This is a genomic window from Foetidibacter luteolus, from assembly GCF_009650435.1.
Lineage (GTDB): Bacteria > Bacteroidota > Bacteroidia > Chitinophagales > Chitinophagaceae > Foetidibacter > Foetidibacter luteolus.
In genome coordinates this window covers 72771-130441 of sequence record NZ_VVIP01000013.1, presented here as the reverse complement: position 1 = coordinate 130441, position 57671 = coordinate 72771, and the positions used below count along the sequence as shown (strand labels likewise).

Annotated in this window: 45 protein-coding genes and 1 tRNA gene (1 of these 46 only partly in view); 23 read left to right on the top strand and 23 right to left on the bottom strand. The window is 44.2% G+C overall.

Translation table 11 applies throughout. From position 1 onward, the window contains the following. Positions 1 to 63: the final stretch of a metallophosphoesterase gene (locus F0364_RS04275; RefSeq protein ID WP_153796517.1), read on the top strand. Its footprint begins 1188 nt before the window's first position; the window shows 63 of its 1251 coding nt (coding positions 1189-1251); its start codon lies off the left edge, out of view; the stop codon is at positions 61 to 63. Positions 64 to 77: 14 nt separating this feature from the next. Here F0364_RS04275 and F0364_RS04270 read toward each other — a convergent pair whose 3' ends face one another. The 3 genes from F0364_RS04270 to F0364_RS04260 all read right to left on the bottom strand — a co-directional run bounded on the left by F0364_RS04270 (position 78) and on the right by F0364_RS04260 (position 2354). Continuing rightward, a complete protein-coding gene (locus F0364_RS04270; protein ID WP_153796516.1) occupies positions 78 to 671 on the bottom strand; it encodes a hypothetical protein in 594 nt (197 codons plus the stop codon). A gap of 352 nt (positions 672 to 1023) precedes the next feature. Next, positions 1024 to 1740, bottom strand: a complete 717-nt coding sequence (locus tag F0364_RS04265; RefSeq protein ID WP_153796515.1) for a carboxypeptidase-like regulatory domain-containing protein — start codon at positions 1738 to 1740, stop codon at positions 1024 to 1026. 116 nt (positions 1741 to 1856) lie between these two features. Beyond that, positions 1857 to 2354 (bottom strand): lipocalin family protein, encoded by a 498-nt coding sequence (locus F0364_RS04260; protein WP_207632509.1) that lies wholly within the window; start codon positions 2352 to 2354, stop codon positions 1857 to 1859. A 279-nt stretch (positions 2355 to 2633) separates the two neighbouring features. On the opposite strand from F0364_RS04260, the gene ku reads away from it, so the two are divergent. From ku to aroQ, 3 genes are read left to right on the top strand one after another with little or no spacing between them, the layout of a single operon-like run. After that, positions 2634 to 3410, top strand: coding sequence for a non-homologous end joining protein Ku (gene ku / locus F0364_RS04255; RefSeq protein ID WP_153796513.1), 777 nt, complete (start codon positions 2634 to 2636; stop codon positions 3408 to 3410). Between the two features lie 17 nt (positions 3411 to 3427). Continuing rightward, positions 3428 to 4381, top strand: coding sequence for a non-homologous end-joining DNA ligase (gene ligD / locus F0364_RS04250; protein WP_153796512.1), 954 nt, complete (start codon positions 3428 to 3430; stop codon positions 4379 to 4381). A gap of 43 nt (positions 4382 to 4424) precedes the next feature. Then, positions 4425 to 4844 carry a type II 3-dehydroquinate dehydratase gene (gene aroQ, locus F0364_RS04245; protein ID WP_153796511.1) on the top strand — a complete coding sequence of 140 codons (420 nt, stop codon included), beginning with the start codon at positions 4425 to 4427 and terminating at the stop codon, positions 4842 to 4844. A 168-nt stretch (positions 4845 to 5012) separates the two neighbouring features. On the opposite strand, the gene F0364_RS04240 is transcribed toward aroQ, so the two are convergent. Then, positions 5013 to 6254: a multidrug effflux MFS transporter gene (locus tag F0364_RS04240; RefSeq protein WP_153796510.1), complete on the bottom strand. Its 1242-nt coding sequence runs from the start codon at positions 6252 to 6254 to the stop codon at positions 5013 to 5015. A gap of 726 nt (positions 6255 to 6980) precedes the next feature. On the opposite strand from F0364_RS04240, the gene F0364_RS04235 reads away from it, so the two are divergent. Further along, positions 6981 to 8969 (top strand): S9 family peptidase, encoded by a 1989-nt coding sequence (locus F0364_RS04235; protein WP_153796509.1) that lies wholly within the window; start codon positions 6981 to 6983, stop codon positions 8967 to 8969. Positions 8970 to 9251: 282 nt separating this feature from the next. Here F0364_RS04235 and F0364_RS04230 read toward each other — a convergent pair whose 3' ends face one another. The 7 genes from F0364_RS04230 to rnhA all read right to left on the bottom strand — a co-directional run bounded on the left by F0364_RS04230 (position 9252) and on the right by rnhA (position 14351). Then, entirely contained in the window at positions 9252 to 10412 is a 1161-nt protein-coding gene (locus F0364_RS04230) for a DNA alkylation repair protein (RefSeq protein WP_153796508.1), read from the bottom strand. Positions 10413 to 10605: 193 nt separating this feature from the next. Beyond that, positions 10606 to 11079, bottom strand: a complete 474-nt coding sequence (locus tag F0364_RS04225) for a VOC family protein (protein WP_235921009.1) — start codon at positions 11077 to 11079, stop codon at positions 10606 to 10608. A gap of 34 nt (positions 11080 to 11113) precedes the next feature. Beyond that, positions 11114 to 11566, bottom strand: a complete 453-nt coding sequence (locus F0364_RS04220; protein WP_153796507.1) for a GyrI-like domain-containing protein — start codon at positions 11564 to 11566, stop codon at positions 11114 to 11116. A 126-nt stretch (positions 11567 to 11692) separates the two neighbouring features. Continuing rightward, a complete protein-coding gene (locus tag F0364_RS04215; protein ID WP_153796506.1) occupies positions 11693 to 12154 on the bottom strand; it encodes an RES family NAD+ phosphorylase in 462 nt (153 codons plus the stop codon). Positions 12155 to 12164: 10 nt separating this feature from the next. Then, a complete protein-coding gene (locus tag F0364_RS04210; protein WP_207632508.1) occupies positions 12165 to 12671 on the bottom strand; it encodes an Xre family toxin-antitoxin system antitoxin in 507 nt (168 codons plus the stop codon). Between the two features lie 38 nt (positions 12672 to 12709). After that, the gene (locus F0364_RS04205) at positions 12710 to 13678 is read right to left on the bottom strand and encodes a helix-turn-helix transcriptional regulator (RefSeq protein ID WP_153796504.1); all 969 of its coding nucleotides are present in this window, start codon (positions 13676 to 13678) and stop codon (positions 12710 to 12712) included. Between the two features lie 202 nt (positions 13679 to 13880). Beyond that, positions 13881 to 14351, bottom strand: coding sequence for a ribonuclease HI (gene rnhA, locus F0364_RS04200; RefSeq protein WP_153796503.1), 471 nt, complete (start codon positions 14349 to 14351; stop codon positions 13881 to 13883). A 377-nt stretch (positions 14352 to 14728) separates the two neighbouring features. Between rnhA and F0364_RS04195 the strand changes: the two genes are divergently transcribed. Next, entirely contained in the window at positions 14729 to 15469 is a 741-nt protein-coding gene (locus F0364_RS04195) for a LytR/AlgR family response regulator transcription factor (RefSeq protein WP_153796502.1), read from the top strand. Between the two features lie 43 nt (positions 15470 to 15512). Here F0364_RS04195 and F0364_RS04190 read toward each other — a convergent pair whose 3' ends face one another. Then, positions 15513 to 16313, bottom strand: a complete 801-nt coding sequence (locus F0364_RS04190) for a PhzF family phenazine biosynthesis protein (RefSeq protein WP_153796501.1) — start codon at positions 16311 to 16313, stop codon at positions 15513 to 15515. 80 nt (positions 16314 to 16393) lie between these two features. Further along, on the bottom strand, positions 16394 to 16837 hold the full coding sequence (locus tag F0364_RS04185) for a hypothetical protein (protein WP_153796500.1): 444 nt from the start codon (positions 16835 to 16837) through the stop codon (positions 16394 to 16396). Between the two features lie 97 nt (positions 16838 to 16934). Between F0364_RS04185 and F0364_RS04180 the strand changes: the two genes are divergently transcribed. Then, positions 16935 to 17420: a hotdog fold domain-containing protein gene (locus tag F0364_RS04180; protein ID WP_153796499.1), complete on the top strand. Its 486-nt coding sequence runs from the start codon at positions 16935 to 16937 to the stop codon at positions 17418 to 17420. Positions 17421 to 17573: 153 nt separating this feature from the next. Here the strand turns inward: F0364_RS04180 and F0364_RS04175 are convergent, their stop codons facing one another. Next, positions 17574 to 17957, bottom strand: coding sequence for a DoxX-related protein (locus F0364_RS04175; RefSeq protein WP_153796498.1), 384 nt, complete (start codon positions 17955 to 17957; stop codon positions 17574 to 17576). Between the two features lie 378 nt (positions 17958 to 18335). On the opposite strand from F0364_RS04175, the gene F0364_RS04170 reads away from it, so the two are divergent. The 5 genes from F0364_RS04170 (at position 18336) to F0364_RS04150 (ending at position 30629) form a co-directional block, all read left to right on the top strand. Further along, positions 18336 to 19739: an MBL fold metallo-hydrolase RNA specificity domain-containing protein gene (locus F0364_RS04170; RefSeq protein ID WP_153796497.1), complete on the top strand. Its 1404-nt coding sequence runs from the start codon at positions 18336 to 18338 to the stop codon at positions 19737 to 19739. A 717-nt stretch (positions 19740 to 20456) separates the two neighbouring features. Continuing rightward, positions 20457 to 23717, top strand: coding sequence for a SusC/RagA family TonB-linked outer membrane protein (locus F0364_RS04165; RefSeq protein WP_153796496.1), 3261 nt, complete (start codon positions 20457 to 20459; stop codon positions 23715 to 23717). Positions 23718 to 23727: 10 nt separating this feature from the next. Further along, positions 23728 to 25572, top strand: coding sequence for a RagB/SusD family nutrient uptake outer membrane protein (locus tag F0364_RS04160; protein ID WP_153796495.1), 1845 nt, complete (start codon positions 23728 to 23730; stop codon positions 25570 to 25572). Positions 25573 to 25994: 422 nt separating this feature from the next. Beyond that, positions 25995 to 29324: a VCBS repeat-containing protein gene (locus F0364_RS04155; protein WP_153796494.1), complete on the top strand. Its 3330-nt coding sequence runs from the start codon at positions 25995 to 25997 to the stop codon at positions 29322 to 29324. Between the two features lie 6 nt (positions 29325 to 29330). Then, the gene (locus F0364_RS04150) at positions 29331 to 30629 is read left to right on the top strand and encodes a vanadium-dependent haloperoxidase (RefSeq protein WP_153796493.1); all 1299 of its coding nucleotides are present in this window, start codon (positions 29331 to 29333) and stop codon (positions 30627 to 30629) included. An 877-nt stretch (positions 30630 to 31506) separates the two neighbouring features. On the opposite strand, the gene F0364_RS04145 is transcribed toward F0364_RS04150, so the two are convergent. The 3 genes from F0364_RS04145 to F0364_RS04135 all read right to left on the bottom strand — a co-directional run bounded on the left by F0364_RS04145 (position 31507) and on the right by F0364_RS04135 (position 33713). Continuing rightward, positions 31507 to 32241, bottom strand: a complete 735-nt coding sequence (locus F0364_RS04145) for a hypothetical protein (protein WP_153796492.1) — start codon at positions 32239 to 32241, stop codon at positions 31507 to 31509. Positions 32242 to 32270: 29 nt separating this feature from the next. After that, complete coding sequence (gene era, locus F0364_RS04140; protein ID WP_153796491.1) at positions 32271 to 33143, bottom strand: GTPase Era; 873 nt, start codon at positions 33141 to 33143, stop codon at positions 32271 to 32273. A gap of 498 nt (positions 33144 to 33641) precedes the next feature. After that, positions 33642 to 33713, bottom strand: a tRNA-Met gene (locus tag F0364_RS04135). 590 nt (positions 33714 to 34303) lie between these two features. On the opposite strand from F0364_RS04135, the gene F0364_RS04130 reads away from it, so the two are divergent. From F0364_RS04130 to F0364_RS04110, 5 genes are all read left to right on the top strand, one after another. After that, positions 34304 to 35176, top strand: a complete 873-nt coding sequence (locus tag F0364_RS04130) for a helix-turn-helix domain-containing protein (RefSeq protein WP_153796490.1) — start codon at positions 34304 to 34306, stop codon at positions 35174 to 35176. A gap of 238 nt (positions 35177 to 35414) precedes the next feature. After that, positions 35415 to 36611, top strand: a complete 1197-nt coding sequence (locus tag F0364_RS04125; RefSeq protein WP_153796489.1) for an efflux RND transporter periplasmic adaptor subunit — start codon at positions 35415 to 35417, stop codon at positions 36609 to 36611. A gap of 158 nt (positions 36612 to 36769) precedes the next feature. Then, positions 36770 to 39928: an efflux RND transporter permease subunit gene (locus F0364_RS04120; protein ID WP_153796488.1), complete on the top strand. Its 3159-nt coding sequence runs from the start codon at positions 36770 to 36772 to the stop codon at positions 39926 to 39928. A 270-nt stretch (positions 39929 to 40198) separates the two neighbouring features. Further along, positions 40199 to 41611 (top strand): efflux transporter outer membrane subunit, encoded by a 1413-nt coding sequence (locus F0364_RS04115; RefSeq protein ID WP_153796487.1) that lies wholly within the window; start codon positions 40199 to 40201, stop codon positions 41609 to 41611. Positions 41612 to 42199: 588 nt separating this feature from the next. After that, positions 42200 to 44227, top strand: coding sequence for a M13 family metallopeptidase (locus tag F0364_RS04110; protein WP_153796486.1), 2028 nt, complete (start codon positions 42200 to 42202; stop codon positions 44225 to 44227). Positions 44228 to 44762: 535 nt separating this feature from the next. Here the strand turns inward: F0364_RS04110 and F0364_RS04105 are convergent. Next, positions 44763 to 45155, bottom strand: coding sequence for a MerC domain-containing protein (locus F0364_RS04105; RefSeq protein ID WP_153796485.1), 393 nt, complete (start codon positions 45153 to 45155; stop codon positions 44763 to 44765). 97 nt (positions 45156 to 45252) lie between these two features. On the opposite strand from F0364_RS04105, the gene F0364_RS04100 reads away from it, so the two are divergent. The 6 genes from F0364_RS04100 to fumC all read left to right on the top strand — a co-directional run bounded on the left by F0364_RS04100 (position 45253) and on the right by fumC (position 50798). Next, the gene (locus tag F0364_RS04100) at positions 45253 to 45909 is read left to right on the top strand and encodes an SCO family protein (protein WP_153796484.1); all 657 of its coding nucleotides are present in this window, start codon (positions 45253 to 45255) and stop codon (positions 45907 to 45909) included. A gap of 9 nt (positions 45910 to 45918) precedes the next feature. Next, the gene (locus F0364_RS04095) at positions 45919 to 46335 is read left to right on the top strand and encodes a Fur family transcriptional regulator (protein ID WP_153796483.1); all 417 of its coding nucleotides are present in this window, start codon (positions 45919 to 45921) and stop codon (positions 46333 to 46335) included. Between the two features lie 99 nt (positions 46336 to 46434). After that, complete coding sequence (locus tag F0364_RS04090) at positions 46435 to 46842, top strand: RDD family protein (protein WP_207632507.1); 408 nt, start codon at positions 46435 to 46437, stop codon at positions 46840 to 46842. A gap of 814 nt (positions 46843 to 47656) precedes the next feature. After that, complete coding sequence (locus F0364_RS04085) at positions 47657 to 48394, top strand: ParA family protein (RefSeq protein ID WP_153796481.1); 738 nt, start codon at positions 47657 to 47659, stop codon at positions 48392 to 48394. Positions 48395 to 48579: 185 nt separating this feature from the next. After that, complete coding sequence (locus F0364_RS04080) at positions 48580 to 49311, top strand: esterase family protein (protein ID WP_153796480.1); 732 nt, start codon at positions 48580 to 48582, stop codon at positions 49309 to 49311. 44 nt (positions 49312 to 49355) lie between these two features. Further along, positions 49356 to 50798, top strand: a complete 1443-nt coding sequence (gene fumC / locus F0364_RS04075) for a class II fumarate hydratase (RefSeq protein WP_235921008.1) — start codon at positions 49356 to 49358, stop codon at positions 50796 to 50798. A gap of 570 nt (positions 50799 to 51368) precedes the next feature. Here fumC and F0364_RS04070 read toward each other — a convergent pair. The 5 genes from F0364_RS04070 to F0364_RS04050 all read right to left on the bottom strand — a co-directional run bounded on the left by F0364_RS04070 (position 51369) and on the right by F0364_RS04050 (position 56276). Next, positions 51369 to 51812 (bottom strand): DinB family protein, encoded by a 444-nt coding sequence (locus F0364_RS04070; protein WP_153796479.1) that lies wholly within the window; start codon positions 51810 to 51812, stop codon positions 51369 to 51371. Then, positions 51809 to 52018, bottom strand: a complete 210-nt coding sequence (locus F0364_RS04065) for a hypothetical protein (protein WP_153796478.1) — start codon at positions 52016 to 52018, stop codon at positions 51809 to 51811. Before F0364_RS04065 ends, F0364_RS04070 begins: the two co-directional genes overlap by 4 nt. 448 nt (positions 52019 to 52466) lie before the next feature. Further along, complete coding sequence (locus F0364_RS04060) at positions 52467 to 53972, bottom strand: ATP-binding protein (RefSeq protein ID WP_153796477.1); 1506 nt, start codon at positions 53970 to 53972, stop codon at positions 52467 to 52469. 83 nt (positions 53973 to 54055) lie between these two features. Continuing rightward, positions 54056 to 54652 carry a hypothetical protein gene (locus F0364_RS04055; RefSeq protein WP_153796476.1) on the bottom strand — a complete coding sequence of 199 codons (597 nt, stop codon included), beginning with the start codon at positions 54650 to 54652 and terminating at the stop codon, positions 54056 to 54058. A 682-nt stretch (positions 54653 to 55334) separates the two neighbouring features. Next, positions 55335 to 56276 carry an MBL fold metallo-hydrolase gene (locus F0364_RS04050; protein ID WP_153796475.1) on the bottom strand — a complete coding sequence of 314 codons (942 nt, stop codon included), beginning with the start codon at positions 56274 to 56276 and terminating at the stop codon, positions 55335 to 55337. Between the last annotated feature and the right edge of the window lie 1395 nt (positions 56277 to 57671).

The following is a 57671-nucleotide window of genomic DNA, read 5'->3' as shown; positions in this document are numbered from 1 at the left end:
GGCTTTCCCGGCCGGGTGGGCATTTTTCCCGAGATTACAGTAATAACATTACAAAAAGCTTAGAGAGCAAAACTTAACTACTGGCCTGCCACCACATTTTTACCGGCATCTTTGCTAATGGCGCAACGGTACAGTATAATTTTTTCGTTTGCTGTGTCAAAAGAAATTTCTATCCAGCCGCCATAACGCTTTCCGCCCCTATCTACCTGTAATGCAATAAATTTGTGTGAAGCATTCTTCCAGTCGCCAATCCAGTAGGGTGGCCCGGCAATACCCGTGTTTTTTTGAGCAAGCACCAGTTGCAACACATGGTTCCAGTAATAGCCATTGTTGTTAGCAAGAGAAATAGCGTCCCCTTTTTTATACACCGGCGTCCTGTCATCCAGGCTGCTAAGCAGGTGGCGGTTTTCCAGGGATAGTACAAAAAACTGTAGTTTATCCAGCTTGTTAAGGGCATCGCCCACCAGCATGGTGTTAAAGAAAAGGTCTTTCAGGCCATCCTGGTCAACGTCAATAAATACCGCCCCATTTTTCTTTACTTCTTTATCCTTCAAATCGGTGTAAAGCATTTCCGGCTGGCCGGGTTTTGAAGGTTTGGGCTGGTTAACATCTTTGTCGCTGCACGCCGCCAGCCAGGCACATGCCAGCATAAACGGAACTATCTTTTTCATAATTTTTATTTTGTACGAAATAAAAAATCATGCAGGCTGGCAAAATCACAACAATGTACAAGTTGTAAATAAAAAGCCATGAATTGGTGTAAAGCCACATCTTACGGCTGAAGAAAAGATATGACAGGGGGTGCCCCTCGTATCTTGGGTCGGGCAGAACTGCGTTCGCAACCTTCGTCAAAGCAACATTTGGTTGCTTTTCTCGGTTGTGCTATTACTCCGCCACAACCCCGGGCTGCGAAGGCCTCAGCGGTGTAACCGCTACAATCCCTCACCCAAAGGCGACACCTATCGCGATTTACAGGCAGGTTTAATGTTAGTAAGGAAATGCGCAATGCTCGTTTTGGGCAAACTAATCCTCTCTTTTAAAAAAAGACTTTAGCCTGTCATTAATGTAATATTTCACATCTTCCTCCGTAGTATTTTGGCGCAGCCAGGTAAAATCAGGCCGGTAATTCTGCATAAATAATTGCAAAGAATCGCCCTGTAAACCGGTGTACCTGTTTACAATCGTGTTGGAAAAGCGGTAATTAATATATTGCTCCTGTTCGTTTTCGTCAAAAAAGATAAACGCCTGCCGCTTATTCTTTTCCTTTTTCTTAAACCGGTCAAGGTTAAGGCCAATGCCCGCGCCAGAATTGGCGCCGCTTACCGCCGGCATTTTATTAGAGCCTACGGCAGCCAGAAACTCTTTGCGGCGTTCAATACTGTCAATCTGGTACCGGCTGTAGCCTTTTGTAGTTACGGTAACCGCATCCAGCGTGTTAACCAGCGGGCTTAAAGTTAGCACCAGCGGTTGCCGTGTAAGATATTCCCCGGTGTAATGAATGGTATCAAAATGGTATCCCACATAAGAAAAGGACAGTATGTCGTATTCTTTTACCTCTATGCTAAACAGCCCCTGTGGGTTGGTAATAACCGTTTTACCGGTAGTTATATTGGTAATGTTGGCAAAACTGATGGGGTTAAAACTTGCACTGTCTTTTAAAACTCCTTGTACATTGGTACGCTGGGCCAGGCTAACTAAACTTATTATACAGGATAATGATGCGCTGAATAAAAATTTCATGGTAGCAAGTTTAAGGCATTGTGTATAAACAAAACACTTTTACATAAATAAAACCGCCCTGTGGTTGCAGGGCGGCCTTATTTATAGATAATATTGTTAAACAGGTTACAAAATGCTTATTTGCTAAACTGGTAGTTAAGGTAAATTGTTTTCCCATCCAGGTTAGCTGCAGATTGCAGCGTCATGGCGTTGGCGCTAAGCGCTTTTAACTCCAGCCTGAAGCCGTCTGTAACAGATTTCGGTTTTTCTCCTTCAAACAGCTTTTTAAACTGGAAGTAACGAACGTTGTTAATGGTTTGCAGGCTCCAGTAAATTTTACGTTCGCCAGCATTGCAGTTAGGCTCAGAAGACTGGATAGTGTAACTGCCATTGCCATTTTGAATAAGCGTCCACTGGCTGCCGATAAAGCAGGATAGCAGGGCGTCATCAAATACGGTTATTTTCACTTTGGATTTGTCGGCGCCATCAATAGCCACATCATTTAATGTCCAGGTACCCTTTAAATCGCCGGATGTACCCAATGGGCCGGCAACTTTACTTTGAGAGGTACAGGAACTGATAGCGATAACAACCATCATTAAAAGGGCAGCAGGTAATAATTGCATCTTTTTCATAAATGTATTTTTCTGGATTGTATGTTGTAACATACGCAAATCTAATACCATTAATTGAAGCCGCTTTAGAAAAGGAGAGCGCAATGGCGGGATTATTTAACCCTCCCCGCATCTTTCGCAAGCGGTGAGTGGAAATGGCGGGGCAGCTTGTTTTATTTTTATATCATCGTACACCGTACATCCTACATCTTACATATTACAAGTACTTCGTACTTCAATTTTCGTACTTGTCATATCTGGCAAGCCTTTTGAAACCAGTTCAAAATAAATTATTCAGCTATGCGCTCTATCTGGACGGGCTCCATCTGTTTTGGCCTGGTTAATATTCCCGTAAAATTGTACAGTGCCGTTGAGGCAAGCGAACTTAACCTGGATATGCTTGATAAGAAAGACCATTCGCACATTAAGTTCAAGCGGGTTAATGAGAGTACCGGTAAAGAAGTGGCCTGGGCCAACATTGTAAAAGCGTACGATTTAAACGGCAAGTATGTAATACTGGGTGAGGAAGATTTTGCCAAAGCCAGCCCGGAAAAAACCAAAAATATAGATATTTTCCAGTTTGTAAAACTGCAGGAAATAGACAGTGTATATTTTGAAACGCCTTACTACCTTGAACCGGACAAAAGTGGCACCCGCGCCTACGCGTTATTGCGGGAAGCCCTGAGAAAATCCGGAATGGCCGGCCTGGGCAATTTTGTGCTGCGTAACAGGGAACACCTGGTAATATTAAAGGCTAAAGACAACGCTATTATATTAAATACCATTCGTTTTGAAGAAGAAATAAGAGACGCTTCGAATCTTAAGCTTCCTGCAAAAACCAGCGCTAAGCCTAACGAAATAAAAATGGCGCTATCCCTTATTGAAAATATGACAGCCACTTTTGACATTAAAGCCTACAAAGACAATTACACAGCCGAGCTGATGAAGTTGATAAAGGCTAAAGCTCGGGGCAAAACAGTTAAACAGCCGGTTATGAAGGTTGTACACCGTCAGTCAGACGACCTGATGAGCCAGCTAAAAGCCAGCCTGTCAAAAAAACAGAAAAAAGCTTCCTGATAAACCTTGCCAATAGTATGAGTAAAGCAATAAAAAAAACCGGTAAGCCGGCGGCTAAAAAAGAAGACAAGGCTGTAACAATAGAAGGTAAAAAGTTACAGCTTACCAATCTTCAAAAACTGTATTGGGAAGAAGAGAAAATTACCAAAGGAGATGTGATTGACTATTACAGCAAAATATACCGTTACATTATACCCTACCTTAAAGACCGGCCACAATCCATGAAGCGTAACCCCAACGGTATTAAGGATGAAGGCTTTTTTCAGAAAGACATGCGGGGCGAAGCACCGGAATGGGCAGATACCATTGAGCTTTACTCAGAATCCGCCAACAAGCATATAGATTATTTTCTCTGCAACAACAAAGCCTCGTTAATCTACATGGCCAACCTGGGCTGTATTGAAATAAACCCATGGAACTCCAGGACAAAAAGTTTAGACAACCCCGATTACATCATCATGGATATAGACCCTTCTGAAAAGAACAGTTTTGACGACGTGATAGAAGTGGCGAAGGCCGTTAAAACTGTTTTAGACAAAGCCGGCGCCGCAGCTTTTCTAAAAACATCCGGGGCATCCGGTATGCATGTATATGTGCCGTTGGGCGCTAAATACGACTACGACCATGCCCGGGCATTCGCGGAACTGGTAGCACATCTTACTGTGGAACTATTGCCCAACCTAACCACCACGGAGCGTTCCTTGAGCAAAAGACCTAAAAATAAATTATACGTAGATTACCTGCAAAACCGTAAGGGACAAACACTTGCTTCAGCATACAGCCTTCGGCCCAGGCCTGGTGCAACCGTATCCACCCCTTTAGAATGGAAAGAACTGAAAAAAGGTTTACACCCTTCAAAATTTACCATACAAACCATCTTTAAAAGGCTGGATGCAAAGGGAGATATCTTTAAACCCGTACTTGGCAAAGGCGTGGATATGCGCAAATGCCTTAAAAACCTGGGCGCATAATTTATAGCGGTTGAATGTTGGTTGCTTTTGTATTTTCGCTGCTATGAAAATAGCTATCATCAATGGCCCTAATTTAAACCTGCTGGGCACACGTGAGCCCGGCATTTACGGCTCTCAAACGTTTGAAGCTTATTACCAGCAACTGCAGCAGCAATATCCTGGTATTTCTTTTACCTATTTTCAAAGCAATGTAGAAGGCGAGTTGATCAATGAACTGCAGCGGGCCGGCTTTGATTATGATGGCATTATCATTAACCCCGGCGGCTATACGCATACGTCCGTTGCTATTGGCGATGCTATCGCGTCCATTACTGCACCTGTTATAGAAGTGCATATCAGCAATGTACATGCAAGGGAAGATTTTCGAAAAATATCTCATGTAAGCGCTAAAGCAAAAGGTACCATCTGCGGGCTGGGGCTTAAGGGCTACGAACTGGCGGTTCTTTGGTTTATACAACAATAAAACAGCTTGTTCAATGTTCGGTTGTTCTAAGTTTTTGTACACCTTGCATTGCCACATAGTACAAGTACGGAGTGTGTTTGTGTTGCATCCCACATCGTACATCCCACATCGTACATCCCACATCCCACATCGTACATCCCACATCCCACATCGTACATCGTACATTCCTCACGATGTTCCTATCGCATCCACCGATTGTTCTTCCACCTCAGCAATGCTGGCCCGGTATTTAATAATGCGGCTGCCAATCATTAATATGCTAAAGCTGGTTAAGGAGCAGCAGGCCATTATGCCTGTCATGGGCAAAGCGGTATGGTTATTCAGTACACTTACCATGGCGGATGAAAAGGCGCCAATACTCATTTGAATGCCGCCTAACAAAGCTGAAGCACTGCCTGCCAAATGCCCAAACGGCGCAAGTGACAATGCTGACGAGTTGGGGAACGTAAAGCCCTGGCAACACAGGAAAATAAAGATGAAAAAAATAGTGCTGAACAGTTCCAGAAAATGAAAGTATGTTCCGGCAAACAGCACCAGCCCTGTTATGCTTTGGCAAAGCAGCGCTACTTTAATCACCTGTTCGCTTTTAAAAGTACGCAGCAGCACACTGTTTAACTGGCTGGCGCCAATAAGGCCCATGGCTATCAATGCGAATATCCAGCCATACTGCTTTTCACTTACCTTAAACAGCTCCATAAACACATATGGCGAGCCTGCAATGTAAGCGTACATGCCCGAGCTGGCACAGGCGCCTGTAAAAGCATAGGTATAAAATTGCGGCTCCTTAATAACAGCCGCGAATTTCTGTAGTATAGGTTTAGGCTTTAGCGAGTAAGTGCTGTCTGGCTGGCGGCTTTCCGGTAAAAATTTGTAGGCCAGTATTAAAATGCCCAGGCCCATTACAGACAATACCACAAAAATTGATTGCCATCCCAGCACTGCTGCCAGGTAGCCGCCAAGGGTAGGCGCTATAATGGGCGAAATTGCCACCACCAGCATAAGCAAAGAGAATATTTTGGCATTGTCTTTTACCGGGAATAAATCCCGCACCATAGCCCTCGAAGCCACCATGCCTACACAGCCGCCCAATGCCTGCAGCAGCCTTAATACTATCAGCATGTTGGCCGATGCTGCAAAAGCGCAGCCCACAGAAGCCAGCAGGTATATCAGCAGCCCAATGTGCAGCGGCTTTTTGCGGCCATAGCGGTCAAGCAGGGGCCCGTACAAAAATTGCCCCGCAGAAATGCCGATAAAGAAACTTGACAGCGACAGCGATACATGCGATACCGTCGTCTCCAGGCTTTTGGCTATGTCAGGAAAGCCGGGCAGGTACATGTCTATAGAAAATGGCCCGATGGCGGTAAGCAACCCTAAAATAAAAATGAGTAAAGAACGGTTCTTTGTTTGCATAATGGTGAACTGCAAAATTAGGGCAATGGATAAGATTAGTTAGGCAGATAAACTTATTTCATGTCATGTCCATTATATCGTACCTCCCAATCAAGCATCTAACATATTACAGGTACTTCGTACTTCGGAAATCATACTTGTTTACATTGTACACCTTACATCTACGTCTTACATCTACGTCTTACATATTTAAGTTCTTCGTACTTCGTAACTCGTACTTGATTACATCTCACATCAAACATATTACAGGTACTTCGTACTTCGTAACTCGTACTTGTTTACATCGTACACCCCACATCTAACATCTAACATAAGTAAGTACTTCGTACTTCTAACTTCGTACTTGGGGGTGCCCCAAGCTATCGCAAGGGGTCGGGCTTTCCGCTCATACTCCGGCACAAGGCCCTGCTGCCATGGCTTCACCGGGGTATCCGCTTCAATCCCTCACCCGTAGGTGCAGCCTGTTGCTTCTTTCGCAGGCAGTTTTCATTATCATTGCTAACCCATTGAAATTATTTTCACCATTGTTCCAGTAAAAATTGTGTACCCTTTCTAACCTTCAGCAAACTGGGCTTTATTCCCTCTCCTTTGGAGAGGGCTGCGGTAAGGTCGGACATTGAAATACAGATTTTAGATTGTTTGGCTAAACAATAGCAATTCTTTTTATTACTTCTGCTTTGTGTAATACATTTATTCTTCCTCTATCTATAGCATAATTAAACATGTATGAAGAAAACACTGCTGTCCGGTATGGCCCTGCTTATTGCCGGCATTTCTTTTTCGCAAACCAAACGTGCCCTTACCCCTGCTGACATTTACCGCCTGCAAAGCGTGGCCAATCCCCAGGTATCACCGGATGGTAATTGGGTGGCTTATACGCTTACCTCTGTTGATACAGCCAAAGACAAACGCAACCGCGATATCTGGATGGTTAGCTGGGATGGCAGCCAAACGGTACAGTTAACCAGCAGCCCGGGTAACGAAGGCAGCCAGCAATGGAGCCCCGATGGCAAGTATTTATCCTTTATTGCCAAAAGGGGAGATGATGACGAAGAAAAATACAGCCAGGTATATTTACTGGATCGTCGTGGCGGCGAGGCTAAAAAGCTAACCAATGTAAAAGGAGAGATAAACGATTATGCCTGGAGCCCCGATGGTAAGAAAATTCTGTTGGTAATAAAAGATCTCGACCAGTCTGATACGGCTAAAAGCAAAATAAGAACACCTTATGTAATAGACCGTTACCATTTTAAGCAGGATTACCAGGGTTATCTTGACCGCCGGGCCACACACCTCTACCTCTTTGATGTTAGCAGCAAAAAACTGGACACACTTACCCGCGGCATTTATGACGAAGGCAATCCTGCCTTTTCACCGGATGGCAGCCAGGTGGCTTTCTCCGCCAACCATACGGAAGACCCCGACAGGAACGAGAATGTAGATATCTATGTAATGAATGCCTTGCCCGGAGCGGCGCCTAAAAAGCTCACCACTTGGGAAGGAACGGATGACAACCCGGTTTGGAGCCCTGATGGTAAACAGATTGCCTACCTGCAAAGCAGCAGCAGCGAAGCATTTAATATGTATGGTCACAGCTATGCCGCTGTAATAAATGTAGCGGGTGGAGAGCCGGTTTTGTTAACCAAATCCGCCGACAGGCCGGTGCGTAACCTGCGATGGAACAAAGACGGCAAAAGCCTGCTGCTGTTAATGGAAGACGACCGCCGCAATAACATTGCCTCTGTAGAAGTGGCTACCGGCAAACTTACGCCGGTTACCAGCGGCGATAAAAGCTTTTCTGAACTGGAATGCAATAAAACCGCTGCTAACTGGGTGGCCTTACTAAGCACCCCGGAAATGCCGGCGGAGCTGTACGCTGTTGAAAACGGCGCTACCCGCCGCCTTACCTATGTGCAGGATTCGTTCCTGGCGCCGCTGCAGTTGGGCAAGGTAGAAGGTTTTCAATCCAAAAGCAAGGATGGTACGCTGGTATCAGGATTGCTTTATTTGCCGCCCAATGCCGTAGCTGGTCAAAAATTGCCACTGGTAATGTTTATTCATGGGGGGCCGGTGGGGCAGGATGAGTTTGAGTTTGACTTTGCCCGCCAGGTGTATGCTGCCGCAGGTTATGCCGTAGCCGCCGTAAACTACAGGGGCAGCAGCGGCCGGGGTGTAGATTACATAAAGTCCATTTATGGCGATTGGGGCAATAAAGAAATTATTGACATACATGGCGCCGCTGATTACCTGGTAAAACAAGGCATAGCAGATGGTAACCGCCTGGGTATTGCTGGCTGGAGCTACGGTGGTATTTCCACCAATTATGCCATTGCTACCGATAACCGCTTTAAAGCAGCGGTAAGCGGAGCTGGCAGCGCTATGCAGTTAAGCATGTATGGTGTAGACCAATATGTTACCCAATATGACACAGAATTGGGCGCCCCCTGGAAAAATACCGATAAGTGGCTCAAACTCTCTTACCCGTTTTTACATGCGGACAGGATTAAAACGCCCACCATGTTTATGGCATCGGAGAATGACTTTAACGTGCCGGTTGCCGGGGCGGAACAGATGTACCAGGCCTTGAAAAACAATGGGGTGCCTACTGAATTAATTATTTATCCCAACCAAAATCATGGCATCAGTGTGCCCAGTTATCAGAAAGACAGGTACGAGCGCCATATCAAGTGGTTTAACAAATACCTGCGGCTGTAGAGTCACAATGCATTGTGTCTCTACCACAACGCATTTCGCATCTACCACAATGCATTGTGTCTCTACCCAATTGATTATCAATTGTTCCGCCATCTTTCCCATTTTTGTGGACTGTTTTCCCAATTCGGATCATAAATTCATCAACAAAGACATGCTTTCATTGATAATCAATAGGTTACTATCTGTTTTAGGGATTGGCATACTATTAGCTTATTTAGGGACAGTTTCCTAATGCTTCTATAATAAATTAAAACCCCGCTTTTTTATGGCGGGGTTTTTCTTTTATACGGCCGTAGAAAGCGGGGCTGTATATTCTGTTGTTTTTCTTACCATAGGTTGTACTACATTAAACTCAGTCAATGCTTTTTCCTGTCCGTTTATTATGATGCAGATGCGGTGCTTACCGGCATAATGCCGCCTGGTGGTTAAATCTTTGAATGACTGGTAGCGGCGAAAAGCTACCCCTTTGCCGGGCGGATATACATTTTCGGCCAGTTTAAATATTTTCCGGTTGGGCTTTCCGTTGGCCTTCATGTAATCAATGCCATATTCAATACGCAGCTTTACCGGTTGCTGGTGCCGCACTTTAAGTTTAAAGGCAAACCTTAAGTCATCCCCAATAGCAATAATATCTTTCTCCAGTACGGGAACTGTAACAGAAACCTGGTCCTGCGTATCGGCAAGGCCAAAGAAAGACAAGGTTTCCCCATGCGCTTTCTTTAGCAAAGTGCGGCAGCCATGCCTTATTACCCAATCTGTATTATCGGAGTAGCCTTTCCATTTTTCCGCTGTTTGCATTACAACTTTTGGATGGTCTTTGGCAATATCGTTCAGGTTGTTGGCTACGCTTCTTCTAACAAATTCAGATTCATCGTCTTTAAGGTTTTCCAGTATCGGTAAGATAGCCGAAGGGTCTTGCTTCAAGGCGGGTAAGGCTACTGCCCAGGGCAACCGTGGGCGGCAACCCTCGCTGGCAAGGCGGCGTACCAGGTGGCTGGTATGTTTTGACCAAACGAGCATCTGTTTCATCATCTTATCCTGGTGCTGGATAATAAAGGGCCGTACGGCATACTCGCAACTGGTAAACTGTGTTACATACTCTATGGCCATAACAGAGGTTTTATAATCGTGAATGCCGAACATTTCTATAAATTCAGGGAAAAACATGTACTCAATGCCATTTTCGCGTATGCCCTGCCGCCGCATGTATTGAATACTGTCTTTTATAATGCTGATGGCCTTGCCATACTCAACAGGCAGAAAGTGCTTCAGCGTAATGGCAATATGTTTCATACGCTGTTTCAATGCCCGGTTTTCCCATTCTCCGTCGTATATACGTTCCATAAATAACTGCGCATTAAAGGAGGGTACTGTAACGGAAAATATGTTGGTAAGCTTATTGAAGAAAGCTTTGCTGTACATGTCTTTTAACAGTTCTGCCATGGTGATTTGTTTTTTATGAATTATCAATACAGCCGGGCTGTGTTCCGGGTAAGGCTGCACAATGGGCAGTAGTATTACCGGACGTACAAGTGTTCCAATCTTACTGCTTTGCCACGTAAGATTGCTCAACCGGGGCTTAATAGTAGTTCACCCAGCCGGGCCCATAAAAACTTCCCTTCAGGGGATCGGGGCGTTATTCCGGGTTGGTGTATTTGACTATATCTATACCGATGCCGTTGGGGTCAACAATAGCAAAGTGCCTGTCGCCCCACGGCTCATCCCTCAGCTCTATTTCAATCGGTATGCCCAGGTCTTTTATTCTTTTGTATTCGGCATCCACATCCTCTACCTCAATGGTAAGGTACACGCCCTGGCCGGTAAACTGTTTCTGAAAAATGGGCTTTTGCGAAGGCTGCTGCGGTAACAGGAAGCTTAACTGGTCTTTGCCATCGGGCGTGTGCAGCAACACATACCATTCATTCTCGAATGTGATGCCGAAGTTAAGCGCCTTTTGATAGAATGCCTTGGTTTCTGAAAGCTTAGATGTAATGATGCCTGCATTTAGTTTCATAACAGATTGATTTGATGATGGAGTGACTTCGTAGCGGCTTTGGGCTATCTGGTTAAAGTTAGCTGCCAGCAGCAGGATGAGGATAATAGGTTTCATATTAGTCATAGTATTAGCGTGACTTGATTGTTATTTACTCAACACCCACTTGTACCTGTGTAATGTTGTTTTCGGGCTGGTTAAAATCTATATTAATGTACAGTTCCCTTGTTTGGCCGTTAAGCTTGTGCCCGGCGTGCAATACCTGTGGTACAAAGCTGCCGTAGGTTTTACCAAGCTCTGCCCAGTTGCCACGGTGCTCTGTAACGGCGCATGTAAAAGCGGGTAATTGTTTAACGGGAAAGGCGGTTTCGCCATTGGGAGTGCCATCTACAGGCAGGGCTATTTCGAGCATAAATACGGTTTGCGGGTTGCCATCAGCCTCATAATAAATCCAGTGTATAGGGCCGGCTGGCCATAGCTGTAGCCTTAGGCATTCTGCGTATAAGAGCTGTGCAACGGTGCTTATATGTTCTGCCAGGCTGCTTAAAGTAGTTTGTGTGCTGAAGTATAGTGCAGTAACGGGCGGCTGTGCAGTTATTTGCATGTTGTAATGTTTTTGACAGAACAAAAAAACATGCGGTTAGTGACAGCCTTATGTCAGCAGGAAATAGAAAGTTTTAAAAAAACAGAAAAATCTGGAAGTTACCTGTGCGGCGTAATGATAGGCGGTTTATTTGTGCAGTCTTTTATCAACCTGCAGTTCTTTAACATCAACTACCTTAACAAGGTCATAATATCCCGTAAAAAGTGGGTTAAGGATATAGTTGTACGAGTTAGGCATTACAGCGGAACGGGCTTTAATAGCCAGGTATTGGCGTGCGTTGAATATGTCATCGCCTTTTTCCTGTAACACAATGTTGCCCGGCACCCTCCAGTCAGCCGGTAATTCGCTATCCGGTACTTGCACAACAGGGGCATTATCATCCACCTCAATTGTCATTACAAACATACGTGGCGGTAATTCGGATTCATCAAGATGTACCAGTAATTCCAGCATAGCAAGGGCTTCATGCTCGCTGGTATATAAAGCATATACGCCTTCGCTGTTCCAGCGGCCGCCCTCGTTGTAAGCGCCTGTGCCTGATAAATCAGCAGTCCTTTTTTGCAGTTTTACAATCCTGTAAACAAACATAGGGTATGCATTAGGTATAAACACCTTCTTCAATTCTGCCCAATAACCGGTTTACCAGTTTAATACCAGTGGGGGTACGCAACAACTCAAATGGTTTTTTTCCATTAAGTGATCTGTTTTCTTTTTGAAGCCAGCGGTTTAATTTGTCAGCGTCTTCAAAAACAGAAAGGCCTTTTGCAATGGTGTTGGCTATTTCGATAGATAAAGAAGAAGAAAGGCTGTCAAGGGCATCAGAATTCTTTTTCCGCCCAAGAGTTTTATACGAAAGGTTAAGCAGCGATGCAATATCCTTCATGGGAACATCCATAATACCGGCAAGGTTAGCTACGGATTGTTTAGGTATGCCTTTATCGCTTACAGAAACAAAATCAAGACTGGTAATCGGTTCCTGGGGCATAAATTCTTTTCCGCCCAGTATTGCCCAGGTAACCAATTCACTTGAGGCATGTTTATCAACAAAGGCCTGTACCCCAAGTTTTAAATCTTCTTCCTTTTTCCGGGCTTCCGCTTTATTCATGGTGGACATTTTATCCAAATATACGGGAAAAATGTCTTTTAAGCCATTTCCAGGCTCCCTTCATACTTTTCTTTCAATTCATCCAGCAGGCGGTACATATATTCTTTTAAGGCAAGCGGTTGCTCAATGGTTACCGCATTGGTAAAAGTTAACAGCCAGCGGCCAAAATGCTCATTGCAGTACGTTAAAAAGTACATGCGCAGTTCATTGGCGTTTACTTCTTCTTCAGACAGAAAACCGTAGTTATATTTCTGGTTTATAACGTAAGAAGCTGTTTTCTTTGTCATGCGTACTACCACTTCCTGCATAGCCGTTTTGCGGGTGGTTTGGGTAATATATTCCTGCAGGCTTTGGTGTTTTTTGGCAGCGAAAGATTCATCGGTAATGGTAAACTGGCAAATACGGTCTATGCGAAAATCGCGGTAGTTTTTTCTTAAGCGGCACCAGGCAATAATATGCCAGCCCAGGGAGTAATAGTAAAGGCCGATAGGTTCTATATCCCGCCATACCTGTTCTTTCTTGTACAAAGATTGGTATTGCATTTTAACCACATACTTGCCAATCATGGCTTTTTGCAGTTGCTGCATTACGTACGACGGTTTTTCCGTAGAAGGCAGGTTAGACATTTCTACCGCAACAGATTTTTCCAGCTCATCCAAAAAATCTTTATCGCTGCCGCGTATAACAGATTTAATTTTAAACAACGCGTCTTCCAGGTGGCTCTTGCCGCTATTGCCAGGCAGTGGGTTGCTTAGCTTTGCGCTTAGCACAAGTGCCGCGGCCTCTTCCTGTGTAAACATTACGGGCGGCAACCGGTAACCTTCCATTACAGAATAGCCAATGCCCGATTCGCCAATAATAGGCACTCCGGATTCTTCCAGCGCTTTTACATCACGGTAAACGGTACGCAACGTAATGCCGAAGCGGTCGGCAATTTCCTGCGCTTTTACTTTCTTTTTGCTTTGCAGATGTACCAGTATGGCATTTAAACGGTCCGTTCGGTTCATAAGTTAATAGCTAAGCACTAAGTTAACGTTATACCCCGCATACTTGGTAATGATATTGATGAAAGGGCGCCGCATGGCGGCTTTTTATTTTTTATGGGCCCGGCAGCAGGATGTTTATCAGGCATCGTTGCGTCGCACTCTTCAACGCTTTGTACGCTGACCGTGGCAGCATAGCATAGCCGGTAACAGCGTAATATGCAGCTTAGGCATCCAGGTTCTCATAGCCTTCATCCACCAGCAGGTTATTACCGTCTGCGGCAGAAGTGGCTAGTACATCGCAGCGGTTATTGTAAGGGTTATCCGCATGGCCCTTTACCCACACGAATTTTACCTGGTACTGTTTGGATAGTTGGTAATAACGCATCCACAGGTCTTTGTTTTTTTTGCCGCCTGCAAAGCCGGTGCGTATCCAGCCATCCAGCCATTTTTTGGTAACGCTGTTAACAATGTACTGGCTGTCTGTATAAATGGTAAGCGGTATATTTTTTTTGGTAAGCGATTCAAGCGCCGCTATCACGCCCATCAGTTCCATCCTGTTATTGGTAGTTAAACGGTACCCGGCAGAAAGCTCTTTCTTTTTATCGCCCCACATCAGTATAGCGCCATATCCACCCGGTCCTGGGTTGCCGCGGGATGAGCCGTCTGTATAAATAATTAGCTGGTGACCTTGCATGCTGCTTTTTTGTTGCCGGCGAAAGTAGGGCATTAAGCTAAGTGGAAAAAGTTTGATGTAATGTTATGTAAAAATGGTATCTCTTGATTTTTACATAGGTTAAGCAGCATGGCACCAGTAAAAAGGAGGCTTGGTTAAAAACATAAAATTGTTGTTTTCGAAGTCTTGCAGGTAGCTTAGGTTTTATTATTTTTGCGCTCCCACCATTCTGCATTTTAAAATCCAATGTCATTTACTGTAAAAAAAAGTAGCACCGGTTTAGCCGGGTAACTGGCCTGTATTTGGCCAGGCATTCATTAATTCCCCGTAAGCTTAAATGAAATTTTCGTGCGTTGCCGTATGAAACATATTGTATTTAATCTATAACCCTGTATAAAATGCTTAAAGCGGTTTTGATTGATGACGGATCAGAGAATGCGGATATTCTCCTGAACCTTTTAAAGAATTACTGTGCGGATGTATTTTCTGTGGCGGGTACCAAATGTTCCGAAGCAACACTTGCGTTGGTTAACTGCAGCAAGCCGGATGTGATTTTTATTGACATTGATATGCCCGGTAATGCGGCTTTCAGGCTGGTTGAAGAAATGATGAGTGCGGGCAGTGAACTGGTGTTTGTAACCGGGACAGAAAGAAATCTGCGCCACCGTTTTGGTTGTAATGTACTTGATTACATTCTTAAGCCAATTACCCTGCCAAGCGTAATAAATGTGCTGTACAAGGCTGAACAGCAGGTTAAGCAAAAACGCTTTGACAGGCAGCTTTCAGCCGTTATGCAGGCCTTGTATAAAACTGCCAATACCCGGCTTGCACTGCCTTTAATGGATGGTGTTTGCTTTTTGGAGGCTAATGACATTGTGTACTGCAGGGCTAAGGGGGCTTACACAGAAATACATACCCGGGAAAGGCAGGTTTTTACGTCCAGCCAATCAATAAAAGAGTACGAAATTTTGTTGCCTGCGCATACTTTCTGCCGTGTTCACCATTCTTATATCGTTAATGTAAACTGTATTACCCGTTATTACAAAGGCAGGGGTGGATACCTGGTTATGGCAGATGGCTCTACTGTTGAGGTGGCTGTACGGCGCAAAGAAGATTTTCTTTCAAGGTTTGGCTTGTAAGCACCCTGCAAACAATATTGTTCCTGGCTTGGTCTTATAGCCATTACGCTTCATCAATATAGTATTCGCCCTTAAGATAAGTAACCGCGTTACCGCTCATTAAAACACGGTTGCCCCTAAGTTCACAATCAAGATGGCCTTTACGTTTGGATAGTTGTATGGCCTGCAGTTTATTTTTACCCAGCCGTTGCGCCCAATACGCAACGGTAGCTGTATGTGCTGAACCGGTAACTGGGTCTTCATCTATGCCGCTCTGCGGAAAAAAGCACCTGGAAACAAAATCAGCCCCATTGCCTGCGGCTGTAGCAATTACCCCTCTTGCTTTAATGGCACTCAAAGTTTTAAAATCCGGTACAAGCGCCTCAACTTCTTCCTGGTTTGCGAGTACCACCATATAGTCAAAAGACGTTTTAAAAACAGGCGCCGGTTGTATATGCAGCCCTTCAAAAATTTCTGCCGGTATTTCTTCCGTTGCTACAGGCGGGTCGGCCGGAAAATCAAGCGTGTACAATCCCGGCTCTTTCCTGGTTACTTTTAAAACGCCGCTTAAAGAATTAAAAGCAATCTCGCTGTTGTCATAACCCAGTTCAGTATAGAATATATGGGCAGATGCAAGAGTGGCGTGCCCGCAAAGCTTAACTTCTACAGCAGGGGTAAACCATCTTATGCGGTATTCTTCACCTTCCTTTACAATAAAGCAGGTTTCTGCCAGGTTATTTTCAGCGGCTACCTGTTGCATAATATTATCCGGAAGCCATTCTTCCAGCGGGCACACTGCGGCTGGGTTACCACCAAACATTTTGTTGGTAAAAGCATCGGCCTGGTAAATGGGTAATTTTTTCATCTCGCTATTATAAGTGAACCGCAAGTTAAATGAGATGCTGTATTTGCCAGCCTCATGTATGGATAAACGGTAAGGCCCTCCTATAATGCAACCTTTTCCGTCATAACATCCCAATGGGAAATCAAAAGTTTAAACCTGTGCTGCTCATCCCTGGCTAACTTTGCACTGTCTGGGTACAACTGTGCTTTGTAGGGCGTGGTAAGGTCTGGCGCAAAGGCCAGTTCAACAGTTTTAAAAACGATGGTAACCTTAAAATCCCAGCGGGTATCTTCTCCGCTGTGCAATATGGGTGTTTCAGCCGTTACGCTGATGATGTCGCCCTTTTCCTGCGCCATTTTCAAAAGAGGATAATGATTGGCTTTCCACAGGTTGATAAATTCTTCAGCAAAGCCCCATTTTACTTTATAGTAGTTTTCTACAGTAAAATATTTTGAGGCGCCATCCTGTGCATCAGAGGTGTAAATACTAAGCATTAGTAACACTGTAAACACAAAGCGTACAGGTATCGCATGGGTTGCTGTCATAAAGCGTTTTTTGGTGTTGTTTAAAGTTACACATGTGGCAGCATTTTTAAAATGTGTGCTTTTGTAATTATGCTAACTTGCTTCAAAACCGTTTGTTTTGGGTACACAATTCCAACTATTCCGCAAACAGATAATGCATCCTCTAAAGTTCAGGCTGTTTATGCTGGGCAACCTGCCTTCCGCATGGCTGGCAGGTATAAAGATTGAGATGCTTACAGAGCACCAGGCCGTTATTTCGGTAAGGTATAAATGGTTCAATAAAAATCCTTTCCGGTCTCTTTACTTTGGTATTATGGCCATAGCTGCCGAAGTAAGCACCGGCGTTTTATGCATGGGGCATTTGTACAAGCGGCAGCCATCCGTAAGCATGTTGCTGGTAAAAACAGAAGCAGTGTTTCACAAAAAGGCAACCGGCAAAATTTTGTTTACCTGCAGCGATGGTGATGTGGTAAAGGATGCTATCTTGGCTGCTGTGGCAACAAATAAACCAACAGAAGTAAAGTGTTATTCCGCTGCTGTAAACCAGGATGGTGTGCTGGTAGCAGAACTGTATTATGAATGGAGCTTTAAAGCACGTATGTGAAAGAAAGCCACATAAAAAAGCCCGGGCGTAATGCAACCGGGCTTTTTAACTTTGGTATATGGTATAACAAACCCTGCCGGTGAAATGCTCACCTGCAAAAATGGTAATAAAGCAGTTATATGGTTTAGGCATCATACGCTTCGCTATCCCTTATTATTCACTTGCAGCAGCCCTGGAGGCAATTAACAATGCACCGGCAGCAAGCCCGGTATCTTTCAGCAGGTTCATGAAAGATAAAAACTGCTGTTCTCTGTCCGCAGTATTTAAATAGCCCGGCAAATGCACGGTAAGCACGAATATTACCAGCAGCGCTGCCAGTAAAAATCCTGCAAGCTTTGCCTTTTTATCCAGCAGAAATGCAATAGCGGCCAGTATAAGGCAGGCGCCAACAAAGTATACCCATAATTTATCACCGGGTATAAAGTCTGGAACCCTTACTGCGATAACATCCGGGTCTTTAAAATGGATGATGCCAAATACGGCAATTACAATAGCGAACACAATGGTTGCGAGGCGGGAAACGGTACTGTTATTCATTTGACAAGGTTTTTTGCTACGGGGAAATAAACAAATCCATCGGCATTGACAAGTCAATCAGTTACACAATGTTAAGTTAAAGAATAAAAACAGGAACAACCATAATTTTTATTCTTTTTTGCAATAAATATTTCTTCTTTTGTATGTTCGGTTATGCCTTTGCTTTTGTTGCAGTTAGTGTGGCAAATAAATACCGCTCACATCCTGCATGACAATGTTGATGGATGTTGGTTTATGTTGTTGCGTAGCGGACAAAGCGTACAAGAGTGCGACGCAAGTAAAGCCTCATACATGTATCTTAAGCCGGGCCCATAAAAATAATAATGCCGCATGCGGCATATAGTAATAAAGGATTTTACAGAACAAAAAAAACTTCCCATGAAAATAGCGTTTCACGGAGCAGCCAGAACAGTTACAGGTTCAAAACATTTGATAACATTAAAGAACGGTAAGCAGGTATTACTGGATTGTGGCCTGTTCCAGGGCATGGGCCAGGAAACAGATGCCATGAATGCGGAATTTGGTTTTGAAGCAGATAAAGTAGATTACCTGTTGCTGTCTCATGCGCATATAGATCACTCCGGCCTTATACCCAAGTTGGTAAAAGATGGTTTCAGGGGCAAAATATTCTGTACCCCTGCCACAAAAGACCTTGCTGTAATATTATTGGAAGACTCAGCCGAGATACAACGGGACGATATACGGTTCATCAATAAGAAAAGAGCCAGGCAGGGTAAACCGCCCATTGAACCTTTATATACACCGCAGGACGCACAGGATGCATTGCCGCTGTTTGAAACGGTTAACTATGGTGAGTGGTTTGCCATAGAGAAAGATATAGAAGTACTGTATACCGATGCCGGCCACATAATAGGCAGCGCGGCGGTGCACCTGCGTGTGAAGGAAGATGGCGAAACAACACAGGTAAGCTTTAGTGGGGATGTAGGCAGGTACCGCGATATTATTTTGCGGAGCCCCGATACTTTTCCCCAGGCGGATTACATTATACTGGAAAGCACTTACGGCAGCAGCCTGCATGAAGATATTTTTGAAACAGCCGACATGCTGCATAAGTGGATAGAAAAAACATGCGTTCAAAAGAAAGGCAAGCTAATCATTCCAGCCTTTAGTGTTGGCCGCACACAGGAACTATTATACTTTCTAAACCAGTTAAGCATAGAAAAAAGGCTGCCCCGTATTCCGGTTTTTGTTGATAGCCCGCTAAGCCGCGAAGCCACAGATGTGGTAAAAAGCCATCCTGAAAATTTTAATAACCGCATTCAAAAATTGCTGCAGGTAGATGATGACCCTTTTGGTTTTGACGGCCTGCACTTTATTAAGACCTCTGATGAAAGTAAACTGATAAACGAATATCATGGGCCATGCATTATTATTTCGGCCAGCGGCATGGCCGATGCGGGAAGGATAAAGCACCATATAATGAACAATATTGGCGACGGGGAAAATACAATTTTGATTGTAGGTTATTGCGAACCATCATCCCTGGGTGGCCGGTTGATGAATGGCGCCAAGCAGGTGCGCATATTTGGAGAATACTTTGATGTAAAAGCCGAGGTGGGCGTTATGCGCAGCATGAGTGCCCACGGCGATTATGATGACCTTTGCCAGTTTTTGGCCTGTCAGGATCTGTCGCTTATAAAAACCCTGTTTTTAGTACATGGCGAATTCGATGTGCAGGAGGAGTTTCAACGCAGGTTATTAAAAAAAGGATTGCAGAACGTTCGCATACCCGAGCGCCATGAGGTTTACGGTTTAGGATAAGAAAAAATTATGGGCCCGGCAGGCGAGCATGCATGGGGCTTTACTTGCGTCGCACTCTTCAACGGCTGGATACACTGCCGGGCTTTTTAGCCCTGGTAGTACCTGCTGTATATTACCTAACGGGCTTAGAAAATGTTAAATTCACATTTAATCAAGTTTTATTTGCCATAAGGTAAAGAGAATTTGCACAAGAATGTGTTGGGTGAGCAATAATTGCACTAATACTTGGTTAATATTGTCAAAATGACAAATAAATGGGAGTGATGTTAAAATTTGATAACAATTTGTCAATTTTAAATTAGGCTGGTATCGTAAAATTCTTTTACATTTACTTAACAAACTTGCCAAAAGATGAAACCTTTATTTACACCATGCATAGCCAGTGAAGTAACACCAGCGCTACTTATTGCCAGTTTAAATTCTGAATTATCGGTCACCTGAAGCTTCCTGTAGGGTATATCCCTTTTTCACCTGGGCTTTTTCCGTGAATTAGCGTAGCACATATTGATAAGGAATTTCTTTTTTAAAGGCTTTAGGCTTCTTTAGTTGCATTCCCAATACATGTAATGCTTGCCCTTTTTCCCTATTGTACATTATAAAAAGTAAAAACAAATAAAAATCAAATATGATTATGCTTTACAATGACGACACATAGGTTTATGTAAACGTTTGCACTTAACCTATACATTCACAAACCAAACTAATACGCTTTAAGCTATGAAAAGACTGCTTAATAAAAACCGTCTTTTAAACAAGAGGCAAATTCTAAGATTGCTAATAGTAACCTCTCTGCCATTGCTTGTGCAACTGATAACGCCGCAGGCAACTTCAGGCAAAACACCCAAATTTTATTTCCAGGGAAGAAAGGTAACCGGTAAGGTTACAGATGACAAAGGCGCCGCTCTTGCCAACGTAAGCGTGATAATCAAGAATACCACGCAGGGTACCACTACCAACGAAACCGGCGAGTTTACCATTACGGCTCCCGATGAAAAATCGGTGCTTGTTATTTCTTATGTAGGCTTTGTAACCCGTGAAATTACAGTAGGTACCCAAAGCCAGGTAAACGTAACTATGGCCGCCGATGCAGGCCAGTTAAACGATGTTGTAGTGGTGGGCTATGGTACCCAGAAAAGGGTAACTGTCAGCGGGGCCGTTGCCAGCGTTAAAGGTACCGAGCTGCAAAAATCACCTGCAGTAAACCTTTCTAACTCAATAGCAGGCCGGTTGCCAGGTGTAATAGCCACTAACAATAGCGGTGAGCCCGGTTATGATGGTTCAACCATCCGCATCAGGGGTTCCAATACATTGGGTAATAACGATGCCTTGATTGTAATTGATGGGATACCTGCCCGTGCAGGTGGCCTGGAGCGCCTTAACCCGGCGGACATAGAAAGCATGTCTGTTTTGAAAGATGCTTCCGCCGCCATTTACGGTGCCCGTGCGGCAAACGGTGTTATACTAATTACTACCAAGCGCGGTAAATCCGGCAAGCCCCAGCTTTCTTACAACTTTAACCAGGGATGGGCAAGGGCTACAGTTATTCCTAAAATGCTGAATGCTGTAGAATATGCTGAGATGGCCAACGAAATAGAAGTGTATAAGCTGGACCCTTCATTATGGACTGCAGCTACTGCGGCATTTAAAGAAACCGGCAGTTATACTGACCCCGGTGGCACCAAGATTGATGCTCCCTTTAAACCTGATGATATCCAGAAATACCGGGATGGGTCAGACCCCTGGGGACATCCTAATACAGATTGGTTTAAAGAAACCTTGAAGGATTGGTCTCCCCAATCACGTCACAACCTGCAATTATCCGGCGGCTCGGAAAATTTAAGGTACCTGGCTTCTCTGGGGTATCAGAACCAGGATGCGTACTATAAAAATTCCGCTACCGGTTACAAACAGTATGATGTTCGTGTTAACCTGGATGCCAAAGTAAACAAGTATGTCAGCACCATGCTTGGCTTTACCGCCAGGCAGGAAAACCGCTTTTTCCCAACAAAAAGTGCAGGTTCTATCTTCAGGATGTTGATGCGTGGTTACCCTTATGCGCCAGCTTACTGGCCTAATGGCTTGCCTGGCCCCGATATTGAGAATGGTGAGCAGCCAGTAGTTATTACAACCAACCAAACAGGTTACGACCGCGATACCCGCTATTACTATCAGAGTAACGGCCGTGTAGAAATAACCGTTCCATGGATTACAGGTTTGAAAATAACCGGTAACGCGGCAGTAGATAAATACGTTCAGCAAGGGAAAACCTGGGTTACTCCGTGGTTTATCTATGCCTTTAGCGGCTATGATGGAAACGGCGAACCGATCCTTACCAAGGTTCAAAAAGGGCCAACCACACAGGCTACGCTTAACAGGTATACGCAAGACCAGTTAAATGTGCTTTTGGAAGCCATCGTTTCTTATGATCATAAATTCGGCGACCATCAGCTTATTTTGCTGGCTGCAACTACAAAGGAAACATCCAACAATAACTCGTTCGGCGCTTTCAGGCAATATTTCCCGTCCACCAGTATTGACCAGTTGTTTGCCGGTGGTGCTACCAACCAGGTGGCAAACGGCAGTGCGTGGGAGAGGGCACGTCTTAACTACTTCGGCCGTGTTGGTTATAACTTCCAGGAAAAATACATTGCTGAATTCTTGTGGCGTTATGATGGTTCTTACATGTTCCCCAAAGACAAACGTTTTGGTTTCTTCCCTGGCGTATCTGCAGCATGGAGAATTTCAGAAGAAGGCTTTATGAAGAATGTGGGTTTTGTTAACTCCTTAAAACTTCGTGGTTCATGGGGCCAGTTGGGTAACGACCAGGTTTACTTTGGCGGTAGTTTGCGGGAATATGATTACCTGCCCACTTATGCTTATGGCGATAGGGCCAATTCAAACTTCGGCTATGTTATCAATAACCAGTTAACTTCTGTGCTGCGTGAGAATGGCGTGCCCAACACCAATATTACCTGGGAAGTTGCCAACAACTACGATATCGGTTTGGAAGCGACTTTGTTCAACAACCGTGTAAGCGTTGAACTGGATTATTTTCAAAACCGCAGGTCTAAAATCCTGTGGAGAAGGAATGCTTCTATCCCGGCGAGCACAGGTATGGAATTGCCTGCTGAAAACATAGGAAAAGTAGCTAATAAAGGCTATGAGTTTAAAATTGGGTACAACGGAAACGCCGGAGATTTTACCTACAACGTAAATGTTAATGGTGGCTATGCCAAGAACAAAATCACTTTTTGGGATGAAACTCCCGGAAGGCCAGACTACCAGTTAACAACGGGCAAGCCTATTCCGAATGATCCTTTTAATGCCGATAATAACCTGATCTATGTATATGACGGCGTATTTAAAGATCAGAAAGATGTAGATGCCAATACGCTGGATTACAGTGGTGTAGGAGGTGCAGGTAAACTGTTTCCGGGAAGTATGAAATTTAAAGACATCAACGGGGACGGAAAAATTGATGGTAATGACAGGATACGTTCAGAGAAGAATACACAGCCTACCTTCCAGGGTGGTTTGGTAATAGGGGCGCAATATAAAAACTTCGATTTGTCTATCCTCTTCCAGGGGGCTACCGGGGGTGAGTTGTTTGTACAAACAGAATCCGGAACAATCGGTAATTATCTGAAATACACTTACGATCATCGCTGGACTGTGGATAATCCAAGTTCTGTTGATCCACGTACGGTAGACAGGAATAACCAATATTTCTCCAACCGCAATACCTATTACATGATGAACACAAACTATTTACGTTTGAAGAACTTTGAAATTGGTTATACACTTCCTTCGGAAATTGGTAAGAAAGTAGGTATCAGCAGCCTTAGGGTATATGTAAACGGCCTTAATATGATTACCTGGGCAAAACAGGACATTTTTGACCCGGAATCAGTTAACAGCAGTTTCCAGTATTATCCGCAGGCTAAGATTATTAATACTGGTGTTTCAGTAACCTTCTAAATTGAACGCAATGAAAAATATCTCAAAAAATATTGCAATTTTTTTATCTGTTGGTTTAATGTTTACAGCATGCAGCCGTGACTTTCTGGATACGCAACCTTTGGATAAAGCATCGGCCGATAATGTTTGGAATGATGCTGCCCTCTCGGAGTTGTTTGTAACAGATATCTACAATGCAATTCGCGATGGCCTGTTAAACCAGGAAAGCATGGATTGTATTACAGACAATGCGCTGTATAACTTTGGCAGGATGGATATTATGGAAGCCAACATTAGTCCTACCAATGTGGGTTGGGTTAACAATACTTACGACTGGAATGAAATGTATGCGAGGATAAGGGCCGCCAACATTGCATTGGAAAACCTCAGCAAGGCAACATTTGATGCAGGGGCCGTAGATAGGCTAAAAGGTGAAACCTATTTTATGCGGGCTTATTGCTATAACCAAATGCTGCGTTATTATGGTGGCGTACCAATTATTAAGTCAACTTACACGCTTAACAGTCCTGATTTTACCATTGCAAGAAATACGTACGAGGAGTGTGTAGATGCTATCATCAGCGACCTTGATTCCTCCGCGATGTTGCTGAACGGAAAAAACATGGCTTTGGGCCGTGCAACTACCGATGCTGCAATGGCGCTTAAAGCAAGAGTATTATTGTATGCCGCCAGCGACCTGCACGATATACCTACAGCTAAAGCAAAATCATCAGTGATTAACGGATTTTCAAATCCTGAATTATTAGGGTACGTAAGCGGGGACCGCACTGCCCGCTGGCAAAAAGCCAAAGATGCTGCAAAGGCTGTGATGGATTTGGGCAAATATGGGTATATGCTTGACTTAGGCGCACCTTTAACAAAAGACGAAGCTATTACTGCTTATACGAACGTCTACCTTTCAAGAGGTGGCGGTGAAAGAGAATCCATTTTTTCCAAGTATTACATAAATGCTTCCCCCGATGATTGGGGCGCATGGTATCCCAGGAACAATACCACCAACGGTTACCATGGATGGACATCCAGCGAACCCACACAAAACCTGGTGGACAGCTATGAAATGATGGATGGTACCAAATTCGACTGGAGTAAGCCGGAACAGGCAGCGGATCCTTATGCAAACAGAGATCCCCGTTTCTATGCATCTGTTTTTTATGATGGTTGCAAATGGAAACCCCGCACTACCGATGGTGCCGCTGTTGACCCTTATGGAGAAATACAGTTTGGAACCTATGAAGTAGGTAGCTCAAGCTCTCCTGCTGTTTACTTCGGTTTGGATACCAGGAATAGCTCCATAGAAAACTGGAACGGTACACGTACCGGTTATTCCATCAGGAAATTTACGAATGACGATCCCGCTATTGTGGATATGAACCAGCGCCAGGAAATACCATCTATCCAGATAAGGTTTACTGAAGTTGTATTCAATTACATAGAAGCCTGCCTGGAGCTGGGAGAAGAGGCAGAAGCTAAAACATGGCTGAACAGGATACGCTTCAGGGCTGGTATGCCTGCCATAACCGAGTCTGGTGATGCATTGGTGAAACGCTATCAAAACGAACGTAATATTGAAATGATGTTTGAAGAGCAACGTTTTTATGATGCAAGGCGCTGGATGATTGCCCCCGATGTTTTAGGCCAAAAAGTAAGGATAATGAAAATTACAGGTAAGCTTAAAGCTGGTAAAACAGTTAATGTTTACAGGTACAGCAAAGACAACTACGACTACACTTACACTGTGCAAAACATAGAATCAGGCGTAGAAAACCGTAGCTGGCATGATAAGCTTTATTTCCCGCCAATAAGATTGGATGAGATGAATAAGAATAATAAGCTGATACAGAATCCTGGCTATTAACAGTACATATAGCTTTTACTTTGTTTAGAAATGGTTATGCCGGTGTATTTGCCGGCATAACTATTTGTGTAATGACAGCCCGTAAATAAAATAATCGTTAGGTTTTATAAATCTGCAGACATTTATTGCCGGTAATGCCCGGCATTGTTCCTGCGGGTGATGGGCTGCCGGATTGCAACGGAAACCCCGCTGAAGGCTTTGTGACAGGCTTTTGTGGCGGAGTTGCAGTGAAAAGCCGGGACTACAGCTACATTGAAATACCATAGAAGAAAGCCCCATATTTTCTACGGAAATGATTTTATTAGTGACCATAACGGATTTTTACAATGGGCCTGAAAAACTTTGATATAGCTTATTTATATAACTCTCTATAATTTTAGATTTTTGTAACCATTGCTTTTTGAACAATCAAACTTTTTGACTTGAGAACCAGACTGCTTTGTTTAACCTGTATTCTTGCGGCTATCCTATTAACCTCCTGCCAATCTGATAAAAACAATCAAGCTGCTGATGCAAAGGATGCGTTGTTTACGCTGTTGTCAGCAGAACAGACCTCTATTGGTTTCGCAAACACTTTGAAAGATGGTCCGAATACAAATGTGCTTTTGTATGAATATTTTTACAACGGAGGAGGTGTTGCTACCGGTGACATTAATAATGACGGCCTGGCGGACATATATTTTTCAGCTAACCTGGAAGTTGGAAAGCTATACCTTAATAAAGGCAATCTAAAGTTTCAGGACATCACAGTTGAATCAGGTGTTCTTACAAGGCCCGGCCCATGGAAAACCGGCGTTACAATGGCCGATGTGAACGGAGATGGCTTACTTGATATATATGTTTGTTATTCCGGCAAGATGCCCGTGGCCAAAAGGACTAATCAATTATTCGTCAACCAGGGCAATGATAAAGAAGGTATGCCTGTTTTTTATGAAATGTCAAAGGAATATGGTCTTGCGGATTCCGGGTATAGCACACAGGCTTTTTTCTTTGATTTTGATAAAGATAGCGATATGGACATGTTGCTGCTTAACCACAATCCAGATAATCTGCCGGTGCTGGATGAAGCAAGGACTAAAGCAGTACTTTCAGAAAGGGACCCCTATACAGGAGTAAAATTGTACCGGAACGATAACAACAGTTTTACAGATATAAGCGCTAAAGCGGGTATAAATGGATCTGCGCTTACTTATGGCCTTGGTGCAGGTATAGCGGATATTGATGGTGATAGCTGGCCGGATATTTATGTTTCCAACGATTATGGTGTTCCCGATTACCTCTATATCAATAATAAAAACGGAACATTTACTGATAAACTGCAGTCTGCAGCCGGGCATATAAGCCATTTTTCAATGGGTAACAATGTGTCCGACGTTAATAACGACGGCTTGCCGGATATTTTTACTTTAGACATGTTGCCAGAGGATAACCGCAGGCAAAAATTGCTGTTCGCTCCGGACAATTATGAAAAATTCGAATTAAGCCTTCGCAGCGGATTCTACTACCAGTATATGCGTAATATGCTTCAACTGAATAATGGCGATGGTACATTTAGCGAGGTAGGGCAGGTGTCAAATATTTCTAACACAGATTGGAGTTGGGCGCCCTTGTTTGCGGATTATGATAATGATGGCTGGAAGGATTTATATGTAACCAACGGGTACCTGCGGGATTTTACGAACATGGATTTTATGAAGTACATGAACGACTATGTTCAAAGCAAAGGAAGGTTGCAAAAAGACCAGGTGCTGGAATTGGTCGCACAAATGCCCTCATCCAACGTAACGAATTACATGTTCAGGAATAAAGATGGCGTTGTATTTTCAGATGTCAGCAGCCAATGGGGCTTCTCAACCCCCTCAAACAGCAATGGTGCTGCCTATGCAGACCTTGACAACGATGGAGACCTGGATTTAATAGTAAATAATATTAATCAGCCCGCGTTTATTTACCGCAATGAATCGGACAAACAAAAAGACAATCATTATCTCTCTGTAAAATTGCAGGGAGAAGGAAAAAATACCCAGGGCATCGGCGCCAAAGTAATGTTGTATAACAAAGGCTCAATACAATACCTGGAACAAATGCCGGCCAGGGGTTACCAGTCATCGGTATCACCGGTATTGCATTTTGGGTTAGGCAAAGAAACCAATATAGATTCCTTGCGTATTACATGGCTAAGTGGTAAAGCACAAACCGTTGCCAACATAAAAGCTAACCAGGCACTTACTCTTAAAGAAACCGATGCAGTAAAAACCACCCGGCAGGACGCTGCTGTACAGCCGTTGTTCCAGGAAGTGAAACCGCCGCTTAATTACACCAACGCTTCAAACAGCATTAACGATTTTAAACGTCAGCCGCTGCTGGTTAACCCGCTTTCCTTTGCCGGGCCCTGCCTGGCTAAGGCCGATGTAAACGGCGATGGCCTGGAAGATGTATTCGCAGGCGGCGGCAGTGGCCAGCCGGGCGCCATATACCTGCAACAAAAGAACGGTGAGTTTGCAAAACATGCGCAGCCTGCATTTGATGCAGATAAATTATGCGAAGATGCCGATGCTGCATTCGTTGATGTAAATAAGGATGGTTTTGTGGATTTGTATGTGGCCAGTGGCGGCTATCACAATTACCAGCCGGATGATGCTGCCCTGCAGGACAGGCTTTACATGAACGATGGGAAAGGCAACTTCGTGAAAGCCAGTGATGCATTGCCCGTAATGAAAGTTAGCAAAAGTTGTGTGCGGGCAGCCGATGTAAACGGGGATGGCTTTGCCGACCTGTTTGTGGGCGGCAGGGTAATACCTGGCCGTTATCCTGAAACGCCACAAAGCTTTTTATTAATGAATGATGGTAAAGGAAAATTTGCTAATAAAATTGCCGAAGTAGCACCAGCGTTGCAAAATGCAGGTATGGTAACAGATGCCGCCTGGGTGGATATGAACAACGATAAGGTAAGCGACCTTGTAGTGGTAGGGGAGTGGATGCCTGTATCTGTTTTCATCAATAACGGTGGCAGGCTGCAAAATAAAACCAAAGATTATTTTGCCAAAGAATACAGCGGTTGGTGGAATAAGCTTTTTGTTGGCGACTTTAACAAGGATGGCAGGCAGGATTTGATTATTGGCAACCTGGGGCTTAATACCCAATGCAAGGCCAGCGATAAAGAGCCTGCCGAAATGTATTACAAAGATTTTGATGACAACGGCTCCGTTGACCCCATACTCTGTTTTTATATCCAGGGCAAAAGCTATCCCTATGTAACAAGGGATGAATTGTTAGACCAGATGAGCATAATGCGTGCCCGCTATACTGACTATAAAAGTTATGCCGATCTTACACTGAAAGAAATATTCTCCCAGGATGAATTGAAAGATGTAAAACAGCTTTCAGCCAACTACCTGCAAACTGCATACTTCCAGGCAGGCGCCGATGGAAAATTTACAGAGCAAAAACTACCTGTACAGGCGCAGTTTTCACCCGTGTTTGCCATCACATCACTGGATTATGATAAAGATGGAAATGAAGACCTGTTACTGGCGGGCAATATCACACATGCCAGGCTGCGCTTTGGTAATTATGATGCCAATTACGGCACTCTCTTAAAAGGCGATGGCAAGGGTAATTTCAGTTATATCAACCAGCGGCAATCAGGCTTTAGTCTGCGGGGAGATGTAAGGTCTGTACTTAAGCTTGATAACAACACCCTGCTGTTCGGTATTAATCAACAACCTGTAAAAGCGTATAAGGCAAAATAAATGTGTATGAAAAGAATAGTGATCATTATATGTTTTTTTACGGCATGCACCACGGCTAAAAAACAACAGCCTCAGCTAACCAACCGCGATATCAGTAATGTGCTTACTGCAATGACGGATATTATGATACACGACATCACCAACCCGCCCTTGGCAGCCCGGTTCTTTTCTTATACCTGCCTGGCCGGTTACGAAGTGGTATCGCAAAACAATCAGTCTTTTAAAAGCATGCATGGCCGCCTTAATCAATACCCGCTTTTGCAAAAGCCCGACAGCATTAAAGGCTATCATGTGCAGCTTTCGGCCATTCTTGCCATGTTGCAAACGGCGCAAAAGCTGCAGCCTTCCGGTAAAATGGTGCAGGCCTACGAAGCATCGTTTATAGATTCCTGCATTAAGGCCGGGTTTGATGAAGAAACAATGGAACAATCAAAAAAGTATGCCGCTGCGGTAAGCAAAAAAATACTGGCTTATGCAAAGGCCGACAGGTACAATAAGATCAGCAATTATCCCCGGTATACGCCGTTAAATAAAGAAGGCTGCTGGTATCCTACCCCTCCGGCTTACATAGCCGCTGTTGAGCCTTATTTTAACACGGTACGGCCTTTTACGCTGGATACCTGCAACCAGTTTATTCCTGCGCCGCCCGTTGCATTCTCAAAAGATAAATCTTCTCCTTTTTACGCCATGTTGCTACAGAACTATAAAGAAGGTAAAGATCTGCCGCAGGAACACCGTGTAGTAGCGGCTTTCTGGGATTGTAACCCCTTTGCCGTGCAGGATGATGGGCACCTGCAGATGAGCCTCAAAAAAATATCTCCCGGCGCTCACTGGCTTGGCATTTCCGGTATAGCATGCGCAAAAGCTAATAAGAGTTTTGAAGAAACCATGCTTATACAAACCTCTGTTGCCATTGGGCTGATGGATGCATTCATGTGCTGTTGGGATGAGAAATTCAGGAGCAACCGCGTACGCCCCGAAACGGCTATACGCCAGTACATAGACCCGAAATGGACCCCCTTGTTGCAAACGCCGCCTTTTCCTGAATACCTTAGCGGCCATTCAGTTATATCCGCCGCGTCAGCTACTATTCTTACGCATTATTTTGGAGATGGTTTCGCTTATACAGACAGTGTGGAGGTTAGTTACGGCCTGCCGCCGCGCAGCTTTAAATCTTTTCATCACGCTGCTGAAGAAGCGGGTGTTTCCCGTTTTTACGGCGGCATCCATTTTATGGATGCTATTAACAATGGCCGCGAACAAGGTATAAAAGTAGGAGAGTGGGTCATCAGTAAGTTGAAATAGAATTTCGCCTTCGGCTTCATCTTTTTTATGAACCCGGCTGCATTGCTGCTATGATTCACCGGTTGTGTCACTCACTTGTACGGTTGGATTCGCTATGCGGCAATGTGCAAAAGGTTTTTTGGTTGGCCAGTGTACAATTGGTTAATGTAAGAACGCAACATATCGCGTATTATAATCCAGCATTCAATGTAGGATGCCAGCCTGATTTCCGAAACTTCGGAATCGAAGGCGGATGCATAAAAAGCAAGCAACATAAAACGGTTTCGAAAAGCTAAACCTGATACTGGTTTCTTAACTAAACAATATTGATTCAGCGTTGATTATTTCCTCTGGCCTGGCAGGATTTTTAGTTAACTATTATCTCGCCAATCAACCGGCAATCGCCGGGTAGCCTTGTGGTTACATTTTCAGCATCAACCTCAAAGCTCTGTAGGAGCGATATGTTAAACAACCTCTTGCAACAGGGCCTGGTAATGCGCTGCATGCTGTTTCACATCACCCTGCTTAACATATCGCACCTACGGCGCTCGAAAAAAGCTTGTTTTCTTTGGCTACTAACATATCGCCTCCACGAGGCTTTGGTTGTTCAATGTTCTTTTGTTTAACGTTCAATGTTAGCGGCTCTCCTGCGGAAGGAACTTGCACTTCATCTTTAGAAAGTAATGTCAAACACTCACCCATCAACAGACTGGCAACCAGCTACCTGTAACCGGCAACCGGCTTTCGGGTGAGGGATTGAAGCGGCTACCCCGCTGAAGCCATCGCAGCATGGCCTTGTGGCGGAGTAATAGCGGAAAGCCCGGCCCGAGGCACGAGGGACACCCCCTGAAAAGAAAAAAAATGTGATAACTAAATGCAAAGGCGCCGGTAACAAATTTTAATTGGCGCCGGTAGATATGCTATTGTAGTATTGGAGAAAGCTGGTTACCTGCTCTTCGTTTTTTAAACTGTTCTTATTTTTTTTCAGCCACTCTTCAAGGGCTGGTGTTGCGGTAATGTATTCAAAAATGTTTTCTTTGTTTAGCTTTTTTAGTGTTTTGGCCACCTCGTTAACACAAAGAAAATAGCTGCTTTTATTTTGAAACCTGTGAACAGTGCTGCCCACCTGCGGGTCAAGCTTAGACTCAAGTTTGGCGGTAAACAGTTTTAGCAGCCTTGTGTTACCTGTGTTAAGCGCCAGGTAGAAACTGTTCTTTTCAGAAACGTCAGTAAAAGAAAACCTTTCAAAAACAACGGCAGGCTTGCTTGTGTCAATACCATCAAAAAAAACAATGCGGTTAACTGCGTTGGTGGCAACCATTTCCTTACCCGTTTCGCTTATGTAATGAACTGTTCCGTTAAGCAGGTTAAGTTTTGCTTGTGGCAACATAAACTCCATGTTGCCTGCACATACCAGCAACGCCATTTTCCATTCTGTATTCCAGTAAGGCGAGCCTTGCACATCTGAATAATTAATGTTTCCCGTAGCGCTATCGGCAAGTATTGCGCTGTTGTTTTGCCGCACATAGCTTGAGTTTGGGGCGCTGCCTGATTTAAAAAGCTCTATATCCTGCCCACGGGCTATTGTTGCGTTTACACAAAGTAAAACGGCCACGGTAAAAAACTTAAACATGCTATAAGTTATTGTGATTGTCAGTTGCGTTAATGGTAGCCATATTCTTTCAGTTGTGTATCATTGTCGCGCCACTTTGGCCTTACCTTAATAAATAATTGCAGAAATACTTTTTGCTGCAGAAACTGTTCAATATCCTTACGGGCAAGTGTGCCAATTTGCTTAATCATAGCGCCGCTCTGCCCTAAGAGAATAGCTTTCTGGCTTTCCCGTTGCACAATTATATCGGCCTGTATTTTAATAAGTGTTTCTTTTTCTTTAAACTCATTTACCATAACAGCGGTGTGGTAAGGTATTTCGTCCGAAAAGAGTTCGTAAATTTTCTCACGTACTATTTCTCCCACAAAAAACCTGGTAGGTAAATCTGTAAGATCGTCTTCGCTGTAAAATGGGTCACCTTCCGGCAGCAATTCAATAATGGCTTCCAGCAGGGTCTGTGTATTTTTATTTTTAAGTGCAGAAACCTGCACCAGTTTTTTGCAGTAAGGCTGGGTTTTAAAAAAAGCTTCGGCCTGCTGTAGTTTATCAGCCTTTGCCTTGTCAGTTTTGTTCAGTACTACTATACAGGGTACTTTTAGTTTGAGGGCGATAAACAACTGGTTGTTTTCTTCCAGGTCATCATTTACATCAACCAGCAGCAAAGCGATGTCAGCATCTTCCAGTGCGCTTTTAACGCCAAGCATCATTTTTTCATGAAGCTTGTATTTGGGCTCGATAATGCCGGGTGTATCAGAAAAAATTACCTGGTACTCACCTGGCTGGGTAAGAAAACCTTTAATGCGGTGGCGTGTGGTTTGCACTTTGTGTGATACGATGGCCAGTTTTTCGCCAAGCAATGCGTTTAGCAGGGTGCTTTTGCCTGCATTGGGTTTGCCAAATATGTTTACGAAGCCAGATTTCAAGATGATGAGTTTTTTGGGCCGAAGGTAGGCTGAAAATGAGAAAGGAAACAGCCTATGTCTTGATGATTGGCGGGATAGCTGCAAAAAAAGGGCCCTCTGTAGAAACAGACGACCTCTAACGATTGCTTGCCATATGAAAATCTTAAAAAAAATCTTGTTAAGTAGAAAAGAGTTATTATATTGCTGCCCGCTTGAACCTCTAACAGATTAATTGCCTTTCTAACGATTGCCTGTCTTTGAACCTCTTCTCTTTTCTTTCGATGATGTAAAAGTAACACAGCCACTCTTCCTGCTGAAATCAATTTAAGTAAACTTTACTGATGCTTAACCGGAAAATGAAATGCCAAAACCCTTGCTGGTATTGGGTTTTAGCTAAAAACCTGTATGATGACCAAAGGCAGTTTTGCCTGCAATAAATGTCTGAAAAAAATTTGCAGCGTAAATAGAAGGGGAAATGTTGTAAATAAAAAAAGCCTCATATGAGGCTTTTTTTATTTGTTGCGAAGGGAGGGTTCGAACCTCCGACCTTCGGGTTATGAGCCCGACGAGCTACCGCTGCTCTACTTCGCGATTTGAGGGTGCAAAGATATACCTCTGATGTATATCACCCAAACTTTTACAAAATAAATTTGGTTACGTATAAAAACCCTTGCCTAAACGACTCGTTGGTAAGGAGTGTGTACTGCATTGGGAATGAAAGTAAAGTCATAAACTGGGCAAGGCGGTAGAGCCTGGCTGGTGGATAGAGGTACGACCGAGAAGAAGCAAGTGAATGTTGCTCCGCCGAAGGTTACAAACGAAGTTCTGCAGTACTGCAGTTGCATTGAAACACTACAGGCTGATAGCCCCTCTAATTTTTCATGAAATAATCTTACCGTTGCCGGATACGCATTATTACGATGGGCCAAATGCGGGTTGAAAAGCAATCCATCAATCCTTGAGTTTGCCGTGCGGGTATCACCAGGTTACGTATCTGCTGGTAACGAAGGAATTAGAACAATCCCGACATTATTACATGAAACCATCAGGTTACATTTCTCTTATGTCAGCTTTTACTACCTCTTTGTCCCCTTTATTTCTCCTTTCATACAAACTTCTTCGCCTAATAAAAGCATTGTGTTATTTTTACGGTCGCATTCTTCAAAAAAGCACGTCATTTTATGAGAAACAACACTTCAATACCGGTTTTAGATTTGGCCGAATGCATTCCAGGTAAAGAATTTATCATAAAAACAACAGAATGTGCGGATGTGCCCCAACGAATGAGGAAACCTCACCGTATTAGTGGCTATAAGATTAGCCTGCTGCTGGAAGGTGAAACAACCAGCTATACAGATTTTAAAAAATACCAGGTTAAAGCCCCTGCTTTGCTTTTTCTATCTCCGGAGCAGGTTCATCAGCATGTGAGCTACGAATATCATAAAATGGTGCATATCGCTTTCAGCAAAGATTTTTTGCTGAGTGAGTCAGAAAACATTTTATCATGCTGGGAGTGTATGTTTAGCCAGGTGGTGCTATCAATAGAGGAAGACGATAAATTACAGGAACTGCAGGCTTACGCAATGCTTATGCGTGAGGAATTTGTGCGGCTAAAACCGATGAAAGATACTGTTATAAGAAACTTGCTAAACGCCTTTATCATATCTGCGGCACGGTTGGGTACTTGTGAAACCAGTAATACTACGCAGGTAGACTCCTCTCAGAATAAAATTGTAAGGCAATTTAAAAACCTTACAGATGAACTTTACCTGCAAACTACCCAGGTTGGACAATACGCGGATATGCTGTATGTTACACCAGGCCACCTGAATGATTTGATTAAAAATGTAACCGGCAGAACTGCCAAACAGATCATAGACGAGAAAAGAGTGGTTGAAGCCAAGCGCCTGCTGTTTTGGGGAGAGTATTCTGTAAAGGAGATTGCCAGTCACATGAATTTTGAAGATGATGCTTATTTTAACCGCTTTTTCAAAAAGCATACAGGGCAAACACCAGCGCTCTTTCAAAAGATGAGCCGTGAAAAGTACAATTAATACCCTGATTAGGTAAACCCTTTTTGCAAAAACGCAGCTTAATTTTACGTTTGAGATATGTAACCAACTATACGGAAAGCTCCCTTACGCTTCCACAGGCTTACATTATAAACATTGTTAACCGATTTTTTTTTACAGTATAACGGCGCATTAATGTGCAATGCCCGTATTAACTGTCTCTGATGCATGCTTTGCCATTGAAAAGCTAAAACCTCATTACATTAAAACCATTAAGGAAATGAAACGGATATTAAATGCATTCGTAACTAGTAAGTTACAAGGGTGCCTGTTGATAGGCGCCTTGTTGCTCCAGTATGGCTGCGGCAACTCCAGTGCCGAAAGCGGAGCTTTTGCCCCACCGCCCCCCCAGTTGCCTGTAATTACAGTATCATCGCTGCCTGCTACCACATACCAGCAGTTTCCGGCTTCGCTGGAAGGCAAGGTAAATGTTGAAATACGGGCCCAGGTGGATGGATACCTTGAAAAGATTTATGTAGATGAAGGCGCCTATGTAAAAGCAGGCCAGCCTTTATTTAAGATTAACGACCACATTTACAATGAACAGGCCAGCAGCGCAAAATCAAGCTTGCTTGCGGCCCAGGCCAACATGGAAAAAGCGCAGGTTGAAGTTGACCGCCTTACACCACTGGTAGAAAACGGTGTTATTGCAGATGTGCAGCTAAAAACCGCAAAAGCCGCTTATGAGGCCGCCAAAGCCTCTGCTGAGCAAGCCAAAGCCATTGTTGGCAATGCCCAGATAAATGTGGGCTATACGTTAATAAAAGCGCCGGTAAGCGGTTACATAGGCAGGATACCCTTTAAAATAGGAAGCCTGGTAACCAAGGGAGACGAACAGCCCCTTACCCTGCTGTCTGATGTAAGTGAAATGTATGCATACTTTTCATTAAGCGAGCCCGATTTTATAGCGTTTAAAAACAAGTACGCAGGCAATACCATTGAAGAAAAGGTAAAACAAATACCCCCGGTAGAACTGATATTGGCGGACAACAATGTGTATGAACAAAAGGGAAAAGTAGCCCTGGTTGAAGGACAGTTTGATAAAACCACCGGGGCCATAAACCTGCGGGCAAGTTTCCCCAATAGCGGCGGTACATTGAGAACCGGCAACACCGGTAAAGTTAAAATACCTACACTTTACCCTTCAGCATTAGTTGTTCCCCAGGAAGCTACTTTTGAAATACAGGATAAAGTTTTTGTGTATGCATTGGCAGACAGCAATAAAATTGTAACCAAACCTCTTGCTGTGTCAGGCAGAACAACCAACTATTATTTTGTTTCGGATGGTGTGAAACAGGGAGAGAAAATTGTTTTGTCTTCTCAGTCAACTATGCTGATGGGCGGCCTGAGGGATGGTATGCCCATTGTGCCACAAATGATTTCTACTGATAGTTTATTGAAGGTAAAACCTCTGTAACACTAAAGATTGTGTAAAATATTGGTTGGGTTGTGTATGGTAAACCACAACACCGGTTTATCATGCCTTAATCAAGACAACAGGTAAAGTTGTTCTTTTTAAAAGTGCAGCATTGCTCTGGCAGTTTATTATCTGCAATACCATAATCATAATAATGTATGCTAAAAAAATTTATTGCACGGCCGGTATTATCCACCGTCATATCCATCATATTACTCCTGTTGGGGGCATTGTCTTTGTTCTCCCTTCCTATTACACTGTTTCCTGAAATAGCGCCGCCAAGCGTTCAGGTTACGGCTGTGTATCCCGGCGCCAATGCTGAAGTGGTAGCCCGTACGGTGGCTACGCCTATTGAAGAAGCCGTAAACGGTGTGGAAAACATGACCTACATGACTTCCAACTCCAGTAACGACGGCAGCATGGCGCTTACCGTGTTTTTTAAACAAGGTACCAATCCTGATATTGCTGCTGTAAACGTTCAAAACCGTGTATCCAAAGCCAACAGCCAGTTGCCGCCCGAAGTGATACAGGCGGGAGTTTCCACCCAGAAAGTGCAGAACAGCTTCCTGATGTTCGTAGGGTTGTATAGCGAGGACAGCGCTAAGTACGATGAGCTTTTTTTGGAAAACTATTTACGGATAAACGTTATTCCGCAGTTGCAGCGTATTCCCGGTGTGGCGCAGGCACAGCTACTGAGTTCCAAGGATTACTCCATGCGTATCTGGCTGAAACCAGACCGTTTGATTGCCAATAACCTTTCGCCCCAGGATGTACTCAACGCTATAAAGGACCAGAACGTAGAAGCAGCACCCGGCCGTCTTGGCCAGAGCAGCCCGGAATCATTTGAATATGTGATAAAGTACAAGGGCAAGCTGAACAAGAACGAAGATTACGAAAACATGGTGGTGAAAGCCAACAATGATGGCTCTATATTACGGTTGAAAGACCTGGCACGGGTGGAGTTTGGCGCTTACACCTATACATCTACCAATAAATTGAATGGCAAACCCACTTCCGGTTTTGGGGTACTGCAAACACCTGGCTCTAATGCCAACGAAATTCTTACGGAGCTGGAGCGCCAGTTAGATGATTTTTCTGCAGCCTTGCCCGATGGCATGAAGTTTAAGATCATGTACAACTCGAAGGAGTTCCTGGATGCATCTATAGACCAGGTAAAAGAAACTTTAATTATCGCCTTTATATTGGTGGCGGTAGTGGTGTTTATATTCCTGCAGGATTTTCGTTCTACATTGATACCTGCTATCGCCGTGCCTGTTGCCATTGTAGGTACTTTCTTCTTTTTGCAGTTGTTTGGGTTTAGCATTAACCTACTCACCTTATTCGCTTTGGTGTTGGCCATAGGCATTGTGGTGGATGATGCTATTGTGGTGGTAGAAGCAGTGCATTCAAAGATGGAACGAACGGGCATGCCAGCCAGACGTGCTACTAACGAGGCCATGAGCGAAATATCAGGCGCCATTATTTCTATCACGCTTGTAATGGCGGCCGTGTTTATCCCCGTTAGCTTTATGCAGGGCCCGGCGGGTGTGTTTTACCGGCAGTTTGCCATTACACTCGCTACCTCAATCGTTATTTCTGCTGTAAACGCGTTAACGTTAAGCCCCGCTTTGTGTGCTTTGTTTTTAAAGAACCCGCATGCTGTAGATGAGCATGGCAAAAAGAAAGGTTTTGGAGCACGGTTTTTCGGAGCCTTTAATGCCGGCTTTAAAGCAATGACAGACCGTTATATACGCAGTATTAAATTTTTAATACGCCACAAATGGGTAGGTATTTCTGGACTGGTATTAATTGCCGTTGGCAGCTTTTTCATAATACAAAAAACGCCTACAGGTTTTATCCCTGATGAAGACCAGGGCTTTGTTATTGCGGTAACACAAACGCCAGGTGGCAGTTCTTTAAGCAGAACCACCCAGGCTACTGACCAGATAAGTAAGCTTGCACTACAGGATGATGCGGTTAGCGATGTATGGAACGTAAACGGGATGAACTTTGTTACCAATGCCTTTGCATCGCCCAATGCCGCTGTGTTTACCCGGTTAAAACCCAGGGAAGAAAGAGGCCCGGTGAAAGAGCCTGGGCAGATTGCCGGCGGCCTGATGGGAAAAACAGGACAGGTGCATGATGCGCTGACCATATTTGTAAACTTTCCTACGGTACAGGGTTTTGGTAACGTGAGCGGTGTGGAATTAACCCTGCAGGACAGAACAAACGGCCCCCTGGATAAGTTAGCCGGCAACGCATGGGGCTTTGTGGGCGCCCTTTCCCAACGCCCGGAAATAGCTTCAGCCTTCACCACATTTAATACCAGCAACCCGCAGTACATGATTGAGGTGGACGAAATAAAAGTGAAGCAATTAGGCGTATCCATCAGTGAATTGATGAACACGCTGCAGATATACTACGGCAGCAGCTTTGTTTCAGACTTTAACCGCTTTGGTAAATACTACCGCGTAATGGCGCAGGCAGATGCTTCGTACCGTACGGATGTAAACTCTTTGAGCGGAATTTACGTTAAGAACAACCTGAACGAAATGGTACCGGTTAACACGGTGGCTAAGTTTAACCGTGTATATGGCCCTGAAACAGTTACCCGCAATAACCTGTTTAACGCAGTTACCATTAACGCAACCCCCAAACCTGGTTTTAGTACGGGGGATGTAATTAAGGCTGTACAGGAAACTGCCAAAACGGCCCTGCCCCGTGGTTTTGCCATTGAGTGGACAGGTATTACCCGTGAAGAAATAAGGGCAGGCGGCCAGCAGGCATTTATCTTTTTATTGAGCGTTGTGTTCGTATTCTTTTTACTGGCTGCTCAATACGAAAGTTATATACTGCCTTTCGCGGTGGTATTATCCGTACCCACGGGCATACTGGGTGTGTTTGCATTTGTAGGTATGGCCGGGCTGGATAACAACATTTATGTGCAGATAGGATTAATCATGCTGATTGGTTTGTTGGCTAAGAATGCCATCCTTATTGTAGAGTACGCTGTACAGCGGCGCAATAACGGAATGGGCCTGGTAGAGTCTGCGCTGGAGGCCGCTAACCTGCGTTTGAGACCAATTTTAATGACGTCTTTCGCTTTTGTGGTAGGTATGCTGCCGTTAATTTTTGTAAAAGGTGCATCGGCTATTGGTAACCATTCCATAGGCTGGAGTACTATCGGCGGTATGCTGTTTGGCGTGGTGCTGGGCGTGTTTATAATACCTGTGCTGTTCGTTATTTTCCAGTACCTGCAGGAAAAAATTACCGGTGCACCAAAAGCATTGGAAAAGAGGGAGCTTTTGAGTGAGTAGTGAGTGGTGAATGGTGAATAGTGAATGGTGAGTGGTGAGTAGGAGGGCATTCTTCATTCACAATTTCCTTGTTCCTTGTTCGATATTCCCTCCCTGGTGCGTGTCTGCACGCATCAGTCTACCCGGGCTAAAAAGCTGGCCAATGAACCGAACGATGAATGGATTGCGACGCAACAGACGATGCCACAAAGCGATGTCGCTGGTATCCAAAAAAATAATCTGCCGCAGGCAGAAGAACGATTACACAAACTGAATTCTAAATAAAGAAATATGCATAACAGGGTAATTTATTTGTATACAATGTTCCTGGTGCTGGTACTTTCGGCCTGCAAGGTAGGCCAGAACTACCAGCAGCCTGAGCTGCCTGCACCGGCGCAATACAGAACGGTTACAACATCTGATACCAGCACCATAGCAGATATTGGATGGAAAGAGTTTTTTACCGATACTACGCTGCAGGGCCTTATAAGCCGTGGTATAAGCTACAATTACGATTTGCAACTGGCCTTAAAAAGGGTTGCCACATCGCAGGAGCAATTGAAGCAGGCTAAAATGCTGATACTGCCGGAGCTTAACCTTAACATTAGCGGGCAAACCACTGACCCATCTAACAACAGTTTAAATGGCATAAGCCTTGGCACCTTCTTAGGTAAAAGCAGGCTGGAAGATTATACCGCCGCTGTAAACCTTACCTGGGAGGCTGATGTATGGGGCAAACTGCGCAGGCAGAAGGAAGCGGCACTTGCCAGCTACCTGGAAACTTATGAAGCATCCCGCGCTGTGCAAACACAGGTGGTGGCCAGCATTGCACAGGGTTTTTACAATTTGCTGATGCTGGATGCACAACTGGACATAGCCCGTAAAAACCTGGTGCTTAATGACAGCACTTTGCTGTTTACCAGATTGCAGCGTGATGCCGGCGAAGTAACCACGCTGGCCGTTCAGCAGGCAGAAGCTTTAAAGCAGTCAACCGAGTTGTTAATTCCCCAATTGCAGCAAAGCATAGCGTTACAGGAAAATGCACTAAGTATATTAACGGGTGTTGCGCCAGATACCGTAAAACGTTCTGTAACGTTGTATCAACTACAGGTGCCAGACCAGTTAAATGCCGGTGTACCTGCCGAAGTGGTAAGCCGCCGCCCGGATGTACGTGCCAGCGAAATGGCATTAATAGCCGCCACTGCTGAAGTAGGCGTAGCACAGGGCGCTATGTACCCAACATTAAGCATGACTGCGCAAGGCGGCGTAAACTCTTTCCTGGCAAGCAACTGGTTTAGTTTGCCCTCTTCTCTGTTCGGAACGCTGGTGGGCAGTGTATCACAACCCATCTTTCAACGCAGGCGTTTAAAAACAAATTATGAGGTTGCCAAAATACAACGCGACCAATCTGTAATCGCTTTCAAGCAGTCTGTATTAAACGCGGTTGGAGAAGTATCTGACGCGTTGGTAAAAAACAACAAGTTAAAAGAACAGGAAAAAATAGCAGCCAGCCAGGTAGCCACATTGCAGGGTGCAATTAAAAGCGCCAAGCTTTTGTACCGCAGCGGTATGGCCAATTACCTGGAAGTAATTACCGCACAGGGCAATGTGCTTAATGCGGAGCTTAACCTTGCTTCGGTAGAGCGCCAGCGCCTGGGGGCTGTGGTAGACTTATACAGGTCGCTGGGCGGTGGATGGAAATAAAGAAAATGTGAGATGTAGATGTAACCAGACATTGTACATCCAACATCATACACCGTACATATTTTTTGTTCCTGAGCGACATTACTGCTATTGAGCTTCCGTTGTGTCACTCACTTGTACGTTCGGTTCTTTACGGGGCAATGTGCAGCAGGTTCCTAAAAGCATACTGCTTCGTACTTCAAAATTTGTACTTAAAATATCTCTTAGTGTAAACATCTCTTATAGTTGGTTTTGGTTAGAATTACGGGCAGTTGTTTTTACAACTGCCCTTGTTGTTTGTAGCATTGAGATGTAACCGATTTCAACCAATTGGTCATCAATGTCGTTTAGTTAGGGATGTCAGCCTGAGTTCCGAAACTTCGGAATCGAAGGAGGATGCGTGAAAAAGCAAGAGACATAAAAGGTTTCGGCAATGCTTCGATAAACTCAGCAGGACAATACTCACCCTGGCATCGGTTTGTTAACTGAACGACATTGAATTGATCATCACTACATCAACTGCCTGAAATCACCCGCTCATCCATTTAACAACCCAGGCTGGTTTATTTGAGTTTCCAATTAATACATTTGGGAAATTTTTTTAGACACATGAAGAGAGTATTTATCCTTGGCTTTTTGCAGGGTTCGTTGCTGCTTGCGGCAACTGCCCAAAAACCAAAATCAAAAACAAAATTTATTGATCCGGCCAACATGGACCTGGGCGTAAAACCGGGCGATGATTTTTTTAGTTATGCCAACGGTAACTGGGTAAAGAATAACCCGGTACCGGCCTCAAAAACCCGTTGGGGCAGTTTTGACATACTGTACCTGGGCAGCCTGGAAAAAATAAAATCGCTCTGCGAAGATGCGGCTGCCAATGCTTCGAAAAACGCTACCTATCAGCGGGTAGGCGATCTTTACCTCTCCGCTATGGACAGTGCCGGTATTGAGCAGCTTGGCTTTACCCCTATTAAGGAGGAACTGGACAGGTTGAATGGGTTAACCACGCTACAGGATGTTGTTAACGAAATTGCCACTATACGTACCAAAGGCATTGGCAGCGCTTTATTCGGCTTCAGGATTGACCAGGATGATAAGAATGTAAACCAGTACATTGCCACACTTTCCCAGGGTGGCACTTCTTTGCCGGACAGGGATTATTACCTTAAGCAGGATGCCCGCAACCAAACCATACGTGCAGAATATGTAAAGTATATTACCGACATGTTTAAGCTGGTGGGCGATGATGAAGCTACTGCCACGAAAAAGGCCGCCGCCATTATGGGTATTGAAACCGGGCTGGCCAAAGCACAGTTAAGCCGCGTGGAACTGCGAGACCCTGTTAAAACCTATAATAAATTCTCCACAGGCGATTTTACCAAAACCACGCCTGGCCTGGATTGGAAAGCATTGTTTACGGCTATGAAAGCAGCCAATGCTGATAGCCTGCTGGTAAATAATCCCGCTTTTTTTAAAACAGCGGATGCTTTGTTAAGCGCCGTAACCCTGGATAGCTGGAAAGCCTATTTGCAATGGGCTGTAATAAAAAGCGCTGCGCCTTATTTAAGCAGTGCCTTTGTTAACCGCCAGTTTGAATTTGGCCGTGTATTAACCGGCCAGAAGCAAATGACGCCGCGCTGGCAACGCATGAGCTCGCTGGTGGATAATAATCTTGGCGAATTGCTGGGCCAGTTATATGTTGAAAAATATTTTGATAACAATGCCAAACAGCGCATGCTTGCACTGGTAAAAAATGTGCAGGAAACCTTTGCATCAAGAATCCAGCGGCTCGACTGGATGAGTGACTCCACCAAGCAACGTGCCCTGGAAAAACTGCAGGCCATCGTTAACAAAATAGGTTTTCCTGATAAATGGGAAACTTATCCCGGCGTAACCATCAGCAAAACAGGCCTGGTAGCAAACCTTAGAAGCATTAACCAGTTTGAATACAATAAGATGGTTAACAAATTGGGCCAGCCGGTTGATAAAACTGAATGGGGCATGACACCTCCTACCATTAACGCCTACTACAATCCGGCTAACAATGAAATTGCTTTTCCCGCAGGCATACTGCAGTTTCCGTTCTTTGACTTTGGCGCTGATGACGCGGTTAACTATGGTGGTATAGCGGCGGTTATAGGCCACGAGCTTACCCACGGTTTTGATGACCAGGGCAGGCAATATGCCGCAGATGGCAACCTGAAAGACTGGTGGACGGCCGATGACGCCAAAAAGTTTGAAGAGCGTGCCAATAAAGTAGTGGAACAGTACAATGGTTTTGTGGTAAACGATTCCCTGCACCTGAACGGGAAGTTAACCCTGGGCGAGAACCTGGCCGACCTGGGCGGGTTAAACATAGCCTACGAAGCTTTCAAAAAAACAGAGCAAGGAAAAAGTGATAAAAAAATTGACGGCTTTACGCCGGATCAGCGCTTCTTTCTGGGATGGGCGCAGGTATGGCGGCAAACAGTGCTGCCGGAAACATCTGCCCAACTGGTGCTTGTAGATCCGCATTCGCCGGGTAAATACCGGGCTAACGGCCCCGTACAAAATATGGATGCTTTTTACAAAGCATTTAACGTACAGCCTGGAGATAAAATGTACAAGCCTGAAAGTGAAAGGATAAAAGTGTGGTAGCATAATGTAAAGCTGAAATCATAACCGCAAAAAGTTCTGCCGCAAGGCGGAACTTTTTGCTTCTGCACAGGTCTGGTTCCTGCCACCTTTGGCGCCAGAAACGTAATCCGCTTCCCTGGTGCGTGTCTTCACGCACCAGCGTTACCCGGTCTGAAAAGCCGCTTAGTTTCTGCCACCTTTGGTGCCAGAAACATAAAAAAGTAACAAAAAAGGTCAAGGAAGAAACGATATACAGCCGTTTCTTCCGTTCGCCCCTGATTAAACTTTTGTACTACTGTGAATTCAGCAGTAGAATGTTCTTGTACAAGGCATACCAAATTTGATGATGCAGTTAAAATGAATGACCCGGTCTGATTTTTATTTGTATATAGCTGAATATCAGTATAAAAGATTCAAAACTCACGTTAATCTATCCGGGTCTGAAAAGCTGCCCAATGAACCAAACGATGAAAGGATTGCGACGCAACAGGCGATGCCATGAAACTCCTTAGCTGGTATTATAATCTTGTATAAAAGTGTGTACTGGTGGGTGGGCTCAATGGCTGCAGTCGTGCTCGTGGCAATGTTTGGCTTTGCGGCAAAGCCGGTAGTTAACGTAATGCGCAGCTACCACCAGCACAACAGCCGGCAGCAAAAACCATAACTGGTAATTGTGCCACAACTGCTTGGCAAACAGCAACGCTATGCCCGCCGAAAAAATAATAAAAGGCGCCCAGCTATGGTGGTGTTTCTTCCAGCCGTGGTACAAAGAATAGGCTCCAATGGCAAAAGCCAGTATAATCATCAGGTATTCAAAGGCAATATTGTCTATAATTTCAAAGCCCAGTACCGGCAGGCTGGTTAAAAACAGCGGCAGTACGGCGCAATGTATGGCGCAGGCAACAGAAGCGGTAATTCCTAAGGCGTCCCAGTTTATCTTTAGGTTCATTATTGTAATTGAGCCTGCAAAAATAATCGTTTGCAACATAGTTGCAAAACAAAGTTAAGTTTATTTTCTTTTTTTATAACAGGCTTAACTTTGCGGCATGAATAAAAAACTGGTAGGCTATAGCCTTTTTTTCGTAGTGCTTACAGGGTTGTTCCTGGTATTTGTTTTTGCAGGAACGGATAACTGGAAAAAGAAGTCGCCCGCTATCAGTGTTGTAAAGCCGTTTTCTTTTTTTAGCCAGAACGGTACCCGTTTTACAGATAAGGATATGGAGGGAAAGGTTTGCGTGGTGGAATTTTTCTTTACTACCTGCAAGGGTATTTGCCCTAAGCTTAACACCAACATGAAAGACATTTACCAGGAGTTTAAGAATGAGCCTGATTTTATGATACTCTCTCACACCAGCGACCCGGAAACAGATTCGGTGCCCGTGTTAAAACGCTATGCGGATTCTATTGGCGCCAACAGCAACAACTGGGTATTTCTTACCGGCCGCAAGGATAGCCTTTACCTGGCTGCCCGCAACAGCTACCTGCTGGATGACCCTAAGAATAACCTGGTGGATATAAACCAGCAGTTTCTTCACACACAGTTTTTTGCAGTGGTAGATAAAGAAGGAAAAGTTAGGGGCGGTGTGTATGATGGCCTTAAAAAAGACGAAATTGCCAAACTGAAAAGCGATGTAAAAACATTGCTTGCCGAAAAGCAGGGCCACAACGGTTTTGCAAACGGCATTTTTAACAACAATCCATAATAACGCTTTATGCAAAACAGAATAGCGGACTTATTGAAGAAGAACCAGTTAAGTATAACAGACAGCCGCAAAAAAATTCTGGAGCTTTTTCAAAATGCGGGTGGGGCACTGGCGCATTCCGACATAGAAAAGATGAGCGGGGAACATTTTGACCGTGTTACCATTTACCGTACCCTGCAAACCTTTGTTGAAAAAGGCATTATACATACCATACCAACGGTAGATAATTCCGTGCTGTATGCGCTTTGCAAAGATGAATGCAGCGCCGGCCACCATCACGATAACCATGTACACTTTATATGCGATGATTGTGGAACCACCTATTGCCTTGACCATGTGCTGATACCCAAAGTAGAGCTTCCCCTGGGCTTTACAGAAAAGCAAACAGACCTGGTGGTTAGCGGTACCTGCAAAAATTGCAACTAACTTAAAATTTCATTATAACCTTTCATGGCAGCCTTTACATGCTGGTATCAAAAAAGGCTTTCTTACTTTCGTTGTTTCAGCTATACCCAAACCCGGTCTATGCAGCCTCAATACCCCTCCATTGGAGACAGAATTCAGTCTATTTTTATAGACAGCACCTTGCTTATACTTGCCATGTTTGCCTTAAGCTCACTGTTGGATGAATATGAAAACCCGCCCGAATGGATACGCATTGTTTTCTTTTTTGCTATATGGGGCATTTACGAGCCTGTTTGCACCATAATTGGCGGTACCATTGGCCAATTGGTAAAAGGCATACGGGTAAGGCGGTATAGCAATCCTGAGCGCCGTATCAATATCTTCCAGGCAATGTTTCGCTACATTTTCAAAATTGCTTTTGGCTGGTTATCTTTTATTACCGTACACTTTAATGAAGAGCGCAGGGCCATACACGATATCTTTTCAGGAACAGTAATGGTTAAGGTTGGCAGCAATAGCGGTATGTAATGGCCGGGGCTGCCGCCCGGATAAATAAAATTATCAGGGGGTGCCCCCAAGCTGCGCAAGGGGTCGGGCTTTCCGCTATTACTCCGCCACAAGCCCGGGCTGCGAAGGCTTCAGCGGGGTAACCGCTTCAATCCCTCACCCGAAAGACGGTTACCGGTTGCCGGTAGCTGGTTACCGGTCTGTTGAGGTTATTTTGGGGATGATGAAGTGCAGGTTCTGCATAGCGGCAAAGCCGCAAACATTGAACATTAAACAACAAAGACCCATCGGGGCGGCATGTTAGTAGATAGGGAAAGATACGCTTTGCAAAGAGCGCCGTAGGTGCGATATGTTAAGCAGGGTGGTGTGAAACAGCATGTTGGAGATTACCAGGCCCTGTTGCAAGAGGCTGTTTAACATATCGCCTCTACGAGGCTTTATAAAACAGGCCGCGATTACCTGTTTGCTACTAACATATCGCTTCTACGGAGCTTTGCGGTTGATTGCGGAAAATTTAACCACAAGGCTACCCGACGGTTGCCGGTCTGTTGATTGTATAAGATGATGATGTTATTTTTAATATCATGCAGGGGATGAAAAATGTTCAGCAATCCCGTTGGCTGTTACGATACGCGGGTCAATCCCATTAAATTAAGAACCCAATGCCAGGTTGGACCCGGCAATAAGCGGAGTAAATTCTGTCGAAACCGGTTATTGCAAGCCATCTCTTTGCCAACCTTAACTTAATGGACATTGCTTGTAGTTTTATTTTTAAACCTTGCTGTTGCTAAAATTCAGCGCATGTATTTGTATATTCAACTTTAAAAACAAGCTTATGGCAGTGGTTGCATTGTATAACCTTAAGGGCGGCGTGGGCAAAACGGCAGCTACCATTAACCTTGCATACCTGTCCGCAGCGGACGGCTTTAAAACACTCGTGTGGGACCTTGACCCCCAGGGCTCCTCTTCTTTCTACCTGAATGTTTCACCGGCTTATAAAAATGAAAGCCGCAAACTGCTGGCAGGAGATACCGATATAAAAGAAGCCGTGCAGGATTCTAATTTTGAAAACCTTTGGGTTATACCTGCGGATATGAGTGCCCGCAATGCGGATATATTGCTGGGCGATATGAAGCAGAGCAAAAAAAAGCTGAAAAACCTGGTGGGACAGTTAAAACAGTTTGACCACATTTTCCTGGATTGTCCGCCGGGCATATCATTGTTGCACGATAATGTGTTTAATGCCGCAGATTGGGTGCTGATGCCCAATATACCCACCACCTTATCCATCCGCTCTTATGAAACAGTGGCGGAATATTTTAAAGACAATGAGTTTGACAGTGATAAGCTGAAGTGTTTCTTCAGCATGGTAGACCATCGTAAAAACCTGCACCACGAAACCATGCAGCAGTTTTACAAAGACAAGCTGTTCTTCAAAAATTATATACCCTACCTGAGCGATGTGGAAAAGATGGGCGCCCACCAGCAGCCTTTGTTCGAGTTTGCCAACAGCAGCTATGCTGCCCAATGCTACAGGGATTTATGGAATGAGTTTAAGAAGACCTGTTTGTGATGGTGAGTGGTGAATGGTGAGTGGGAGCATTCTTCATTCAAAATTCCTTGATCCTTGTTCGATATTCCGTAAGTGGGTGGGGCTACATCGCACATCAAACATCTTACATCAAACATCGTACATATAACGTCATACATCCTATAACCCGTCCGGTTGAAAATTATTTGATAGGAAAAATATATTTTATGGAAAGAACAATTACCTCCTGGCACAGTCCGTCTCTTAACACCGAAATGCCAATTGCCACCTACGGCCATTATGGCTTTGCATTGCTGATGATACCCACAGCCGCCGCCGACTACCTGGAATACGAACGTTTCCAGCTGATTGATTCACTGGCGCCAATGATTAATGCCGGCAAGCTAAAAGTGTTCAGCATTAACAGCATTAATAAAGAAAGCTGGCTTAACAACAATATGCTGGGCGAACACAAAGCCATAAGGCATAACCAGTTTAACGAATACGTTTTCAGGGAAGTGATTCCCTATATACGCACCCATACCAGCGAGGGCACTTTTATTTACACCTGCGGCGCTTCCTTTGGCGCATTGCACGCCATGAACCTGTTTTTAAAACGGCCCGATATCATCAACGGCGTCATCAGCATGAGCGGTGTGTACGATCTTACAGAATACACCAAAGGTTACTGGGATGAGCAGGTGTATTTCAACAGCCCCATTCACTACATCCCCAATCTGTCAGACCCCTGGTATTTCGATAAAATAAGGGCCAGCCACCACATTCATATTTATACCGGCAGCGGCAACCACGAAGACCCCGATGCCAACCGCCGTTTTTCGCAGGTTCTGTGGGATAAAGGCATCTGGCACGACCTGGATATCTGGGGTAAAGACATTCACCACGACTGGCCCACCTGGCGCATGATGCTGCCTTACATTATTGATGAAAAGTTTTAAGCGCCCTGTCTTTTACGCATACCGAAAATTTCAAACCGGCGCCTATGGCATTAGCCCATACCTTTGCGCCACAAAAAATCTACCGTATGTCTTACCGCATTGAAAAAGATACCATGGGCGAAGTACAGGTACCTTCGCATGTGTACTGGGGCGCACAAACCCAGCGTAGCATAGAGAATTTTAAAATAGCACAGGATATCAACAAAATGCCCAAAGCCATTATACAGGCTTTTGCTTACCTGAAAAACGCGGCGGCCATCGCCAATTTTGAGCTGGGTGTTTTACCGGAAGAAAAAAAGAACGCTATCGGCCAGGTATGCGATGAAATACTGGAGGGCAAGCTGGACGACCAGTTTCCGCTGGTGGTATGGCAAACCGGCAGCGGTACGCAAAGCAACATGAACGTGAATGAAGTGGTGGCTTACCGTGCCCACGTAATTAATGGCGGCAGGCTGGAAGACAAGGATAAATTCCTGCACCCTAACGACGATGTAAACAAGTCGCAATCTTCCAACGATACCTTCCCAACGGCCATGCACATAGCGGCCTATAAAACACTGGTGGAAAATACCATTCCCGGCATTGAAAAACTGCGGGATACGCTGGCTGCCAAAAGCAAGGCTTTTATGAATGTGGTTAAAATTGGCCGCACCCATTTTATGGATGCTACCCCCTTAACCCTTGGCCAGGAGTTTAGCGGTTATACTGCCCAGCTAAACCACGGGTTAAAGGCCATCAACAATTCTTTATCGCATTTAACAGAACTGGCACTGGGTGGCACAGCCGTAGGTACGGGTATTAATACGCCCAAAGGATACGCTGAGCTGGTGGCTGAAAAAATAGCTGAGCTAACAGGCCTGCCCTTTGTAACGGCCGAAAACAAGTTTGAAGCACTGGCCGCGCATGATGCCATTGTTGAAGCGCATGGCGCCCTAAAAACTGTTGCGGTAAGCTTGATGAAAATAGCCAACGACATACGCATGCTGTCCTCGGGCCCACGCAGCGGTATCGGCGAAATTTTTATACCCGATAACGAGCCCGGCTCTTCCATTATGCCGGGCAAGGTTAACCCTACCCAGTGCGAGGCGCTTACCATGATTGCCGCCCAGGTGCTGGGCAACGATGTTGCCATAAATGTAGGCGGCGCCAACGGCCATTTTGAGCTAAATGTGTTTAAGCCCGTAATGATCTATAACTTCCTGCACAGCGCCAGGCTTATTGGTGAAGGCGCCGTATCGTTCAACGATAAGTGTGCGGTGGGTATAGAGCCCATTGAAGCCAACATTAAAAAGCATGTGGATAACAGCCTGATGCTGGTAACGGCGCTCAATACAAAAATCGGTTACTACAAAGCCGCTGAAATTGCGCAGAAAGCCCATAAAGAAGGCACTACGCTTAAGGAAATGGCCGTTAAGCTGGGTTATGTTACCCCCGAACAATTTGATGAATGGGTGATACCCGCCAACATGGTAGGCGAATTAAAATAACAATCTTAAAGATAGAACATACCAGGGCAGCCTTTGGGCTGCCTTGTTTTTTATGGGCCCGGCAGCAGGAACATTAATGAGGCTGCCGTTGCGTCGCACTCTTGTACGGTTGGATTCGCTACGCGGCTTTTTAGCCCGGGTAGAAGATTGGATATAGATTTATAGCATTCTGCCCATCCCTGCCGCAAAGAGTGCAATTGCAGGAGACTTTTCGGAGAAACGAGTTAAGGAAATCAGCAGTGTTTATCATTGCCCGAAGGGCATAAATAAGAATAGCCCCGGGTGAAACCCGGGGTTAAAGAATTAATTACCCGGCAACCCTGTAAGGGTTGAATATGCCGGATGTTCAACTCTTACAGGGTTGGGCCGTACCTATTGAGGTAACCCCGGTTTGCAACCGGGGATATTCGTAGTAAAGCCTTTCAGGCTTTTATAGAAGACTTTATATGGCTGGAATATTTTCTGACGCTTAACTTAATGACATTGGGCTTAAGCCCGGGTTAGAAATAAAACGATCGGTGGCTTTAGCCTGAATGTATGCGGGTTCGTTATCTTCAAGAAAACAAGTATTTATCGTTTGTAAAAAATGTAGTCAGTAATCAAAGGTTCAAGCCCGTGTTGTTTAAATTCTGTCGCAATTTGCCCCCTATGATATGTTGAATGGTTAATAACGTGAAATAATATGTCTTGCACACGGTTGCTAAACCCTTCTCCCTTGCTGGTTGAGTAACTGATAATTTGGCTTAAGTCAAACCTGTCAAGTATTTGCAATGTCTGTTCATAGTTCGTTGTGTTGATGGCTTCCAGGTCTTGTAAATGGTGAAGTTGCCACACAGCAAAGGTTGGCTGTTTCGGGTCAATCCTGTTGTTCCAAATTTGATGAGCGTTCAGCAAATGATTAAACAGGCTCACGGCTTTTTGCGATGTTTTGTCCGGGTTGCCCGCAAAAACGCTAAACAACTTTTGGTTGTAGTGATTACTGTATTCAAATAACTCTGTAAAAAACTGTTTCAATGTGTTAAGGAGTTGTATTGGTTTTTAGTTGTTGTTTTAACCTGGCATAGAAAGTTGAGGTATTGCTGGCCATAGCGGAATTTTTTGTTGATAGAAAATTTTATCCACCAATTGCCATTCTCAAGAGATCCGCTTTCTATTGTTTGTTTTACGGAAGGGACTTTTTTGAGAAAATTTACAAGCTTACTGAATTTAGAGTCTGTCATATAATTGCGTTCTAACGGCGGGGCTTTATGCTGTGCTGGTATTCCGTGATTTGTCAGCCACGAACCGCGGTTGAATAAAGTTATGTAGTTGATGTTGTATTTTGTAGCTTAGCTTTACTCGGACAGCCGGACTGCAGATGACAAGCGAACGGGACGATTAGTATATATTCGTCAGCCAGCATAGCAGAAAACCATGTTACCAGATGGCGTTCTTGCCCCCCATGTCGTTTGGTCACTTTTAATGTCATTTACTTCGTCTTTCTTCTGGCAGATCAATTTAAATTGCATTTACTTCCTCATATTCTCTATCTTCTGTAGTATTAGTTTCTTTTCATAATTCTCCTTCTTGGACACCATGTCCAACTTCTTGTCCAAGTTCATCATTAAAAGTATCTTTTTCTTCTATAGCTTGGACATCATGTCCAACAACTTGTCCAACCTATCTATCTTATTCATTCACAATATATTTGTAATTAGGAGAATTAGAATCTTCTCCATTATCACGTATTAAACTAAGTTCTTTCATAACAGCAAGATGTCTTTGGGCGGTCTTATAACCAATGTCAAAATGAGCTGAATATTCCCTTGTACTTACTTCTCCAACTGTTTTAAGCCATTCGTAACCTCTTAGTTGAGCATCGTTAAGTTTTGTTACGTTTGGCTTATCAGTAACTATTTTAGCAGCTGCAATGCTTCTTGGGAATGTCAAGACCATATATGGAGCTTCATAAGAAACTAACGGCAAAGGCAAATTATGCTTTGTGGGCAAGTCTTTAATGGTTTGAAAACCTAAGCCTCTTTGCTCCACTAAGTCCATTTGGTCAAACACATACATTATTTTGGGATTACGACTTAAAGATGGAGCATTAAATTTCTTGATTTGCTCTAAGGTAATTGGCTCTATTGGTTTTCCCGGACTCTTAATGATAATTGTATCATCATTAATTTCAAAATAGATAGGAGCTCCGCCAATATCGTAATCACGATGTACAATAGCATTAATAATAGCTTCTCGGAAGACTACTAAAGGATAATCATAAATGACTTTACGCTCAGCATTAGTTCTGTCTATCTGTTTGCCAATATGATTTTCATACCAGCTTTGTATTTTGTCAGCTTGTAAAAGTAAAGGGCCTTCAATTGTTTCAATACCCTCCCCACGTCCTCTAGTTTTATAAGTTGCTCTTATTAATGCATTCTGATATATCAATTGAGGTCTTTTGCCAAACAACAATAGTCCCAAACCTGTTGGGATGTATTTGTCGTTTTTCAATTCTATGATACCGAGTTGGTCAAAGATTCTGTAGTATTCTGGAGTGTCAATCGCTACTTCGAGATTAGCTTTACTAATGAAATCTTCAATTATTTCCTTAGATAAATCTGCTGTGTTAGCTTTAGGCTCTCCCTTTTCTTTTTCAGATAAAATGGATGGTAAAGGAACTGTTTTAATTTTTTTAGCCCGTTCTTCTGCTTCTTCAATAAATTGTTTATTTGCATCCCGAATTTGCTTTTGAAGGTCGGCATCAAACATTTCAACTTCCACACCATTATCCAAAAGATATTTAATGCCTTTTCGATCAACGGTTGGGTCGGGGTCTTCTATGCCAATCCAAACTTTCTTTATGCGAGCATTTACAATACGCTCAGCACAACCCAATTTAGGAAGGTTCCTCGCCCCGGGAGCACAAGGTTCAAGTGTCGCAAATAAGATGGAGCCATCTAAATGATTACTACGGTTTTTTCTTTCAAGCAAAGTAAATTCTGCGTGATCACCATGACGAAGTTCTCCTCTAAATGCTTCTTCTTCTGAACCATCGGGTTTAATTAAAATTGCTCCCACCTTAGGACTTACTTTGTCTTTTCGCGGCTCTTGAATGGATTTATTCATTACCTGAATAGCCATTTCCATATATTTCCTTGCGTTGAATGCTTTATCTTCTTTCTTCTTTGCCATTGTTTATCTGTAATTCCCTCCCCATTTGATATTGTAGTACATAAATTGTTGCGCTGTCGTTCTACGCTTGTTGGTAACGACTGTTATGTGCAGGCTTTATTTGTCGCTCGTAGATAATTTATGAATTTGTTGAAACTAAAACCTACTCCTGCAAAGTTAGGTTCAAGCATAACTGAATTGGCTAATGCCCCTCTAACCCCTCGCTTTTTCTCTTTAGTAATCGCGAAGTCGAATAGGTCTTGTCCTTGCTTTATTTTATAAAATATTTTTTGAATAAGCTCTACGACTTCGGTTGTGTCTTTACAATGCTTTTTTAATGGAAAGAAAATCATTTTCAAATTTTCTTCTTCTCCTTTTTCAATTGTCCCAATTACTCTACGACGAAACTCTGAAGGGTTTCTGTTAGTAACTAAAATTGCGGGAAGCAATTCTTCTTTGTCTGCGTCTTCCCCATTAATGCTATGCCACGATAACACTTCGTCACTGAAATGCACACCTTCGTCTGTTCGCATAATAACAACAGCATTTTTCTTTTCAGAAGCAAGTGTCGCCATTTTACCGAAATTGTCTTTCAATGCTTGGCTTAATGGTTCATACCAACCATAATCTAACAAGTAAATGAAATAATCTCTGTCATGTTTGTCTGGAATACCTTCCGAACTGTGAACCATTAGCCCCATAGCTTTAAAATTTTGGGGTGTGTCTATAAGGTTGCATAAAGCGCTTACATTGCCTCGGCTCCAATTTATAAATGTTTACAAACTTTTACAAACGTTTATGCACAGTTTTTCTTTTTTTGACTTGGAAAGAGTAATTCTAAACGGAAAGTTTATACTTCCAGCTTTCGCCATTGTAGCCCCGAAGACAGGATTTCCGCTTCAGAACAAAATTTTTTGATGGTATAGGATTGGAAAATTTACCAGAACTTCTTCAGTGTCGGGATGATAAATGTAGACGCTTTGCAGGTTTCTGTATTTGCCATAGCATGCCCTCGTAAAGTTTCTGGCGCCGTAGGCGGCAGAAACAATGGCTATAAGGTGGGAAAAGCTGCATAGCGAATTCAGCCGTACACGAGTGCGACGCAAGTAAAGCTCAATAGTAGCTCCTTCAGCCGGGCCCATACATCTTAATTTCCGGAATGGGTGCCACCGCACCCGGCAAACAGCCTGTTATCAGTAAAAGAAGGCCAACAAGCCAGGAAAATTTGCTGTAAGCCGGGAAGATCTGCTTTTCCGTGACTTTCCGTGTTTCCGTGGCAATGCCCAGGCGAAGTTTCTGGCGCCTACGGCGGCAGAAACAGGTTCCGCAATTTTCTGTGCTTCATGGCAAGCAACCAGGTTTACGGTTCAGGGGGCAAAGCCCTTACAAATCAAAAGGTGTTGCCTGCTCCGGAAAAATGAGCTTGAGTTGCAGTTTGTTCTGTTCTGTTAATTGCCTGTATATGGTTGCTTCGTTATTGCCGGATGGCTTTATGTGGGTGATGACAACCGGCAGGCCAGCGATGGATTCTTTGCCTGCCAGGTTGCCGAGTTGCTGCATTTCCTTCATCAGCAGGGCAGGGGTAAGGTGGCCGAACAGTTTGTTTGACGGCTGTTCATCGGGGTAAGAAACCTCGATGAAAATACCTTTGAGCTGGTGTGCTCTAATAATAGGCGCAACAGCCTGCCACAACTGCTGTAACCGGGTGGATTTCTCCACTTCATCGGCACCGGTATCGCCTAAGTATAACACATAGCTGTCGTTATGCCGCACCAAAAAAGCAGTGCTTTCATAAGGGTTTACATGACTTAGTGCGTAAGCCTTTATATGCAGGCCCGTATTGGCTGCTTCGGTTTCTTTTGCTGCAAGTTCTACATAGTGGTATTTGCCCAGCGCCGGTTGTTCGCCTGCATCTCCAAAGTTGGCCCAGCTTTTCCAGGAAAAATATTTGTCTTTGATGATGTTGAGGCAATGCGGCAAACCGTAAATGTATTTGGAAGTATCGTCTGGCGAGTTAATGATAAGGCCTGCAAGATGGTCGAGGTGCGGGTGGGAGATGCAGTAACCTTTTATGTTTTGTTTTAATACGGTAGCCGCATCCTGCTTAAAAATGCCTTTGGCCGCAGCTTTCTGCAGCCCGGCATGCAGGGTGCCGGCATCCAGGCAAATGTATTGCTGGCTTCCTTTTACGCCAAGCATATAGGAAGATAGGTTGCTTTCGTCAATACCGCCTTTTACACCAAGCGGAATGCAGGTGAATGTATCCTGGGCCTGTATATTGTTTGCCAACAAAAGGGGGAGGAGTAACCGGAAAATGCTGTTCATGGTTGTTTGCTGCTGTTGAATGCACAAGTTAACGGATGAATGATATTTGTGCTGTAAAGCAGCGGAAGTTTAATGTTGCTGCGAGGCTTTGGTTGTTCGATGTTCTTTTGCTCAACGTTCCATGGAAGCCTGAAATGCTTTACTTATAATAGCCCCGGTTGCAAACCGGGGTTACCTGCGACGTAATAATCCAACCCTGCAAGGGTTGAACCTTTGTTGGTAGTCAACCCCTACAGGGTTGTTAGACGGTTATTTTCTTTGACCACGGGTTTTACCCGTGGCTATTGTTATTTATGCCCTTCGGGCAAACGGCAACCGTTGATGCCACGTCACTTCTTAAAGACAACTTATCAACATCAACAGACTAACCGGTAACTGGTAATCGGCAACTTTCTTTTGGGTGAAGGGTTAAAAGCTCCGTAGGAGCGGCACGTTAGTAGAAAGATAGAAAGCAATTTTTTGTAAAGCCTCGTAGAGGCGTTATGTTGAGCAATCTTTTGAAACAGTGCCTGGTAATCATCAATCATGCTGTTACACATTATCCTGCGTAACATATCGCACCTAAGGCGCTACGGGGAAACCTTGTTTTCGTTGGCTACTAACATGCCGCCTCTACGAGGCTTTGGTTGTTCAATGTTCTTTTGTTCAACGCTTAATGGAAGCCTGAAGGGCTTTACTTATAATAGCCCCGGTTGTAAACCGGGGTTACCTGCGGTGTAACCATCCAACCCTGAAAGGGTTGAATGCTTGTTGGTAGTTAACCCTTTCAGGGTTGTTGAACGGTTATTTTCTTTTACCATGGGTTTCACCCGTGGCTATTGTTATTAATGCCCTTCGGGCAAACGGCAACCGGTACTGCCACATCACTTCATCAAGACAGCATATCAACATCAACACACTGGTAACTTGTAACTGGTAACCGCTTTTCGAGTGAGGGGTTAAAAAGCTCCGTAGGAGCGGCATGTTAGTAGAAAGATAGAAAGCGAATTTTTTTGTATAGCCTCGTAGAGGCGGTATGTTGAGCAGCCTTTTGCACCGGAACCCCGTAATCATCAATCTTGCTGTTACACATTATCCTGCGTAACATAGCGCACCTAAGGCTCTACGGGGAAACCTTGTTTCATTAGCTACTAACATGCCGCCTCTACGAGGCTTTGGATGTTTAATGTTCTTTTGGTAAACGTTTAAAGGAAGCCTGAAAGGCTTTACTTATAATAGCCCCTGTTGTAAACCGGGGTTACTTGCGGAGTAACCATCCAACCCTGAAAGGGTTGAATGCTTGTTGGTAGTCAACCCTTTCAGGGTTGTTGGACGGTTATTTTCTTTTACCACGGGTTTCACCCGTGGCTATTGTTATTAATGCCCTTCGGGCAAACGGCAACCGGTACTGCCACA

Bases quoted from the DNA above. Each gene is read 5' to 3' on its own strand.
- rnhA (WP_153796503.1), bottom strand. From the start codon at position 14,351: ATGCAAGGTCACCAGCTAATTATTTATACAGACGGCTCATCCCGCGGC.
- F0364_RS04175 (WP_153796498.1), bottom strand. From the start codon at position 17,957: ATGAATAACAGTACCGTTTCCCGCCTCGCAACCATTGTGTTCGCTATT.
- F0364_RS04160 (WP_153796495.1), top strand. From the start codon at position 23,728: ATGAAAAATATCTCAAAAAATATTGCAATTTTTTTATCTGTTGGTTTA.
- F0364_RS04260 (WP_207632509.1), bottom strand. From the start codon at position 2,354: ATGAAAAAGATGCAATTATTACCTGCTGCCCTTTTAATGATGGTTGTT.
- F0364_RS04090 (WP_207632507.1), top strand. From the start codon at position 46,435: ATGCAGCCTCAATACCCCTCCATTGGAGACAGAATTCAGTCTATTTTT.
- F0364_RS04130 (WP_153796490.1), top strand. From the start codon at position 34,304: ATGAGAAACAACACTTCAATACCGGTTTTAGATTTGGCCGAATGCATT.
- ku (WP_153796513.1), top strand. From the start codon at position 2,634: ATGCGCTCTATCTGGACGGGCTCCATCTGTTTTGGCCTGGTTAATATT.
- ligD (WP_153796512.1), top strand. From the start codon at position 3,428: ATGAGTAAAGCAATAAAAAAAACCGGTAAGCCGGCGGCTAAAAAAGAA.
- F0364_RS04185 (WP_153796500.1), bottom strand. From the start codon at position 16,837: ATGACAGCAACCCATGCGATACCTGTACGCTTTGTGTTTACAGTGTTA.
- F0364_RS04050 (WP_153796475.1), bottom strand. From the start codon at position 56,276: ATGAACAGCATTTTCCGGTTACTCCTCCCCCTTTTGTTGGCAAACAAT.
- F0364_RS04055 (WP_153796476.1), bottom strand. From the start codon at position 54,652: ATGGGGCTAATGGTTCACAGTTCGGAAGGTATTCCAGACAAACATGAC.
- F0364_RS04265 (WP_153796515.1), bottom strand. From the start codon at position 1,740: ATGAAATTTTTATTCAGCGCATCATTATCCTGTATAATAAGTTTAGTT.
- fumC (WP_235921008.1), top strand. From the start codon at position 49,356: ATGGCATTAGCCCATACCTTTGCGCCACAAAAAATCTACCGTATGTCT.
- F0364_RS04165 (WP_153796496.1), top strand. From the start codon at position 20,457: ATGAAAAGACTGCTTAATAAAAACCGTCTTTTAAACAAGAGGCAAATT.
- F0364_RS04065 (WP_153796478.1), bottom strand. From the start codon at position 52,018: ATGACAGACTCTAAATTCAGTAAGCTTGTAAATTTTCTCAAAAAAGTC.
- F0364_RS04115 (WP_153796487.1), top strand. From the start codon at position 40,199: ATGCATAACAGGGTAATTTATTTGTATACAATGTTCCTGGTGCTGGTA.
- F0364_RS04110 (WP_153796486.1), top strand. From the start codon at position 42,200: ATGAAGAGAGTATTTATCCTTGGCTTTTTGCAGGGTTCGTTGCTGCTT.
- F0364_RS04270 (WP_153796516.1), bottom strand. From the start codon at position 671: ATGAAAAAGATAGTTCCGTTTATGCTGGCATGTGCCTGGCTGGCGGCG.
- aroQ (WP_153796511.1), top strand. From the start codon at position 4,425: ATGAAAATAGCTATCATCAATGGCCCTAATTTAAACCTGCTGGGCACA.
- F0364_RS04210 (WP_207632508.1), bottom strand. From the start codon at position 12,671: ATGAATAAAGCGGAAGCCCGGAAAAAGGAAGAAGATTTAAAACTTGGG.
- F0364_RS04195 (WP_153796502.1), top strand. From the start codon at position 14,729: ATGCTTAAAGCGGTTTTGATTGATGACGGATCAGAGAATGCGGATATT.
- F0364_RS04120 (WP_153796488.1), top strand. From the start codon at position 36,770: ATGCTAAAAAAATTTATTGCACGGCCGGTATTATCCACCGTCATATCC.
- F0364_RS04125 (WP_153796489.1), top strand. From the start codon at position 35,415: ATGAAACGGATATTAAATGCATTCGTAACTAGTAAGTTACAAGGGTGC.
- F0364_RS04190 (WP_153796501.1), bottom strand. From the start codon at position 16,313: ATGAAAAAATTACCCATTTACCAGGCCGATGCTTTTACCAACAAAATG.
- F0364_RS04220 (WP_153796507.1), bottom strand. From the start codon at position 11,566: ATGCAAATAACTGCACAGCCGCCCGTTACTGCACTATACTTCAGCACA.
- F0364_RS04105 (WP_153796485.1), bottom strand. From the start codon at position 45,155: ATGAACCTAAAGATAAACTGGGACGCCTTAGGAATTACCGCTTCTGTT.
- F0364_RS04145 (WP_153796492.1), bottom strand. From the start codon at position 32,241: ATGTTTAAGTTTTTTACCGTGGCCGTTTTACTTTGTGTAAACGCAACA.
- F0364_RS04085 (WP_153796481.1), top strand. From the start codon at position 47,657: ATGGCAGTGGTTGCATTGTATAACCTTAAGGGCGGCGTGGGCAAAACG.
- F0364_RS04235 (WP_153796509.1), top strand. From the start codon at position 6,981: ATGAAGAAAACACTGCTGTCCGGTATGGCCCTGCTTATTGCCGGCATT.
- F0364_RS04240 (WP_153796510.1), bottom strand. From the start codon at position 6,254: ATGCAAACAAAGAACCGTTCTTTACTCATTTTTATTTTAGGGTTGCTT.
- F0364_RS04215 (WP_153796506.1), bottom strand. From the start codon at position 12,154: ATGTTTGTTTACAGGATTGTAAAACTGCAAAAAAGGACTGCTGATTTA.
- F0364_RS04205 (WP_153796504.1), bottom strand. From the start codon at position 13,678: ATGAACCGAACGGACCGTTTAAATGCCATACTGGTACATCTGCAAAGC.
- F0364_RS04170 (WP_153796497.1), top strand. From the start codon at position 18,336: ATGAAAATAGCGTTTCACGGAGCAGCCAGAACAGTTACAGGTTCAAAA.
- F0364_RS04230 (WP_153796508.1), bottom strand. From the start codon at position 10,412: ATGGCAGAACTGTTAAAAGACATGTACAGCAAAGCTTTCTTCAATAAG.
- F0364_RS04060 (WP_153796477.1), bottom strand. From the start codon at position 53,972: ATGGCAAAGAAGAAAGAAGATAAAGCATTCAACGCAAGGAAATATATG.
- F0364_RS04100 (WP_153796484.1), top strand. From the start codon at position 45,253: ATGAATAAAAAACTGGTAGGCTATAGCCTTTTTTTCGTAGTGCTTACA.
- F0364_RS04095 (WP_153796483.1), top strand. From the start codon at position 45,919: ATGCAAAACAGAATAGCGGACTTATTGAAGAAGAACCAGTTAAGTATA.
- F0364_RS04225 (WP_235921009.1), bottom strand. From the start codon at position 11,079: ATGAAACCTATTATCCTCATCCTGCTGCTGGCAGCTAACTTTAACCAG.
- F0364_RS04080 (WP_153796480.1), top strand. From the start codon at position 48,580: ATGGAAAGAACAATTACCTCCTGGCACAGTCCGTCTCTTAACACCGAA.
- F0364_RS04150 (WP_153796493.1), top strand. From the start codon at position 29,331: ATGAAAAGAATAGTGATCATTATATGTTTTTTTACGGCATGCACCACG.